The organism is Clostridium sp. AF23-6LB (assembly GCF_003461085.1).
GTDB lineage: Bacteria > Bacillota > Clostridia > Lachnospirales > Lachnospiraceae > Coprococcus > Coprococcus ammoniilyticus.
The window spans coordinates 115,343-173,013 of the sequence record NZ_QTWK01000003.1; the positions used below are offsets into that span (position 1 = coordinate 115,343).

A 57,671-nucleotide genomic window follows, 5' to 3' on the forward strand; every position below is an offset into this window, starting at 1 on the left:
AGCAAGAATCCGGATATTGATGCACTTGCAGCGAACAAATACCGCCTGATCCTGTTGAATAAGACAGATCTGGCAGATGTATCAGCAACAGCAGAATGGGAAAATTATTATAAAGAAAAAGGATTTTTTGTAGCAAAGATCAATGCAAGATCCGGTGATGGCATGAAGAATATCAGTAATGTGGTAAAGGAAGCTTGTAAAGAAAAGATCGAGCGGGACAGAAAGCGTGGGATCATTAACCGGCCGCTTCGTGCGATGATTGTTGGTATTCCAAATGTCGGTAAATCTACATTTATCAATTCTTATGCCAGAAAAGCATGTACAAAGGTTGGAAATAAGCCGGGTGTTACAAAGGGAAAGCAATGGATACGTCTTGGAAAAGATATTGAATTATTGGATACCCCAGGAATATTGTGGCCCAAATTTGATGATAAAGAGGTTGGATTACGACTTGCTTTTATCGGTTCGATCAATGATGAGATTTTAAGTATTACCGACCTTGCGTATGAATTGATCAAATTTTTACAATTAAACTATTGTCAGAGCCTTGTTGATAGGTATAATATTAATGAGGATGCCGATTTTGTTCATATTCTGGAACAGATCGCAGAAAAAAGGGCATGTATAAAAAAAGGCGGCGAACTGGATATCGATAAAGCTGCAGCGCAGCTACTGGATGATTTCCGGGCAGGAAAGCTTGGCAGGATATCACTGGAACGACCGGCTGTTGTAAAGGATAAGTAGTTGATATGAAAGATGATAACGAACGTGTGGAAGCACTGAATGCTATATTTGACGATGATCCCGCAAAAAAAGCACGGGAAAAAGAGATTGAAAAGCTTGAAAAGAAGCGTGAAAAGCAGCTTGCAAAGTTAAAGAAAAAGGGAATAGATCCGGAGCAGAAGAAGGAAGAAACAGAAACAATTCCTTCGGAGCAGGCAGAGACGGAAGAAAAGAATGAAGCAGCGTCTGATGTTGTAAATGAAGCCGGAGAAACAGTAACGAATTATTTTGCTGATTCAGATGCATCCTCCAATACTCATGTACTGGAGGAAGAAGAACAGTCGAAAAAAAAGAAGAAAAAAGACAAGAAAAAGAAGAAACAGGAGAAAGAAGAGATCAATATCGTAAAAGATTTAATCAGTCTCGCTTTATATATTCTGGCGATCGTTGCAGTATGCTGGTTGATCCTTACATATGTTGGACAGCGTACAGAGGTGAGCGGAGACTCCATGAATGATACCCTTCATAATGGTGACAGCCTTTGGATCGATAAACTGTCCTATCATTTTAAAGATCCGGAACGTTTTGATATTGTTGTATTTCCATATGAGGAAGAAGATGATACCTATTATATCAAACGTATCATTGGACTTCCGGGTGAAACCGTATATATTGATGAAGATGGTGTGATCTATATCAATGATGAACCATTGGAGGAAGATTATGGAAAAGAAGTCATAGAAGAAAATCACAGAGGGCTTGCGGCAGAACCGGTCACACTTGGTGATGATGAGTATTTCGTTATGGGTGATAACCGGAATAACAGCCGGGACAGCCGGTTGTCGGATGTCGGTAATATCCATAAGAATAAATTTGTGGGGAAAGCAGTATTCCGGTTTACCGGAGGCTTCGGTTTTCTGAATAAAGAAGAATAATAAGTGCAGATAAATGGCTGTGTGTAAGAAACAACAGCCATTTATGCTTATATGAGGATGAGATGGAGAACAAAAGAAAAAGCATAACAGAGATTAAAGCAGAATTTTCAAATGCAGATGTGAATGCAGTAAAACAAGTAATAGAAAAATATGCAGAGGATGACCGTGAGGGTGTAAAAAAACTGATCCTTTCAGTGAAAAAGAGGATTGCAGCATATCAAAAAGAGCTCGACCGGATGGAGCATATGTTTGAATATGAGAGACAGCATGCTGACTGTCAGTATATCTGTGGAATTGATGAGGTAGGTCGTGGCCCATTGGCAGGTCCGGTAGTAGCGGCGGCTGTGATCCTGCCAAAGGATTGTGATATTCTGTATCTGAATGATTCCAAGCAGCTCTCTGAAAAGAAGCGTGAAGAATTATATGATGAGATTATAGAAAAAGCGGTTGCTTACGGAATCGGTATGGCGGATGAGAAGCTGATCGATCAGATCAATATTTTAAATGCAGATTATGAAGCCATGCGGATTGCAATCCGTAAGCTTACGGTTCAGCCAGATCTGTTATTAAACGATGCGGTTAAGATACCGGAGGTAGAGATCCCACAGGTTTCGATCATAAAAGGAGATGCAAAATCTGCTTCGATCGCTGCCGCTAGTATTATAGCGAAGGTAACAAGAGACCGTCTGATGGTTTCTTATGATGAGATATATCCGGGATACGGATTTGCAAAGAATAAGGGGTATGGATCTAAGGAGCATATAGAAGCATTAAAATTACTTGGACCATGTGAGATCCACAGAAGATCTTTTATCACACATTTCTGGAAAGAATAGAAGATAGACAGAAAAAGGAGAACAACTGTATCGACCATTATAATACAAGAAAAAAAGGAACAGAATATGAAGAGATGGCTGCATCATATCTGAAAGATGCAGGTTACCGGATACTTGCGAGAAATTACCGGGTCGCATCCGGAGAGATTGACCTGATCGTATCAAAAGATGGGTATCTGATATTTGTAGAAGTAAAATATCGGAGCAACAGCAGATACGGATCGCCGGAGGCGGCGGTAACACCTGTCAAACAGCGTCAGATCAGCAGGGTAGCCCTGTATTATATGAAACGATATGGATATGATCCTTACAATACACCGGTACGATTCGATGTGGTTGCGGTGGCGGAGAATGAGATCCATCATATGAAAGATGCTTTCCCTTATCAGGGATATTATTAAGGTTATGAGGTATGAAAATGTATAACATAACATATATCAATCAGGATAAGACAACAGAGATAAAAGAGGAAAACGGAGTTCCGTATATTGTATTTAAGAATCTGGAACTGCCGGGGATCGTTCATGGATTTTCAACGAGACTTGGTGGGGTCAGTGAAGGAATGTATTCTACGATGAACCTGAGCTTTCATCGTGGAGATGATATGGATGCAGTTATGGAGAATCACAGGAGGCTGGCACAGGCAGTCGGATATGATTACAGACGACTGGTATTTTCTGATCAGGTACATGAAACTGTGATTCGTAAAATAACAGAGGAAGATGCCGGAAAAGGTATCACAAGAGAATCGGATATAACGGAAACAGATGGTCTGATGACGAATGTAAAGGATTTGCCATTGATCACGTTTTATGCGGACTGTGTACCGGTCTTCTTCTATGATCCTGTAAAAGAGGTTGTAGCCATGAATCATTCCGGCTGGCGCGGAACTGTTAAGAACATCAGCCTCCATATGGTCGAAGCTTTGAATAAAGAGTATGGATGTGAGGCTTCGGATCTGATCTGTGCGGTCGGACCGTCTATTTGTCAGAACTGTTATGAGGTAAGCGAGGATGTAGCTGAGGCATTTCAGGATGCTTATTTACCGGAACAGTATGATAAAATGACAAAAAAAATTGGAAATGGTAAGTATTTGCTTGATTTACACCGGGCAAATTATTATAATCTGACTGGTGCAGGTATATTGCCTGACCATATAAATGTAACCGACATATGTACATGCTGCAATCCGGATTTCCTGTTTTCACACAGGGCGAGCCATGGGAAACGTGGCAATCTGGGAGCTGTTATCATGCTGAAATCGACAGCAGACGGAGGAAACGTAAATGAGTAAACCGATAGTAGCCATCGTTGGACGTCCAAATGTAGGTAAATCTACCCTGTTCAATGCACTGGCAGGAGAGAAAATTTCAATTGTAAAAGATACGCCTGGCGTAACCAGAGACAGAATCTATGCAGATGTGAGCTGGCTCGATTATAATTTTACGATCATAGATACCGGTGGAATTGAGCCGGAAAGCGACAATATTATTTTAAAAAGTATGCGGGAGCAGGCAGAGATCGCCATTGAGACTGCTGATGTTATCATATTTATGACAGATGTCAGACAGGGACTTGTGGACGATGATCATAAGGTAGTCCAGATGCTCCGTAAATCGAAGAAGCCGGTGATCCTTGTTGTAAACAAGGTGGACAGCTTTGAGAAATATATGAATGATGTATATGAGTTCTATAATCTCGGACTGGGCGATCCTGTTCCAATATCCGGTGCATCCAGACTTGGAATCGGAGATATGTTAGATGAAGTTGTGTCTCATTTTGATGAAGAATCAAAAAATGAAGAGGAAGATGACAGACCTAGAATTGCCATTATCGGTAAGCCGAATGTAGGTAAGTCATCGATCATCAATAAGCTTTTGGGTGAAAACCGTGTGATCGTATCTGATATTGCCGGAACGACAAGAGATGCGATCGATACCGAAATCGTCAGAAATGGAACGGAGTATGTGTTTATTGATACTGCAGGACTTCGAAGAAAGAGCAAGATCAAAGAAGATATTGAGCGTTACAGTATCATCCGTACTGTATCGGCTGTTGAACGATGTAATGTAGCGGTTCTGGTCATTGATGCAACAGAGGGTATCACAGATCAGGATGCGAAGATCGCAGGTATTGCACATGAACGTGGAAAAGGTATGATCATCGTTGTAAACAAATGGGATGCTGTGGAAAAAGACGACAAGACCATTTATAAGTTTACAAAGGAGATCCGGGAAAAGCTGTCTTATATGCCTTATGCAGAGCTGTTATTCGTATCGGCAGCGACCGGACAGAGACTTCCGAAATTATTTGAAACAATCGATGCTGTCATCGAGAATCACTCGCTTCGTGTTGCGACTGGTGTATTGAACGAGATCATGACAGAAGCAGTTGCGATGCAGCAGCCGCCTACAGATAAAGGTAAACGTCTGAAGCTGTTTTATATTACGCAGGTAGCTGTTAAGCCGCCTACATTTGTTATATTCGTAAATGATAAAGAACTGATGCATTTCTCTTATACACGTTATATTGAAAACAAGATCAGAGAAGCATTTGGTTTCCGGGGAACACCTTTAAAATTTATTATCAGGGAGAGAAAAGAAAAATAATGTTAGTACTGGCGAGAATCATATGTCTGGTTGGAGGATATTTCTTTGGTATCATCCAGACAAGCTATATTTACGGTAAATTACATGGTATTGATATAAGGGAATATGGAAGTGGTAATGCAGGAACGACGAATGCACTCCGTGTACTTGGAAAGAAGGCTGGAGCAGTTGTATTCCTTGGTGATCTGTTTAAATCAGTGATCGCATGCAGCATCACACATATTATCATGAATGCTCTTGGCATTGAAAACGTATATTTGTTTGTAATCTATACAGCGGCAGGCGTTGTACTTGGACATAATTTTCCGTTTTACATGCAGTTTAAAGGTGGTAAAGGAATTGCAGCGACATCCGGAATCGCAATCGGTTTACTGGATTGGAGAGTTGCGCTTATTGAACTAGGATTATTCGTATTCTGTGTGGTTGTAACCAAATATGTATCCGTAGGTTCTATCTGCCTTGTCCTGGGACTTTTAGTTTCCTATACAATATTTGCATATACAGGTTCTTATGGTTTTACATCCGATTCGATGAAACTTGAAAGCTGCATTGTTTTAGGACTTATTACCTTGCTTGCAATCTATCGTCATAAACAGAATATTGTCAGACTGATCAAAGGAACAGAGAATAAATTCTCTTTAAAGGGAAGAAATAAGACAACAGAAGAACAGGCATAGTATGTTAAATTATATCGACCACAAAGTTATAAAGATGGAGAGGTATTTAGTATGATAATAGGTATTTTAGGAGCAGGAAGCTGGGGATCTGCACTTGCAAACCTGCTGGCGGGGAATGGGCATGATGTTACCGTCTGGTCCATTGATGAAAAAGAGATTGAAATGCTGAACACATACAGGGAGCAGAGGGACCGTCTTCCAGGTGTTCATCTGAATGAAACAATCACATTTACAACAGATTTGGAACAGACGATAAAAGGGAAAAAAATGATCGTCTGTGCAGTTCCGTCCCCATTTATCCGGAGCACAGCAAAGAAGATCGCGCCTTACATTACAAACGATCAGTTGATCGTCAATGTCAGCAAGGGCATTGAGGAGGCAACCCTGACTCCGATCGTAGAGATCATCGAGAGTGAGATCCCTGGAGCAAAGGTTGCAGTTCTTTCCGGACCAAGCCATGCAGAGGAGGTTGGTATTGGTATTCCGACAACAGTAGTAGCCGGAGCACGCGATATGGATACAGCTAAATTGATCCAGAATACGTTTATGAATGATGTATTCCGTGTGTATACCAGTACAGATGTAACCGGAATCGAACTTGGCGGATCTGTTAAGAATGTTATTGCGCTGGCTGCAGGAATTACGGATGGTCTTGGTTTTGGAGATAATACGAAGGCAGCGTTAATGACCAGAGGAATGGCAGAGATCTTACGACTCGGAACTGCGATGGGAGCACATGTAGAGACACTTGCCGGTTTATCCGGTATGGGTGATCTGATCGTTACCTGTACGTCCAAGCACAGCCGTAACCGGAATGCCGGTTATCTGATCGGACAGGGCAAGAGCTACAAAGAAGCAATGGCTGAGGTCAAGATGGTAGTAGAAGGGGTATATTCTGCAAAGGCGACACTGAAGCTTGCAAAGAAGTACGGAGTCGATATGCCGATCGTTGAAGAGGTAAATAAGGTATTATTCGAGGGCAAGCCTGCCCGTGAAGCAGTTGTGGATCTGCTTACCAGAGACAGAAAGGCAGAGATATCTGTAGAGGAGTAAGTTTTTGACATACTTGTAAAAGCTCTTTCATATATTACTTATATGATAATCTTTACATAGGAAACAGATTTTGTATTTCCATTTTTTATGATACAAATACAGGAGCAGAAACGGAAAATGTGTAAGAAATGCAGGAGGTATATATGGGAGGCTTTAATGTGTACAACGACATCAATGCCAGAACAAATGGTGAAATTTACATAGGTGTTGTAGGTCCGGTACGAACCGGAAAATCAACATTTATCAAACGGTTTATGGAAATGATGGTCATTCCAAATATAAAAGATGAGAATGACCGTGAGATTGCGCTGGATGAAATGCCACAGTCTGCGTCCGGTAAGACGATTATGACGACAGAACCCAAATTCATACCCAAAGAAGGCGTTGAGATCCGGGTAGATGATGAGATCGATATGCGTGTCCGGCTGATCGACTGCGTTGGCTATGTTGTAGATGGAGCGGAAGGTCAGATGGAGGATGGAAAAGAACGGATGGTCAAGACTCCATGGTTTGATTATGATATTCCATTTGCAAAAGCGGCAGAGATCGGAACCAGGAAGGTGATCAACAGTCATTCAACAATCGGGATCGTGGTGACCTGTGATGGCAGCTTTGGCGATCTGGCAAGAGAAAACTATCTTGCAGCAGAAGAGAAAACGATAGCGGAATTAAAAGCTATTGGAAAGCCGTTTGTGATCCTGTTGAATTCAAATCGGCCGGGAGCAAATGAAACAAAAGAGCTTGCAGCAACGATGGTAGATAAATATGGTGTTGCTGTTCTTCCCGTAAACTGTGATCAGTTGAGCAGAAATGATATCAATGCGATCTTTACTTCGATGCTGTACAGTTTTCCGATCACCTGTATTAATTTTGTGATACCAAAGTGGCTGGAGGTATCCGAGAATGACAATAAGATCAAAAAGAGTGTGATCGAGAATGCCATGGACATCATGAACAGCAATCAGCACATATATGATATGGTTCATTTTGCTTTTCCGGAAAATGAATATGTGGAAAAGTATACATATAACAATGTAAATCTTGCAGATGGTTCGTTAAGTGTTCAGGTTACGATCTATGGAAGATATTATTATGAGATGCTTTCCGATATGCTTGGGACAGAGATCCATAATGAGTATGATTTTATTACAGAGATCAAAGATATGGCAGAAAAGAAAAAGTTCTGCAATGGGGTTATAAATGCACTTGACAGTGTGAAAAATGGCGGTTATGGTCTGGTAATGCCGGAAAAGAAGGATATTACACTGGAAACACCGGAGCTGATCAAGGCAGGTAACAAATATGGAGTAAAGATCAAGGCAGAGGCACCATCGGTTCATATGATCAAAGCGAATATTACAACAGAGATCGCACCGATCGTTGGTACGAAGGAGCAGGCGGAGGATCTGGTCGAATATATCAAAACAAGCACCGGAGAGAATGGAGAAGATATCTGGGATGTGAATATCTTTGGCAAGTCGATCGAGCAGCTTGTAGAGGATGGATTAAATACAAAGACAAATAAGATGAATGTAGAAAGCAAGCAGAAGCTTCAGGATACCATGGAGAAGATCGTAAATGATGGAAATGGCGGACTGGTCTGCATTATTATATAGGCACACAGAGAACAGATGCGAAAAAACCTTGATGGCGTCTGTATGGGATAAAGGGAGACGATATGTCGGCAATCGATGTAAAACTGAATGTATTTGAAGGACCACTTGATCTGCTCCTTCATCTGATCGAAAAGAATAAAGTAAATATTTATGATATACCGATTGTAACGATCACAGAGCAATATCTGGATTATGTGAATCATATGGAAGAGGAAGACCTGGATGTTATGAGTGAATTTCTGGTCATGGCGGCGACTCTGATCCGTATCAAATCCAAGATGCTTCTTCCAAAGGTGACAGAAGAGGATGAAGAGGAAGAGGATCCGAGAGAGGAACTTGTCCGCAGATTGCTGGAGTACAAGATGTACAAATATGCGGCAAGTGAGCTGAAAGATCTGGAGTTTGACGGTGCAAAGGCATTTTATAAAAAAGAAAGCATTCCTGCAGAGGTGAAAAATTTCAAGCCGGTCGTGGATCCTGTTGCTTTGATCTCGGAATATGATATGAATCTGGAAAAACTAAACGAGATCTTCAAATCTGTGATGCGGAAACAGGTTGAAAAGGTAGATCCGATCCGTAGTAAGTTCAAAAATATTGAGAGAGAGGAGATCTCACTGGAAGCAAAGATGGCGGAGGTTCGGGAACAGGTTCGCGGACTTGCAGGCATCAATTTCCGGACACTGCTTGAAATGCAGGCATCGAGATCAAATATTATCGTAACATTTCTTGCAATATTAGAGCTTATGAAGATTGGAGCCATTCAGATCCGGCAGGAAGAGATATTTGGAGAGATTATCATTGATTCCAGAGATGACATTGCTGCATATGAGTTGAACAGCCAGAATACTGATACAGATAAAACAGATGCAGATGTGCCGGATTCAATAGAGACAAAAGCAGAAACCATTCATCAGGCAGATGGTGAAGCCAATGAGACAGAACGAGGATAAGATGGGTATGGGTGAGATAAAAGAGAACGAAGCAACAGTAAATGAGATAACACAGGAAAATGTAGAAGAACAGCTGGTAGTTTATAAAGAATACAGTACAGAATATCTGGTTTCTGCAGTTGAAGCAATCCTGTTTTCCATTGGGGAGTCTGTGTCAGTAGATCGACTGGCTAAGGCACTGGAGATGGAGACAAAGAAGCTGTCCAAGCAGATGGAAGAGGTGCTGGAAATTTATAACCAGTCTGACCGGGGCATTAAGATGGTCGAGCTTGAAAATTCATATCAGTTGTGTACCAGAAATGAGTACTACGATGTGCTGACAAAGGTTGTCTGTACACCAAAGAAACCAAATCTGACGGATGTACTGCTTGAAACCCTGTCGATCGTTGCCTATAAGCAGCCGATCACCAGACCGGAGATTGAAGCCATCCGTGGAGTTTCCTGTGCACATGCGATCAATAAGCTGATGGAATACGGACTGGTAGATGAGGTTGGACGATTGGATGCTCCGGGACGACCGATCCTGTTTGGAACGACAGAGGAATTCCTGCGAAGCTTCGGCGTTGCATCGACAGAGGAGCTTCCGATGATCAGTCCGGATAAGATCGAGGACTTTAAGAAGGAAGCACAGGAAGAGGCAAATGAGATCACACTCGGGCTGGATAACGAGTCATAAAACCGACAGATCCGGAATATATTTTTATGAAGAAAGAATATATCCGGTGATCGTATGTTAGGGTTATATTTCAAATATCATAAAAGAAAACAGAAACCTGCAGGAAGAAGGCGACAGAAGATTCCCGCAGGTTTTCTGTTTGCATGGATCCTTGTTGCTTCAGTATTGCTCTGTTCTGTGATTCCTGCGAAAGCATTTGTGATGCAGCCGCAGCTGCAAAGGATAGTTCATTGGAATAACCGCAGCAAACAGAACAGTAATACCCTTCAGGTAGATACAGAGCAAAAGATCACAGACAATGATCTTCATGCACTGTCGGCTGTTTTGATGGATGGAGAAAACGGCAGGATCCTGTATGATAAAGCAGGTGAAGAAGTTCGTGCAAATGCCAGTACGACGAAGATCCTTACCTGTATCCTGGCACTTGAATATGGTGATCTGGACGATACGGTGGTCGTATCTTCCTATGCAGCAAAGATGCCGGATGTACAGCTTAATATCAGAGAGGGAGAGGAATATAAATTAAAAGATCTTCTGTATTCGCTGATGCTGGAAAGCCATAATGACAGTGCGGTTGCGATCGCAGAGCATATTGGCGGAAGTGTGGAACAATTTGCGGAGCTGATGAATCAGAAGGCAAAGGATATTGGCTGCATGAAGACACATTTTATTACACCAAATGGCTTAGATGCAAAGGATGAACATGGGATACACGGAACAACGGCTGCTGACCTGGCTCGGATCCTGCGGTATTGCATTAAAGAATCACCTGAAAAGGATACATTTCTTACAATCACAAGAACATCTGTTTATTCTTTTACCAATCTTGCAGGAACCAGAAGCTTTACCTGCAATAATCATAATGCATTTCTGAATATGATGGATGGAGCACTGACAGGTAAGACCGGATTTACAGGAACAGCCGGTTACTGTTATGTTGGAGCGTTAGAAAGGGATGGAAAGCTGTTCATCGTAGCTTTGCTTGGATGCGGCTGGCCGGGGAATAAAACCTATAAATGGGCAGATACGAAAAAGCTTATGAACTATGGACTGGATCATTATCAGGAACATACCATAAAAGATGATATCCTGCAAAAAACGAACATTCCTATTCAGTATGATCCCAATTACAGAAAACAGCAGGATGCAGAAAAGGACACGATCGCATGGGACTGCAATTTTTCAGAAACATTGTTGCTGCGGGAAGATGAGCAGATCACTGTCCGGTATATTATGCCGGAGAAACTTGGACTTCCGTTGCAAACCGGGATGCAGATTGGTTCCGTTGTTCTGTCAATTAACGGTAAGGTCTATGCTATTTATCCGGTATTTATTACAGAAACAATATCCGGAATGACATGGAAGGATTTTATAAGTGGGTACATAAAGTATTATATTGACAGAAATTATTCCTGATCGTTGAATTATAGTTGTAGTATACGGGCAACAGATGACAGGTTACTATATAATATGGAGCATAAGATTGATGAAAAGAACAGGGAGGTTATTATTTGAAACAGTTTGTTGTAGTGGGTGGTGACCTGCGTTGCCACTATCTGGTCTTATATTTAAAAGAACAGGGCTATCCGGTTTTTACATGGAAGGTGCCGGAACTTGCAGATACCGGAGAAAAATTACAGGATATAATTGGAAATCTCAAGACCGATGATACATTAAAAGAAACCGGGCTGTTGCTTCCGGTTCCGGTTACAAAGGACGGTATCCATATCAATGGCTGCTCAGAGCTTACGGCAGAAGCACTTGCTTTCATGGTGGGGGACTTTGGTCTGGTATGTGGGGGCGTGATCTCACAGGAACTGACAAAAGCCTGTGCAGAATCAGGTATACCATGTCATGATTATATGAAGGATGACTGTGTTGCACTAAAAAATGCGGTTGCAACGGCAGAAGGTGCGATCACGGAAAGCTTTATGATGAGTGATATCAATATAGAAAACAGCAAATGTTTGGTTACCGGTTATGGAAGATGCGGGCGTGTCCTTGCACAGAAGCTGCTTCGTATGGGAGCGGAGGTGACGGTTACAGCCAGAAGTGTGGAGGCCTGTATTAAGGCAGCCATGGGGGATTGTCATACGATATTGTTGAATCAGTTGGCTTCCTGTGAAAAGCTGGATACATTTGATTTCTGTTACAATACGATACCGGCGCCTGTGCTTGATCGGGCAGTCTTGTCAAAGCTTCGTCCGGATGTTGTTATTCTGGATATAGCATCCAAACCGGGCGGAACGGATTTTGCATATCTGGATGAGCAGGGAATCTGTTATAAACATAGTCTGGGGATTCCGGGACGGTATTCGCCAAAAACTTCCGGTGAGATCCTGGGCGAGGCAGTTTTGTCGTATCTTTGATAAAACAGTCACATAATTTATGATCCTGCATACACTATAATAAACATAAAATCATTGTCAGGCAGTAGTATTTGTCTGGTTCTGTTAAATAGTTGGAACCAGACACAACAGCTTGGAATTGATAAAACAGTATGGATCAGAATGATTTTATGGATTGTATTGAATGGAAAGGATTATAGATATGAGTTTATCAGGGTGCAATTGCGGCGTTGCAATAACCGGTTCGTTTTGTACTTTTGATAAAGTAAAGATAGAGATAGAGGAAATGACAAAGCTTGGAATATCGGTATATCCGATCTTTTCCGAACGGTCTGCAACGTACGATACCAGATTTGGCAGAGGGGATGATTTTGTAAAAGACATTCAGAGGATAACAGGGAAGAAAGGGATCTTTACCATTCAGGAGGCAGAACCGATCGGACCAAAAGCATATCTGGATGTACTGGTAATCGCTCCATGTACAGGCAACACACTTGCAAAGTTATGTAACGGTATCACGGATTCTCCGGTGCTGATGGCAGCGAAGGCGCATATCAGGAATAATAAACCGCTGATCATCAGCATTTCAACAAATGATGCGATGGGGATGAATTTTAAGAATATCGGAATGCTGATGAATATGAAGAATATTTATTTTGTTCCATTTTATCAGGATGATCCGGTAAAGAAGCCGAATTCCCTGATCGGAAAACTGTCCATGATACCGGAGACGATAGAGGAGGCTTTAAAGGGGAAGCAGCTTCAGCCGGTGTTATGTGACAAGTGATAACGCAGGCAGGAACTTGTGCCCGGAAAAAACCACGATGGTGTCCATATAAATACACGACTCGCTTCATTTCTGCTCGACACGTGCACTTATTTTGTCAGCAGTCGCCCAAACTCACCCTGACGGGTTCAGACATGGGCTTGATGCTGACAGTTAGCGCGGGTCTCGCAACGAAATAACGCGAATGTCGATGTTATTTATATGGACACCATTGTGGATTTCACCAGACACAAGTTTCTGCCTGCATTTTATTTATGGTATAAAACAGAAATCAGAGTTCAACAGCAATCTGGTATTCCTTTAACCAGTAGTTGACCTGCAGCAGGTATGCCATCATCTGCGGGCCTGCCATTAACTGACCATACCATGGTTTTCCATAATCCTTCGGAGATTCCAGAAACTGTAGAACTGCTTTTTTATCCAGAAACCGGTTGACAGGGCTTGCAGGATCGTGGATCACTTCTCTTAACCGGTCGGCAAGGATCGTTTCATAAAGCGGGTTATAGGTCTTAGGATACGGGCTTTTTTTCCGGAACAGGATTTCATTTGGAACCAGATTTACAGCGGCATGACGGAGCAGGCTTTTCTCTGTCTGGTTTCGGTATTTGTATTTCCATGGCACATTAAAGACATACTGCATAAGATGGATGTCAGCAAATGGTACTCTTGCCTCCAGACCATGATACATACTGGTACGATCCATACGGTCAAGCAGGGTCTGCATGAACATCCGGATATTCATGTAACCGATTCGGCGACGGGATTTTTCGATATTGGATTCTTCCGGCAGCACCGGAATCTCGGAGATGATCTGATGGTAAAGATTTTTCACATAGTCATCCATCTGCAGGGCATCTGCAAATTCCGGATCCAACAGTTGCTTTCTCGGTGTAAGATCGGTCATCCATGGAAAAGTATCGGATGCAAGCAGATCTTCCCGGTAGAACCATGGATATCCGCCAAATATTTCATCGGCACATTCCCCGGTCAGCACAACCTTATTGTTTTCAGATACCAGCTTACAGAAATACAGCAGGGATGAATCAACGTCTGCCATGGTCGGCTGATCTCTGGAAAGAACGGAATCATAAAGCAGGTCGGCAAGCTCTTCCATATTGCAGGTCAGGTAGTGATGTTTCGTTCCGAGGAAAGAGACCATCTGATCTACATATGGCCGATCCTGTTCCGGTTGAAAGGCATTTGATTTAAAATAGCGTGAATTATCGGTAAAATCAAAGGAATAGGTATCGAGTACCTGCCCCTGTTTCTTTAGTTCTTCCGCACAGATGGCACTGACGATCGAGGAATCGATACCGCCGGACAGAAAGGTACAGATCGGAACATCGGATACGATCTGTCGTTTTACTGCAGCGTTTAACAGATCAGAGGTCTTTTCCACGGTTGTCTGATAGTCATCGGTATGAGGTATGCTTTGAATCCGAAAATAGCAAGTGATGGAACAGCCGAATCGGTCATATCGGATATAATGACCGGGTTTTAGTTCGTCGATTCCTTTGAAGACACCGCAGCCCGGTGTTTTTGACGGGCCAAGAGCAAAAATCTCACATAAGCCTTTTTTATCCAGTCTTGGAAATGTGCCGGGATAACAGAACAGTGCCTTTCGCTCTGATGCAAAGACAAGTGTCCGGTCAGATAAAAAGGTATAATATAAAGGCTTTACACCGAATGGATCCCGGTAAAGTAAAATGGCTTCTTCGGCATGATCGTAGATCGCAAAAGAAAATATACCATTGATATGTTTTACAAAGTCAGGCCCATAGTATATGTATGAAAACAGCAGTACCTCGGTATCGGATGTTGTGGAAAAGGAATAACCGCGTAAGATCAGTTCCCTTTTCAGTTCATCTGTATTATAGATTTCTCCATTGAATACGATAGTGAACGTTCTTCCCTGTACAGTGCGGGACATGGGTTGAAGTCCGGCTTTGATATCCCGGATGGATAATCTTGTATGAGACAGTCCGCATGTATCCATCAGAAGAATACCATCATCATCCGGCCCGCGATGCTTTTGCTTTGCATTCATGGCAGACAGAATATCATGAAAATGTCCGGGCGTTTCCAGGTATCTGCCATGTACATTATAAAATCCAGAAATAGAACACATAGATAACTCGTTTCGGTTTCGTCGTATAATTGTATGAAACAGGGCAGTAAAATATGCAGAAAAAGAAATCCGAAAAATACAAAACAAAAGTGCCGAAAAATACAAAATAAAAAAGAAATATTTATGCAGATGTAAAATCAACACAAAGTGTTACAGATGTTACGCTTGCTTCATATGTCGAGAAATTAGAAGAAATGGGTTTGGATTTATTCCGGTTGAAGTTACACCGGGCTTCTATTCTGAGGATGATAACAGTACCATTGGTAACGGTGCGGTCAGTGGTTCCGATAATCAGGATTCAGAATCAGAAGATTCCAGCAGTGATCAGGACAATAATGATAATGATGATTCAACGGAGATCAATCTGTTATAGTATGTTTTATCAATATCCGAAAGAGTGTTCCATGGATCTGTATGATGTAGAAGGCAGTCTTGTGAGCGAGAATGATGTGAATTACAAGCATGTAAAAGGAAATGATATTTCAGAGATCCTTCAGATCAAGGAATATATGAAAGGTGACAGTATCAAAAATATTCATTGGAAAATGTCAGCTAAGATGGGAAAGACCATGGTAAAAGAACTGGATACACCAAATGATAATTCCGTCATGATATTCATCGGTTTGCAAAGGTGATCTTTATTACATATGATGCCAACCGGGATGCAGCCTTTGAGATCGAACGTTTAGAAAAGGGGATTGTCCTGTATGTTTGATGCAGGTGTTTTGGTGATTTTTCCCAGAAAACGCATTGACTTTTTTTCTCATTTATGCTAAAGTAACAACAGTTTATATGTCAAATGCAATGACAAGGAGGAGTACATACAGGACCGGCTCCCAGAGAGAAGATGGTGGTGAGAATCTTCAGCTAGGATGTATGGAAGTAGCCTTCGAGCAGTGGACTGAAAAGCATGACTTCATAAGAAGTGCTGAGTAGGATTCAACGGATTTCCCCGTTATAGGAATACAATATAACGCAGATAAGATTTGTAAGTATTGGATGAGAGCAGGAAGAACCTGAATTTAGGTGGTACCACGGATATGATTATTCGCCCTAAGCTGATATACGGCTTAGGGCTTTTTTAGTGGATGGGAAACGCTCTTTTTGGAAATTTATATGGATGACAATTAAAGGAGGATATAGGTTATGGAGATTAATGGAGCACAGATGTTTGTAAAAGCATTACAGGAAGAACATGTTGATACACTGTTTGCCTATCCGGGTGGAACAGCGATCGACTTATTTGACGCATTATACGATGCAGAGGGAATCGATATGATTCTTCCAAGACATGAGCAGGCACTTGTTCATGCAGCAGATGGATATGCAAGATCAACCGGAAAGGTTGGTGTATGTCTGGTTACAAGCGGGCCTGGTGCAACGAATCTGGTTACAGGAATTGCAACAGCAAATTATGACAGTGTTCCTCTGGTATGTTTTACCGGACAGGTACCGATGAATCTGATCGGTAACGACGCCTTTCAGGAGGTCGATATCGTAGGTATCACCAGAAACATCTGCAAATATGCAGTAACAGTCAGAAAGAGAGAAGATCTGGCAAGAATTATCAAGAATGCATTCTATATCGCAAGAACCGGTAAGCCGGGTCCTGTACTGGTTGATATACCAAAAGATATCCAGCTTGCAATGGGTTCGGATGAATATCCGGATGAAGTAAATATCAGAGGATATAAGCCATCAGAGGGTGTACATTCTGGTCAGCTTAAGAAGGCTCTGGCAGAATTAAACCATGCAAAGAAACCGGTATTTCTGATCGGTGGCGGTGTGAATATCGCACATGCAAGAAAAGAAATGCAGGAATTATGTGAATTAACAGGAATCCCTGTTGTTACTACGATCATGGGTAAGGGAGCAATTCCGACGGACCATCCTTTATATGTTGGTAATATCGGAATGCATGGAAATCTCGCATCCAATAAAGCAATCATGGAATGTGATGTCTTATTCTCAATCGGAACCAGATTTAACGACCGTATCACCGGTACGATTGACACATTTGCAAAGAATGCAAAGATCATACATATCGATATCGATGCAGCATCAATCTCCAGAAATATCGAGGTAGACATCCCAATCGTAGCAGATGCAAAGCTTGCGATCACGAAGATGTTAAAATATGCAAAGAAATTAGATATATCCGATTGGGTTGCTGAGATCATGGAAGTGAAGAAACAGTATCCGATCAACATGAATTCTTATAAAGGTGTTACACCTGAGAAGATCATTAAGACGATCAACGAGATGTATGACGATCTCATTATTACTACAGATGTAGGACAGAACCAGTTATGGACAACACAGTATATTGCACTTGGCGGTGAGAACCAGCTCTTAACCTCCGGCGGTCTTGGTACGATGGGATATGGACTTCCTGCTGCCATCGGGGCAAAGATCGGTAACCCGGATAAGAATGTTATCTGCATTTCCGGTGATGGTGGTGTACAGATGAATATTCAGGAGATGGCGACTGCGGTTGCACAGGAGCTTCCGATCACGATCTGTATTTTAAACAATGGTTATCTTGGAAATGTACGTCAGTGGCAGGAGCTGTTCTTCAACAAGCGTTACAGCAGTACCTGTCTGAGATACAGAAAGAGCTGTAATCATGACTGCCAGAATCCTGACAAATGCTGTCCGAAATATACACCGGATTTTGTAAAACTGGCGGAAAGCTATGAGGCGCTTGGAATCCGTGTTACAAAGGAAGAAGAGATCAAAGCAGCATTTGAGCAGGCAAAGGCAAATACAAAGGGACCTACAGTTATAGAGTTCTATATTGATCCGACTGCAAATGTATTCCCTATGGTTCCGGGTGGCAAGTCATTAAATGATATGATCATGGATTGTTAAGGAGGATAGACAGATGAGTGAAAAGAAAAGATGGATATGTTTATATGTTGAAAATGAAATAGGTGTACTTGCAAGAATCTCCGGTCTGTTTTCCGGTAAATCCTATAACCTGAACAGTCTGACTGTAGGAGAAACAGAGGATACGACGGTATCCAGAATGACGATCAGTTTTACCAGTGATGATCGTACTTTTGAACAGGTAAAGAAGCAGTTGAACCGCAGCGTGGAAGTAATCAAGGTGGTTGATTATACGGATATTCCGATCCATAATAAAGAGATCTTATTCATCAAGGTAAAAGAATGTAATACCGATGATAAGGATGAAGTATTCCGTATTGCAAATGCATTTAACTTCAAGATCACGGACTATGACAGAAAGAATATTCTGGTGGAATGTTTACAGACAGAAAATCAGAACAATGATGCGATCAAGTTATTCAAGCAGAGTTTTCCAAATCGGATCGAGGTTGTCCGTGGAGGAAGCGTTGCAGTAGAAGCAATCAGCATGTCGGAGCGCTAAAGGGGATAAAAATTATGAGATTTCTGATTCAGAGAGTGAATCATGCAAGTGTAACAGTAGATGATAAAGAGGTAGGAAAGATCGGAAAAGGTCTGTTGGTATTTGTAGGTGTATTCGAAGAAGATACAGAAGAAGCTGCAGACAAATTAATCCGTAAACTGCTGGGACTTCGTATATTTGCGGATGAAAATGGCAAGACAAATCTTTCTCTTACAGATGTAAACGGTGAGCTTCTGATCGTATCACAGTTTACCTTATGTGCAGACTGTAAGAAAGGAAACCGCCCATCTTTTACAAAGGCAGGCAACCCTGAAAAAGCAAATGCGTTATATGAATATGTCCTGTCTGCTTGCAGGGAAAAAATCGCAGTTACAGAAAGCGGTATTTTTGGTGCGGACATGAGAGTGGATCTGTCCAATGATGGACCGTTTACGATCCTGTTTGATAGCCGTGAAATGTAAAAAAATACATGGGAATGGATCCAAATTGAATATCTTGCATGAAAAATTGTAAATTTTTTTCAAAAACATACGATTATTTCTTGAAAAACATACAAAGAATTAATATAATTGAGTTTAGGTTATGTTAAATAAACACGTAAAGGAGAAGCGCTATAATGTTAACAAAGGAAAGCATTGAAGAAAAGACCTTTAAAAAGGGACTTTTTGGTTATAATAAAGATGAAGTAAATTCATTTATGAGAGAAGTATCGGATGAGTTTGCTTCATTACAGGCAAAATATGATGCCGCTGTAGCAGAAAATGAACTGGCTCAGAATTCTCTCAGAGAGAATAGTGTAAAGATCTATGAATTAGAGAAACAGTTAGAGCAGGCTGCTCCGGGTTCCAAAAAGGAACAGAATGCGGCAAACAGTGAAGCAAACAAAATCATTAACGATGCAAAGAAACGTGCAAATGAAGTTCTTTCCAATGCAAAGGCAGAACTTGCAAAGTTAAAAGCGGAGATGGAAGAGCTTAAGGCAAATGGCGGTACTGTAACAGCAACAGCCAGCACGACAGCTTCATCAATCAATGAAGATGCGTTAGAAGCTGATCCGATTACAAAGCTGAAGATGAAGTCTCAGACAACAGCAGAACCTCAGAAGCTGAAGATGAAGCCAAAGGAAGAGCCAAAAGAGGAAAGCAAGCCACAGGCATTTGCAGGGAAGAGTGCTGTAACAGAGGATGAAGAAGACGAAGTAATCGTAGGAGAAATCGAAGAAGGCGTTAAACGCAATCAGGTTCTGATCGGTGATGGCGATGAGGATGACGATTTCGAATTCTTATAAAGCAGGCTGATTTGTATGACATATAGGGAATGTCTCGATTATTTTCATAAATTATCAGTACATAGGAACATAGATGGATTACAGGATGATACCTATTTCCAGTTTGATGTTATTGGACGTGACAGTGGACATTTTTATATTCATTTGAAAGATGGTACACTTGAGGTCATTTCGGGGGAATATAAACAACGAAATGTTCAGTTTATCGTTACAATATCCAGTCTGGAACGGGTGATAAATGGAGTAATGGATCCGATTTATGCATATGCTACAGGAAAATTAAATATTGCTGGTGATGTGTCATTGGGAAGAAATTTCCTGTCACGCATCATCAAAGAGTAAAAAAGAAGAAACCTGTCAGATATTAACTGGCAGGTTTCTTTTTGCCTTTATAGCTATAAACGATGTGTTACATCTTTATTTATAAAAGAAGCTTGGATATCGTTGCATTACATCTCAACTTAAAAGATGTTTGATATCATTGCATTACATGGTATCAGATTTTTATAACAGATCAGCAACTTCCTTTAAGAGACGTTCTGTCTTATCCCATCCGAGACAAGGGTCTGTGATGGATTTGCCATAGCATCCTCCACCAACCGGCTGATTACCGTCTTCGATATAACTTTCAACCATAACACCTTTTACAAGTTCTTTGATATCAGGATCGTAATTGCGGCTGTGGATAACTTCTTTTACGATTCGTGGCTGCTCATCAAATTTTTTGCCTGAATTGTTATGATTTGCATCAACGATACATGAATGATTTACCAGATTGAACTTCTGGTATGATTCATATAAAAGACGAAGATCTTCGTAGTGGTAGTTTGAGATGGAACGACCATGTTTATTTAATGCACCTCTTAATATACAATGGGTCAGTGGGTTTCCGTCTGTGTGGGCTTCCCATCCGGAATATAAGAAAGTATGCGGATGCTGTCCAGCAAGACAAGAATTCATCATAACAGTATAATCCCCACTGGTTGGGTTCTTCATGCCAACCGGAATGTCCATTCCACTTGCCGTTAATCTGTGCTGCTGATCCTCAACGGAACGTGCACCGATCGCTACATAGGATAAGATGTCGTCAACATATTGCCAGTTCTCGGAATAGAGCATTTCGTCTGCTGCTGTGAGTCCGGTTTCTTTGATCGCGCGGATATGCATTTTACGGATTGCATATAAACCTTCTAACATATCAGAAGCCTTATTCGGATCCGGCTGATGCAACATCCCCTTGTATCCATCACCCGTTGTTCTTGGTTTGTTCGTATATATACGTGGAATTACAAGAATTTTATCTTTGACCTGTTCTGCAACCTTTGCCAGTCTGTTCTGATAGTCGCATACAGCATCTTCGTTATCAGCGGAACATGGACCAATTATAAATATAAATCGCTTGTCTTCTCCGGTAAAAATTTTTCTGATCTCTTCATCTCGTTTTGCTTTAATGTCTTTGAGTTCCTGTGAGAGAGGATATAACTCTTTGATCTCTTCACCGGTTGGTACTCGTTTGACCAATTTCATACTCATTGATTTTTCCTCCTGTTATAATTTGTCCAGTTAATAAATGACGAAAGTGTCATTATTTCTTAAATTACCGCATATTGCGCATAATTCTGTAGTATTATAGCAGAATATAATTAATTATGAAAGAAAAATATCAACACAAACATTCTTTATTCATTTTTTTAAGCATAAATTGTATAAATGAACAGATTAGAGGGATGTTATTGAAACGGGTAAAAATGGGAAAGAGGATAGGCAGAGCATTTGCAGGTACGGTTCTTGGAATAGCACTTGTAGTCGGACATATCGGCCAATCGGTAATATATAGTGTTGCTGTAACAGATGGAACAGCAACAGATGAAATAGCGACAGATCAGTCCGGACTTCAATTGGAATCACAATCATGTATCCTTATGGAATCAACGACAGGAACGGTATTATATGAGAAAAATGCAGATGAAGCAAGGAAACCTGCATCCGTCACAAAGGTAATGACGCTGCTTCTGATTTTTGAGGCAATGAAGGCAGGTGATTATCAGATGTCTGATATTGTAACTGTGAGTGAACATGCAGCTTCTATGGGTGGTTCACAATGCTTCTTTGAGACCGGGGAACAGCAGACGGTTGAAGATATGATAAAATGTATCATTATTGCATCAGGAAACGATGCGGCAGTTGCTATGGCAGAATTCACGGCAGGAAGCGAGGAAGCCTTTGTTCAGAGAATGAATGACCGGGCAAAGGAACTTGGAATGGAGCATACACATTTCGTCAATGCATGTGGACTGGATGCAGATGGACATGAGACATCGGCAAAAGACATTGCGATCATGTCCAGACAGTTAATTGACGAACATCCTGAGATCCTGAATTATTCCGGTATCTGGATGGATTCAATCGTACATAAAACCGCAAGGGGAGAGTCAAGATTTGACCTTGCTAATACAAATAAATTCCTAAATATGTATACCGGGGCAACCGGGCTTAAAACCGGATATACGGCGACAGCTAAATACTGTATGTCGGCGACGGCGAACAGAAACGGCATTACATTGATCGCAGTCATCATGGGAGCTGAAACAAAGGATATCAGAAATAAAGAGGCCTGCAAGCTATTAGATTATGGATATGCAAATTGCAATCTGTATAAAGATGAAAATGTACTTGACACCCGTAGCGTTTCTATAGAAAATGGTATCAGTGACGAGCTGGCGATTGACAGTGTATCGGACTTCTCATCCGTTCTGCTTCGCGGGGAAAAGGCAGATGATGTAAAGAAGATACTGGTTCAGGATGAACCGCTTACAGCACCGATAAAAAAAGGATATGTTGTCGGTCATATAGAATATTCAATCAATGGTCGTATCCTTGGTTCAGTCGAGGTCGTTGCAGCAGAAAATATAAAGAAAATGACGTTTGGCTACAGCTTTAAAAAAGTATTATATCTTGCCTTTCGTTCCTAGAGGAAGAGAAAATGTTATTCGATATTATCAGTATCATCTGTATATTTGCGATTATCTGTCTGTGCGCAGTTCTGATCGAAAGCAGACGGGAGAATCATATGCTTTCGGTATCTCATTATACAATCACGGATAAAAGGATAAAAAAGTCTGCTACATTTGCGATGATCGCAGATCTTCATAATGCAGAATTCGGAGATAAAAATGAGGATCTCATAAAAGAGATAAAAAAGATTGCTCCTGATGCAGTTTTGATTGCAGGAGATGTTATAGTCGGAAAGAAAGATGTCAGACCGGGTGTTGCGATAGACCTTCTGCAAAAGCTTGGAAGTGAATTCCCTGTTTATATTTCAAAGGGAAATCATGAGATGCGAACCGTTTTATATACAGAGCAGTATGGAGATATATGGGAATGCCTGTATGAACAGACAAAGAATTACGTTCATTGGCTTATAAATGAGGAAGCTACTCTGGCATCTGACAACATTCAGATCGTGGGGCTTGACATGGATGCAGCTTATTACAGAAGATTCCGGCTTCAGAAGATGGAGACGGACTATCTGGTGAAGCTTCTTCCAACAAGGCATCAGGATGCATATACGATTCTACTGGCGCATAACCCGGATTATTTTTCGGTTTATGCGGAATGGGGAGCAGATTTGGTGTTATCCGGTCATGTACACGGGGGCATGATCATACTTCCGTTTTTGGGGGGAGTGATATCACCGATGGTACGGCTGTTTCCGAAATATTACCGGGGTATGTATGAATATCGTAATAAAAAAATGATTTTAACAGGTGGACTTGGTGGTCATACTTTAAAGTTCCGGGTCAATAATAAACCGGAGATATGCGTGATCCATCTGGAAGGAGAATAACAGGGGAAGATTATGAGTGAGGAATACAAAGAAGTAGAGCAGACAGAGAGTGAAGCAGAGCCAACAGAAAGCGGCGCAGACAAAGAAACCGAAAACGTGGCGGACAAAGAGGCTGAGCAGACTGGGGCTGAGATGGAAGCAGTCAAAGAGACAGACCAGACAGAGACTCAAGAAATAGAAACAAAAGACCAGCCGGAGGTTGCTGCCACGGCTGCTGCCATACCATCGGATGTCTTTGTCGATAAGAGTGTCTATGAACAGATCGATAGACGGAAAAAAGGAAAAAAGATCGCTGCTATTATATCAATTTCTGTGGGCGGAGTTATTTTACTTTGTTATCTTACATTGTCGATCTGGTTTAGTTTTCATTTTAACAAGAATACATATATTGACGGACAGAATGTATCCTATCATACAGTAAAATCTGTAAAAAACACGATCGATACATATATGAGTGAATATTCTTTAAGCGTAAACGGCAGAGAACATGCATCATTTGTGATCCGTCCGGAAGATATCGATATGACGATACAGGCAGTTTCCAATGAGAAAAGCATCAAGAAGAAACAAAATGGCTTTCTGTGGTTTTTGTATCTGAATGATAATCGGAAAGATTATAAAACCAGTTACGAAGTAACATATGATAAAGAAAAGTTGTATCAGTTCTTAAAAAATCAGGACTGTATGCAGGAAAAGAATATGAATAAGCCAAAGGATGCCTATGTAGTAGTTGAAAAGAGCGAGGCGGTTATCATACCAGAGACAGAAGGCAGTTATCTGGATACAGATAAGGTGCAGGAAGTGATAGAAACGGCACTTGAACAGGTGAAAGCTACTACAGACCTTGATAAAGAAGCGTGTTATGAGAATGCAGAGATCACGGCAGACAGTACGGAGATCGCAGACCGGAAAAAAGCACTGGAAACATATCTTGCGGTTCAGATCAACTACAGCATTGATCGTGTAACATGGACGCTTGATGCATCAACATTTGGCAGCTGGCTCTATTATGATAACGGAAAATGGAAGTTCAAAAAGAAATCGGTTCAGGCATATGTGAGACAACTTGCAGAGACATATGATACTGTCGGAACAACGAGAACCTTTCAGACCTATACCGGAAGATATGTAGAAGAAACAGGCAATCGTTATGGATGGGCAATTGATGTGGAAGCGGAGACAAAGGGCTTGCGGGAAGCACTTGCAAGTGGGAAATCACAGGAGCGTACACCGGAGTTTTCCCAGGTAGGAGCGGCATATAACAAATACGGGGATATCGGTTATTCTTATGTAGAGGTCGATCTGTCGAACCAGCATGTTTATCTGATTGTAAGTGGAAAACTGGTCACAGATTCCCCTTGTGTTACCGGATGCGTGAAGAACGGTCATGGTACACCGGATGGATTATATTCGGTTACATATAAGGAATCACCATCGGTTCTCAGAGGTGAAGATTACGAGACAAAGGTGAATTTCTGGATGCCTTTTAATCGTGGAATCGGGCTTCATGATGCGACATGGCGTGATGAGTTCGGCGGAGACATTTATTATTCCGGCGGTTCGCATGGCTGCGTTAATCTGCCATATCAGAAAGCAGCGGTTATTTATGAAAATATATACGCAGGTATGCCTGTGATCTGTTATTATTAAGATGTTTATTTTATCAGAAAAAAGCAGGTTGATATTGTGAGCACAACTCATTTAATACAGGCGAAATCGTATTTTACAAATAAAAAATAGTTGTATATTTTGTGTATTAATGGTATTATAGCAAAGTCATAGGAAAAGGAGATATACCCAAGTGGCTGAAGGGTCCGCTCTCGAAAAGCGGTAGGTCGGGCAACCGGCGCGAGAGTTCAAATCTCTCTATCTCCGTTTTATGAAAATAAGCTGACATTCAGATGGGTGTCAGCTTTTTTACCATATGGATATATGTGGAAAATCAGAATTATGTATTTCAGAGACTGGGTACAGGTGAGCTGCGGCACTGGGATAAGGAGATGTTATTTATGTATGATGAGGCTGTTCGTTATATCACTGGTAAAATAAAGATGAAGCCGGAGATAGGGATCGTACTTGGAAGTGGACTGGGTGATGCATTTACCATGGATGATCCGGTGTATATTAATTATAAAGAGGTTCCGGGCTTCCCTGTTTCGACAGTTGCCGGCCATAAGGGACGATTTATATTTGGTTATTCCTGTGGAAAACCGATTGTTGTCATGCAGGGCAGAGTTCATTACTATGAGGGATATTCCATGCAGGATGTCGTGAAACCGATCCGGCTGATGGGGCTTCTTGGAATACGGTGGCTGATTCTTACCAATGCGGCAGGAGGAATCAGTGAAGAGCTGGTACCGGGAGATATCATGATCATTTCGGATCAGATATCAAGCTTTGTTCCATCTCCCTTGATTGGAAGGAATATAGACAAGTTTGGTGTCAGATTTCCGGATATGAGCCATATATATGACGAAGAAAAAATTCAGATAAGCAGGAAAATATTTGAGAGAATGGGATTTCATACTGTGGAAGGTACTTATCTTCAGACATCAGGACCTCAATATGAGACGCCGGCCGAGATACGGATGTTTCATATGCTTGGTGCAGATGCGGTTGGTATGAGTACAGCATGTGAGGCAATCGCGGCCTGCCATATGGGAATCCGGGTATCCGGTTTTTCGGCAATTTCAAATAAAGCGGCAGGACTTGGTGCTGAATTAAAGCATGAGGATATTCTGGATCGCAGTAAGGAGATGTCTGATAAAATGAGCAGACTCCTTACAGAATTGATCGAAAGTTATAGTGATGGCACAGAATAAAATATTCCGATCATTTGATGAAAAGTGATAATCAGTCATTTATAAGCGGATATGGATTAATTAGAATAGATATGAGGTGCGAAAAGAATGGATGTAAAGATATATACAGATGGTGCAGCGAGAGGAAATCCGGACGGACCGGGCGGATATGGTACGGTTATCCAGTTTATAGATGGAAAAGGAACGCTCCATGAACGGGAATTTTCACAGGGCTATAATAAGACGACCAATAACCGCATGGAGCTTATGGCAGCTATTGTTGGGTTAGAAGCATTGATAAAACCCTGTAATGTGGAATTATATTCAGATTCCCAGTATCTTGTAAAGGCATTTAATGAAGGCTGGATATGGGGCTGGATCAAGAAGGGCTGGAAACGTGGCAAGAATGAACCGGTAAAGAACCGGGATCTGTGGGAACGACTGTTAAAAGCAAAAGAGCCGCATACAGTAACCTTTCACTGGGTGAAGGGACATGCAGGACATCCGATGAATGAACGATGTGATATGCTTGCAACGACAGCGGCAGACGGAGATAACAAAATAGACGACGAAGGTGTGATAACGAATGAATAAACACGAATTTAGACAACTGTTCAATGAGAAAATACTGATCTTAGATGGAGCAACCGGAACAAATCTGATGAATGCAGGCATGCCACTTGGTGTATGTCCGGAAAAATACATACTGGAGCACAAAGAAGTTATGCTGGAACTTCAGACGTCGTATCTGAATGCAGGCACAGATATCTTATATGCTCCGACATTTACCTGTAATCGTTTAAAACTTCGTGAATATGGATTGGAAACTGATCTCTATCAGATGAATATGGATCTGGTAGCTCTGTCAAAGCAGGCCGTTGCCGAGTGCGGGCATGGTTATGTCGCAGGTGATCTTACCATGACAGGTGAGATGCTGTATCCGATGGGAAAACTTCAGTTTGAAGAGCTGGTTGATATCTATAAAGAACAGATCAAAGTTCTTGTTGAGGCGGGCTGTGATCTTCTTGTTGTAGAAACAATGATGAGCCTTGCCGAAACCAGAGCTGCTGTGATCGCTGCAAATGAGATCTGTGATCTCCCTATCATGGCGAGCCTTACATTTAACGAGGACGGAAGAACCTTGTATGGAACGGATCCGGTAACCGCGGTCAATGTATTACAGAATCTTGGCGTGGATGCAATAGGTGTAAACTGTTCCACAGGACCGGACAAGATGACAGAGCTTGTGGCTGCCATGAAAGAGGTAGCATTTGTCCCCGTATTTGCGAAGCCGAATGCCGGTATGCCTGAACTTGTGGATGGTAAAAGTGTATATGCCATGACACCGGAAACCTTTGCAGAAGATATGAAGATGATCATAGAAGCAGGAGCTGGTATGGTCGGCGGCTGCTGCGGAACAACTCCTGCCCATATCAAAGCACTTTCCGATATGGCAAAGACAATGGATATTCCTGAGATATCAGACAAGAAAGAACGTTTGCTATCATCAGAACGCATGACAAGACAGATCAATTTAGATGGTTCTTTTATGGTAGTTGGAGAACGAATCAATCCAACCGGTAAGAAGAAACTGCAGGCGGAGCTTCGGGAAGGAGTTCTCGATACTGTTATGACGATGGCAGAAGAACAGATGGAAAAGGGTGCATCAATTCTTGATATTAATGTCGGCATGAATGGTATTGATGAGAAAGAAATGATGGTAAGGGTTGTATATGAGGTGTCACAGGCAGTGAATCTTCCGTTATGTATTGATTCCAGTAACCCTGCTGTTATCGAAGCGGCACTTCGTATCTATCCGGGACGTGCACTTGTGAATTCTGTATCTCTGGAAAAGGTAAAAATGCAGGAGATCCTTCCGTTGGTCAGAAAATATGGTGCGATGTTCATTCTGCTTCCGCTTTCTGATGAGGGACTTCCAAAGGACAGTGATGAAAAAGAAAGTATTATACATACAGTTCTGGATGCTGCTTATAAGATGGGCTTTCAGAAAGAGGATGTTGTGGTCGATGGTCTGGTTGCAACAGTCGGAGCAGAGAAAGCTGCTGCTGTCAACTGCCTGAAAACAATCCGTTATTGTCATGATATGGGGCTTGCTACGATATGCGGACTTTCGAATATCTCATTTGGATTGCCGGAGCGTATGTTTGTAAATGCAGCTTTTCTTACGATGGCGATCCAGAATGGTCTTACGATGGCAATTGCAAATCCGTCACAGACCATGCTTATGAATATGGCATATGCATCGGATATGCTTCTTAACAAAGACGAAGGAGATATCCGGTATATCCAGAATGTAAAACCTCTCGGGATCACAACGGCTGCACCTGTACAGAATGGAGGCAGTCAGGAGGATGAAAAAGAAAAAAGTGTTATCTACACAGATGTTGTAAAAGGAAATAAAAGAAATATTACAGAAGATGTCAAAAAAGAACTGGAACAGGGGATAGATCCGCAGAAGATTATTGATGATGAGCTGATTCCGGCAATTAACCGTGTTGGAAAATTATTTGAACAGAAAAAATACTTTCTGCCACAGTTAATCGCCAGCGCAGAGACGATGGAGCTTGCGATCAATCATATCACACCACTTATCGTACGGGAGGATGATGGAAAGTCAATGCCTGCGATCGTGGTTGCTACCGTAGAGGGAGATATCCATGATATCGGAAAGAATCTGGTTGTCTTGATGCTTCGAAACTACGGATTCCCGGTTATCGATCTTGGAAAGGATGTACCTGCGGATGTGATCGTTGATGCAGCCATAGAAAATGATGCCAAGGTCATCGGACTTTCGGCACTGATGACAACAACTATGATGAAAATGGTGGATGTTGTGGAACTGGTAAAAGCAAAAAATCTGGATATTAAGGTCGTTATCGGCGGAGCTGTTATCACAGAGAGCTTTGCTGAGGAGATTCATGCAGATGGTTATTCAGAGGATGCGGCAGAATGTGTTCAGGTTGTAAAAAGATTGCTTGATATTGAGTAATTCTTCGTTGACAATAATTGACAAGATAACTATAATAAAACAAGGATTTGTGCTGTATTGATTATACAGCCGTTTCATAGGTTTGAAAGGTGGTACTTATTGATGGATAATATAGTTTTGTCACTTCTTGTAGATAATACATCAGGTGTACTGAGCAGAGTTTCAGGTTTATTCAGCCGCAGAGGTTATAATATCGACAGCGTTACGGTAGGTGTTACGGAGAATCCTGCATATTCCAGAATGACTGTAGCAGTAAGCGGAGATAATGCAAGTCTGAGCCAGATCAAGAAACAGTTGAATAAGCTCGAGGATGTCGTAGAGATCGTTGAACTGGAGCCTGGCAAATCAGTATGCAGAGAACTTGTACTCGTAAAGGTGAGAAGTGATAAGGATACCCGTCAGGATATCATGTCCATTGCAAATATATTCCGAGCAAACATCGTTGATGTTTCAAAAGGTTCCATGATCATTGAGCTAACAGGTGCAACCTCGAAGTGTGAAGCATTTCTTGGACTGTTAGATGGATTTGAGATCATTGAACTGGTTCGTACCGGTCTGACAGGACTGGTGAGAGGTCAGCGTCAGGATTAATCATGTGCACCTTAGTTAACTATAGATTGATTGATTGCAATTATGCAGTTAATTATTATAAAGAAGTCATTTATATCAGGAGGACAAAATAATGGCAGAAGCAAAAATTTATTATCAGGAAGACTGTAATTTATCATTACTGGACGGACAGACAATCGCTATTATCGGTTATGGTTCACAGGGACATGCACATGCCCTTAACTTAAAGGAATCAGGCTGTAACGTAATTATCGGTCTTTATGAAGGAAGCAAGTCTTGGGCAAAGGCTGAAGCACAGGGATTTGAAGTATATACAGCTGCAGAAGCTGCTAAGAAAGCAGACATTATCATGATTCTTATTAATGATGAGTTACAGGCTGATATGTACAAGAACGATATCGAGCCAAACCTTGAAGAAGGCAATATGTTAATGTTTGCTCATGGTTTCAATATCCACTTCGGAACAATTGTTCCACCTAAGAATGTTGATGTAACCATGATCGCTCCTAAGGCACCTGGTCACACAGTACGTTCTGAGTATCAGGCAGGAAAGGGTACACCTTGTCTTGTAGCTGTAGAGCAGGATTACACAGGAAAGGCTCTTGACAGAGCATTAGCTTATGCACTTGGTATCGGCGGAGCTCGTGCCGGCGTTCTTGAGACAACATTCAGAACAGAGACAGAGACAGACCTCTTTGGTGAGCAGGCAGTTCTTTGCGGTGGTGTATGTGCACTTATGCAGGCTGGTTTCGAGACACTTTGCGAAGCCGGTTACGATCCAAGAAATGCATACTTTGAGTGTATTCATGAGATGAAGCTGATCGTAGATCTGATCTACCAGTCAGGCTTCAAGGGAATGAGATATTCTATCTCAAATACTGCTGAGTATGGTGATTATGTAACAGGTCCTAAGATCATTACAGAAGATACAAAGAAGGCTATGAAGAAAGTTCTTTCTGATATTCAGGATGGTACATTTGCTAAGGAATTCTTACTTGATATGTCACCTGCAGGACGTCAGGTTCACTTCAAGGCTATGAGAAAGAAAGCTGCTGAGCATCCATCAGAGATCGTTGGCGAGAGCATCAGAAAGCTGTACAGCTGGAATGGTGAAGACAAGCTCATCAACAACTAATCTGAAGTAAATATATTTTATTTTATATAATAACAGGAGCAGATTTTATGTTTTCGGACGTAAGATCTGCTTTTGTTGTATCCAAAAATGTTTTGTGCTATACTGTTAGCAAAAATGTGAACAGGGTGGTTGGTTTTATGTTTAATCAGTTAACAGAATCTGACATCAAGAAGATGGAAGAAGAAATCGAATATAGAAAAGTAGTAGTTCGAAAAGAAAAGCTGGAAGCTGTAAAGGAAGCAAGAGCACAGGGCGACCTGAGTGAGAATTTCGAGTATTATGCAGCGAAGAAGGATAAGAATGCGAATGAAAAAAGAATCCGTTATCTGGATCGTATGGTAAGAACTGCTGAGATCATAAAAGATGAGTCAGCAGATGATGAAGTAGGTTTGAATAATACTGTTCGTGTTTATTTTGAAGAAGATGATGAAGAAGATACTTATCGTATCGTAACGACAGTCCGCGAAGATGTATTAAATGGTATTATCAGCAATATATCTCCGATGGGGAAAGCATTGCTTGGTCATAAAGTCGGTGACCGTGTAGAGGTTGTTCCGGGAAAGGGCGACCCTTTCCATATTGTGATACGGGAGATTGTTAAGACAACCGATGAATCCCAGGATCATATTCGATAGAAGATAAAAATATACGGACAGGATGAAGAAGGTGACAGTCAGATGACATGTTTGGAAGCACAATCAAAGATCATGGCATTCATAGAGAACAAACTCCCGGACGATGAATTGAAGGAGTTTATTAAGCATGTCAAAAATTGTGAAAACTGTTCGGAAGAATTGGAAATCTACTATACCTTGATCGTTGGTATGAAAGAATTGGACAATGAAGAAAATCTTTCCACGAACTTCAAAAAGGAACTGGATGATAAGCTGGATGAAGAAATGACACGTATGACAGCCGTTAAACGAATTGCAACCTCTACAATCGTTCTGGTTCTGGCTGCAATTGTGATCGGACTTGTATGGGTATATAGTGGAGTTCTGGAAGAAGTATATCATTATGAGCAGAATGCCAAACAGAAATCGCAGACAGAATATTATTATAGTGATACTTTTGGAGAAAAGCTGTTTTTTGACAATAAATATATGATCGAATATCTGGAGAAAATTTTATATAAAAAGGATGATCTTCCCGGAACCAGTGATAAAAACGTACAGTTTATGGATAAAATAAAGAGATATAACCAGACACACAAAAACTATCTGGAAGTCGCCGAAGAAACGGCAGAGAAGGACGATTTGGAAAATGAAGAAAATATTATTAATTGATGGACACAGTATATTAAACCGTGCATTCTATGGTCTGCCGGATCTCACAAACTATGAAGGACTGCATACAAATGCAGTTCTTGGTTTTCTTAATATTATATTTAAGATCATGGATGAGGAAAAACCGGATCATATGTGTGTAGCATTTGATGTGCATGAACCGACATTCCGTCATCTGAAATACAGCGCATATAAAGGAACCAGAAAGCCGATGCCGGAGGAACTTCGTGAACAAGTTCCACTTATGAAAGAAGTGCTTACAGCTATGCATGTCACGATTGTGGAAAAAGGCGGTTATGAGGCAGATGATATCATTGGTACGATATCAAGGATGGCAGAACGAAATGGCTATGCAACTGTGATTGTATCGGGTGACAGAGATCTTCTGCAGCTTGCAACAGATACGATCCTTGTGCGGATCCCAAAAACAAAAGCAAGCGGCACAACGATAGAAAATTATTATGCAAAGGATGTTGTTGAGGCATATGGTGTTACACCGGTTCAGTTTATAGATATGAAGGGGCTTATGGGCGATACCTCTGATAATATTCCCGGAGTTCCGGGAATCGGAGAAAAGACAGCGGCAAAGCTGATGATTGAATACGGAAGCATGGAGAATATTCTGGATCATCTGGATACGGTAAAGCCTCCGCGTGTTCAGAAGAATCTGACCGAGAACATGGATCTTGCAGTTATGTCAAAGGATCTTGCAACGATCAAACTGGACTGCGAGCTGGATGTTTCTCTGGATGAAATGACGATCGAATCATTATTCAATGATGATTCATATAAGATTTTTAAAAGATTAGGCTTTAACAGTCTGTTAAAAAAGTTTGGCACAGTGACAGAGACGGCGGAGATTGATCCGGTTATCACCTTGCTTGAAACAACGGAGCAGATAGATGGTTTTCTTGCCGATAAGATGAAAAATATAGATAAGATCGGTTTATATCCAATCTGGAAGGATGGAACCTTATTCGGGCTGTCTGCTGCCACATCTGATAATGAGGTCTATATTTTGTCGAATCTGAATGGAATGGAGCATGACAGACTGACAGAGAATATAGTATCAGCCACCAGGAACGGTATGCAGATCGATATTCTGGATTTAAAGGAAGCATTGTCAGTCTTTCCGTTTGATGAGAGTGATACAAAGGTGCATGATATCGGTGTAGCGGCATATCTCTTAAATCCGATGGAGGATGTATATTCCTATGATGCGGTCGCAAGGGATTATCTTGGTGCAACACTGCCGTCTGAAAAAGAACTGGTTGGAAAAGATGAATTGAATCTGTTCTCTTTTGCAAATGAAACTTTTCAGAAATTATTTGCATATAAGGCGTTGATCCCATATCTTATAGGTGATCTTCTGATGGAACATCTGGAAAAACAGGAGATGTTTACCCTCTATAATGAGATCGAGATGCCAACAGTATATACACTTTATGATATGGAGCACCGGGGAATCAGGGTTGACCGAAAAGCTTTGGATGATTACAGCGTAAAGCTGCAGAGCAGGATCGACGAACTGCATACTGATATCATCGGTTATGCAGGAAAAGAGTTTAATATCAATTCGCCAAAACAGTTAGGTGTTATTTTATTTGAAGATATGGGACTTTCCGGTGGCAAGAAGACCAAGACCGGATACAGCACCAGCGTTGATGTGCTGGAAAAGATAAAGAATGACCATCCAATCATACCTGCGATACTGGAATATCGTCAGCTTACAAAGCTGAATTCCACTTATGCGCAGGGATTGACGGCATATATATCAGAAGATGGCAGGATTCACGGAACTTTTAACCAGACGATCACAGCGACCGGCCGTATCAGTTCGACTGATCCGAACCTCCAGAATATTCCTATGAAACTGGAACTTGGCAGACTGATTCGAAAGGCATTTATTCCGGAGGATGGATATGTATTTTTGGATGCTGATTATTCTCAGATTGAACTTCGTGTACTTGCTCATTTATCCGGAGATCAGGTTATGCAGAATGCCTTTCTGAATCATGTAGATATCCATGCAACGACAGCTTCTGAGGTGTTCGATGTTCCGATCGATCAGGTAACATCCTTGCAGAGAAGAAATGCAAAGGCAGTTAACTTCGGTATTGTTTATGGGATCAGTGCATTTGGTTTGTCGGAGGATCTTGGAATATCCAGAAAAGAAGCGGCTGATTATATTGAGAAATATTTTGCAACCTATAAGAATATAAAGTCATTCCTTGACCGTCAGGTGGAAGAAGCAAAAGCAGATGGTGTTGTGCGGACGATGTTCGGTCGTATCCGTCCTGTACCGGAGCTTCGGTCTTCAAACTTCATGACCAGAAGCTTTGGTGAACGTGTTGCAATGAATTCGCCGATTCAGGGAACAGCGGCAGATATTATTAAGATTGCTATGTTCCGTGTGAATATGGAACTGAAAAAACGAGGACTGAAATCCCGCCTGATCTTACAGATCCATGATGAACTTCTGGTAGAGACTGCAAAGGATGAGATTGACATTGTAAAAGAGATCATGGAAAAGGAAATGATGGGTGCAGCCGACATGGCAGTACCGCTTGAGATCGGTATCAGTGAAGGAGATAACTGGTATGATGCGAAATAAAGATGAGATGCTGATCCTTGGACTAACAGGAGGCATTGGTTGCGGAAAGACAGCAGTTCTTACGATATTAAAGGAAGAATATGATGCATATATAATAGAAGCAGACCGTCTGGCACATGAGTTGATGGAACCCGGAAAAACGGTTTATCAGGGAATTGTGGATGCATTTGGTATGGAGGTTTTGATGGATACTGATATAGATATATCTGCACCTGCTGAAGGGGACGCAGTGACAGACAACGGTCAATCAACGGTTAACCGCTCGATTGACAGAAAGAAGCTTGGAGATATCGTATTCCACGATAAAGATAAGCTGGCTTTGCTGAACAGTATTTCACATCCGTTAGTGAAAGAAGAAATCCTGCGCCGGATTGAGGAACAGAAGGATGCCGGAAAAAAGCTGTTCGTGATTGAAGCTGCTTTGCTGATTCAGGATGGATATAAGAGTATCTGTGATAAGATGTGCTATGTCTATGCAGACTTGGATGTCCGGATATCCAGACTCTGCGAATATCGTGGCTTTACCCAAGAACGAGCGCAGGCGGTTATCGATTCACAGGAGTCGGAAGCTTTTTATCTGGAAGCCTGCGACTATAAGATTGATAATTCCGGGTCGCTTGAAAATACGAAAAAAGACTTGAAGCACATATTAGATGAATGTAGAATATAATGTGTTGTCTGACACATAAAGATTCAAGCAGATAACTGTATAAATAAATTATGTTATATACGACAGGCGTTGTGCCGGTCAGAACAAAATATATAAAGTGAGGATATTTAATATGAAGGTTTTAGTTATTAACTGTGGCAGTTCATCGTTGAAGTATCAGTTGATCGATTCTGATACAGAAGAACTTCTTGCAAAGGGCTTATGTGAACGTATCGCTGTAGATGGAAGACTTACCCATACAACGACAGGAAAAGAGAAATATACAAAGGATCTTCCTATGCCGGATCATAATGCAGCAGTCAGTTATGTATTAGAAGCATTAACAGATAAAGAGACAGGTGCGATCACTGATCTGTCCGAGATCGATGCGGTAGGTCACAGAATCGTACATGGTGGTGAGAAATTTGCCAAGTCTGTTGTGATTACAGATGAAGTAATTGCTGCGATTGAAGAATGTAACGATCTTGCGCCATTACATAATCCGGCAAACCTGATCGGTATTCGTGCATGCCAGAAGCTGATGCCGGGTGTCCCGAATGTCGGTGTATTTGATACAGCGTTTCATCAGACAATGCCGGATAAAGCGTATATCTATGGTATTCCTTATGAATATTATACAGACTATAAGATCAGAAGATATGGTTTCCACGGCACAAGCCACAGCTTTGTATCAAAGAGAACAGCAGAGCTTCTTGGAAAAAATATCGAAGATACAAAGATCATCGTATGTCATCTTGGCAATGGTTCCAGTATTACAGCGGTTAAGGGTGGAAAATCAGTAGATACAACCATGGGTCTGACACCGCTTGCAGGTGTGATCATGGGAACAAGATCCGGTGATATCGATCCTGCCATTATCGAATTCCTTGCAAACAAGACAGGAAAGAATATCGAAGAGATCAATACGATCTTAAATAAAAAGTCCGGTGTTTATGGTCTCTCCGGTGGATTCAGTGATTTCAGAGATCTCGGCAAGGGTATGGAAGAAGGAAATGACAGATGTCGTCTTGCACTTGATGTATTTGCATATGGTGTCAAGAAGTATATCGGTGCATATGCCGCAGCAATGGGTGGTGTAGATGCGATTGCATTTACAGCCGGTATCGGTGAGAATAATCCATATGTCAGAAATCTTGCAATGTCAGATATGGAATACATGGGTATCACGATCGATCAGGAAGCAAACAAGGTTATGGGAGATGAAAAGCTGATCTCCACACCGGATTCCAAGGTAAAGGTATTCGTAGTCCCTACAAATGAAGAGCTTGCGATTGCAAGAGAGACTGTTGCTTTAGTGTAACGAAAAAGAAAAATATGGCAAAAAATATGTGATTTTATCGTTGACAAAGAGTATTCAAATATGTATAATAACCAATGTGCGATTTTTAGGAGATATTATGTTAATTGATTTATCAGAGATTTTATCGACAGAAGGACAGGTAAAAGACTACGATGTTATATCTGAATTGAAGGAGTTTTCTTTCAACGGAAATGTATATGTAGTCGATAATGTAAAGAATTTTCATCTTACCGCCAGAAATGAAGGTAAGAGAAAAGCAAGTCTTAAGGGCGGCTGTGTTGTCACACTTAAGATGCTATGTGACCGTTGTCTGGATGAAATTACAGAGGATTTTGAAGTGGACATAGACGAGATGATCGATATGGCTATCTTTGAAACAGATAAAGTTGATGAGATCGAGGAATTAGATTATCTGGAAGATCACATTATTAATATGGACATGCTTTTACAGAAGGAACTAATGACTTTAGTCCCGATGCAGATATTATGCAAAGATGATTGCAAAGGTCTGTGCAAAGTGTGTGGAGCAAATCTGAATCATGAAACATGTGATTGTGATGATTTTGTTCCGGATCCAAGATTATCAGTTTTTGCAAACATCTTGAAAGGTTGAGGAGGTGTGATTAATGTCAATTTGTCCAAAGAATAAGAGTTCAAAGGCCAGAAGAGATAAGCGTAGAGCTAACTGGAAGATGACTGCTCCTGCATTAGTAAAGTGCAGTAAGTGTGGCGAATTAATGGTTCCACATAGAGTATGTAAGAATTGTGGTTCATACAACAAGAAAGAGATTATCTCAGTAGGTGAGTAATTATAAATAGAGCTTTCCGAGCGATCGGAAGGCTTTATTTTTTTGCACCGATATCCCCTGTTGACTTTAAGAAAGGCAAAATATATAATAGCTTTGTGCATTTATACGGTCAGAGCAGAGTCCTATTCTGACAAACCCTGGGGTTGGTCTGCGTAGGAGTCTGGACTCCGATTCGTATAATAAGAAATATGGAAATGCCGGAATAGTTCCGGTATAGAAAGGAAGCAGGAATAAGATGAGCGAAGTAACAAGAGTAGTCGTAGATGCCATGGGTGGAGATTATGCACCGGAGTGGATCATAAGAGGTGCAGTAGAAGCGATCAATGAAGGCGCAAAGGCACAGATAATACTGACCGGTAAAGAAGATGTAATAAAGAAGGAACTTGCAAAATATACTTACGATCAGTCAAAGATCGAGGTTGTAAATGCAACAGAGGAGATCACCTGTCATGAAGCCCCGGTACAGGCTGTCAGAAGCAAGAAGGATTCTTCACTGGTGGTTGGCCTGAATATGGTAAAGAACGGAGAAGCTGATGCGATTATTTCAGCCGGAAGCTCAGGTGCGATCCTTGCAGGTGGACAGTTGGTAGTCGGACGTTCCAAAGGTGTAAAGCGTTCACCACTTGCGCCATTACTTCCTACATCAAAGGGTTATTCCCTTCTGATCGATTGTGGAGCGAATGTCGATGCGAGACCGGAGCATCTGCTACAGTTTGCCAAGATGGGTTCTATCTATATGGAGAATATCGAGCATGTAAAGAATCCAAGAGTTGCAATCGTAAATATCGGCGATGAAGAAGAAAAGGGAAATGCTCTTGTAAAAGAGACATATCCATTATTAAAAGAATGTAAGGACATTAATTTTGTTGGAAGTATCGAGGCAAGAGAGATTCCAAATGGTGCAGCAGATGTCATTGTCTGTGAAGCATTTGTCGGAAATGTTATCTTAAAGTTGTATGAAGGTCTTGCAAAGATGCTTTTAGGTGAGATCAAGAATACGATTATGTCTTCATTTAAAACCAAGATCGGAGGACTTCTGATCAAGAGTTCATTGAATGGCTTGAAGGAACGTTTTAATGCGAAGAACAAAGGTGGTGCACCGTTGCTTGGCTTAAAGGGCCTTGTTGTAAAGATCCACGGTAATTCTCATAACGAAGAGGTTAAGAGCGCTATTTTCCAGTGTATTAATTTCAAGGAAAATGGTGTAAATGAAAAAATTGCCGAGAATATTGGAAAAGAAGTGGCGAAGTAATTATGAACACAGAACGATTTCATAATATAGAAGATATCATTGGGTATACCTTTCATGATCTGGAACTGCTTGTAACAGCGTTAACACATAAGTCCTATGCAAATGAGCGGAAGATCAATAAAGTAGAATCCTATGAACGATCGGAATTCCTTGGGGATGCAATCCTGGAATTCGTTGTAAGTGAATATCTTTATAAAAATTATCCGGATTACCCGGAAGGAAAATTAACAAAGCTCCGAGCAAGTCTGGTATGTGAATTTACCTTGTCTCAGATATCCAAGGAACTAAAGTTTGGACATTATGTTCTGTTAAGCAGGGGAGAAGATCTGACCGGAGGGAGAAATCGGAACTCGATCATGTGTGATCTGTTTGAGGCAGTTCTCGGTGCAATCTATCTGGATGGCGGCTTAGATGAGGCAAAGAAATTTGTCCACCGTTTTTTACTTGATGATGTTGAGACACATTCACTGTTTTATGATGCCAAGTCAACCTTGCAGGAGCTTGCGCAGAAAGAAGAAAAAACCCTTACTTATGCCTTGTTAGAGGAGAAGGGGCCGGATCATAATAAATCTTATGTATCCGAGGTGTGCATTAACGGGGAGCATGTTGCAACAGGTGAAGGAGCATCCAGAAAGGCTTCGGAGCAGACGGCAGCATATAATGCACTGTTACAAATAAAGAAAAAGCAGGGTTAATATATGTATTTAAAAAGTATTGAAGTAAACGGCTTCAAATCATTTGCAAATAAAATCGTATTCAAATTCAATCATGGAATAACCTGTATCGTTGGACCGAATGGTTCGGGAAAGAGTAACGTAGCGGATGCTGTCCGCTGGGTACTTGGTGAACAGAGTGCAAAGAGTCTCCGAGGCTCTAAGATGGAGGATGTAATCTTCTCCGGTACACAGCTTCGTAAGCCACAGGGTTCTGCTTATGTAGCGATCACGTTAGATAACAGTGATCATCATCTGCCGATTGATTATAATGAAGTAACGGTTGCCAGACGTGTGTATCGTTCGGGAGAAAGTGAATATCTTATTAATGGCACAGTCAGTCGTTTAAAGGATGTAAATTCGCTGTTCTTTGATACCGGTATCGGTAAAGAGGGATATTCCATTATCGGACAGGGTCAGATTGAGAAGATCTTAAATGGTAAACCGGAGGAACGACGGGAACTGTTCGATGAAGCGGCAGGAATCGTAAAATTTAAAAAGAACAAAGCGGCAGCCGAGAAATCATTAGAAGCAGAGCGTGACAATCTAAGTCGTGTCAATGATATTTTATATGAGTTGGAAAAGCAGGTCGGTCCATTACAGAAGCAGTCAGAAACAGCGAGAAAATATCTGTTGTTTAAGGACGAACTGAAGAAACTGGATATCAATGCTTTTTTCCTTGAAATGGAGCATTTAAAAGAGATTCTTGATAAAGATACAGAGAATCGGGAAATCTTAAATAATGATCTCACGCAGAATAAAGAAGAACTGGAGCATACAAAGGAAGAATATGAGCGTATCGAGCAGGCGTTAGAGGAGATCAATCAGGCAATCGATGCATCCAAGAATCAGGTGCATGAGCTCCGGTTAAAAAATGAACGTTTGGAAGGTGAGATCAACGTTATCAACCAGCAGATCTTGAACTCCCGACAGAATGATAAGAATATACAGGAACAGATCGACAGGATCAGCCGTCAGCGGGAAACTGATCGGAAAGAGATGGAGAATTATCAAGGACAAAAGGATGCCCTTGGAGATCAGGTTTCAACCATTTCCGGTTCTCTGGATACTGCAAAAGGAGAAAGCAGCCGCTTGGATGCCTATATCCATGAATGTCAGGATAAGATCGAAGAATGTAAATCCGACATCATCGAATATATCCATGAGAGTGGAAATCTTCAGGCGAAGGTCGGAAGATATGATGCGATGCTTGAGAACATCAACTTCCGTAAGACCCAGTTAAATCAGAGATATCTGCAATTTAAAAGTGATGATAATAACGACCGGAAGGAACATGATGAGTTACAGGCAAAGCTATCTGTATTGGATCAGAATGTATCCGGCATTATCAAGGAACTCGAAACTGCAGAAAAGGATCTGGAAGAAAATCAGAGCAGAAATAAAGTCAATCGTGAGCGGATACATAATACAAACGAAGAATTATCAGCGACCAGATCCAAGATGGAAGCACTCCGGAATATTACAGAACGCTATGATGGCTATGGCAACAGCATCCGTCGTGTTATGGAGCAGAAAAAGAACAATCCGGGCATTATTGGAGTTGTTGCTGATATAATCGATGTAGATAAGAAGTATGAGGTTGCTGTCGAGACGGCACTTGGCGGAAGCATTCAGAATATTGTTACGGAGGATGACAGCACGGCAAAGAAGATCATTCAGTTCTTAAAACAGAACAAATATGGTCGTGCAACTTTTCTTCCGTTAAATACGATCACAGACCGTGGACAGGTTCGAAATGAAGTTCTGTCAGAACAGGGGGTGATCGGTATCGCTTCTTCTCTGGTAAAGGCAGATGCAAAATTTGATCGACTCGTTAAGAATCTGCTTGGCAGGATCGTGGTTGTAGATAACATCGACCATGCACTTGCAGTTGCGAGAAAATACAATCAGTCTCTGAGACTGGTTACGATCGAAGGTGAACTGATCAATCCGGGCGGATCAATGACAGGTGGTGCTTTCCGTAATTCCAGTAATCTTCTTGGACGAAAGAGAGAATTGGATGAGATCAGGGAAAAGATCGATGAGTTAAATCTGATCGCAAAGGATGCAGCCGGACTGGATGAAGAATTAAAAACGTCAAGAGATGCACTCCGCGCGCAGATTGAGAGCTTAAACACAAGGCTTCAGCAGGCATATCTTGAGAAGAATACGTTGTCTTTAAATATGGAGCAGGTAGCATCCAAGCTTGCAGAGTCTGAGAAAGCATTTGCATCGATCCAGAAAGAAATCAATGAGTTGAACAGTCAGATAGCGGAGATTAATACAAATAAAGATCAGCTTGCTGATAATAATAAGAAGCATGAAGCTGCCAAGGTTCAGTGTGAAGAAATGATCAAGGAACTGGAAGCCAAGGCTATCGAAGCACAGAGCAAGCTTGCAGCGGCAAATACGAAGGTATCTGAATTACTGATCGAATATAACTCAGTAAAACAGAAGGATGACTTTATTCAGGAGAATATAAGACGTATCCGTCTGGATGATGAGAAATTACAGGAAGAACTGGCATCCTATATAACACAGGTACAGGCGACAGGCACAGATATCACGAAGTTAGAAGAACAGGCAGAGGCGATCCGTAAGACGATCGAGAAAGATTCCGATGAAGTATCTGATCAGGAAGAACAACTGGCAGCATATCATAAAGAACGGGATGATATGACAGCCAGTCATAAAGAATTTTTTGCGATCCGGGAAGAATTATCCGAGAAGATTGCAGGTCTGGAAAAGGCAGTATTCAAGCTTGATTCAGCGATTGAGAAGAATACGGAGAAGTCGGATGAGCTGTCAAATTATATGTGGGCAGAATATGAATTGACATTAAATATGGCGGCAGAGTTCCGGGATGAGGAATTAAACGATCTTTCATCCTTAAAGAAAGAGATCACCGCAGTAAAAGCAAAGATCAAATCACTTGGTGATGTCAATGTCAATGCGATCGAGGACTATAAAGAAGTATCAGAACGATATGAGTTCTTAAAGGGACAGCATGATGATATCGTTCTTGCAGAGAAGAATCTGTTAGATGTGATCGAGAAATTGAATGTATCCATGCAGGAACAATTTAATACGAAGTTCAAAGAGATCCAGGTTATGTTCGACAAGGTCTTTAAAGAGCTGTTCGGTGGTGGACGAGGTGCACTGGAACTGGTCGATGATACCAATCTGTTAGAGACCGGTATCCGTATCATTGCACAGCCGCCGGGAAAGAAATTACAGAACATGATGCAGCTTTCCGGTGGTGAAAAGTCACTGACTGCGATTGCACTGTTATTTGCGATCCAGAGTCTGAAACCATCACCATTCTGTTTGCTGGACGAGATTGAAGCAGCACTGGATGATTCAAATGTAAGACGATTTGCACAGTATCTGAACCGATTGACAAAGGACACACAGTTTATTGTCATTTCACATAGGAAGGGAACCATGGAAGCAGCCGATATCCTGTATGGTATTACGATGCAGGAAAAGGGTGTATCCACTCTGGTATCCGTAAATCTGATCGAGAACGATCTGGACAAATAAGGAGGTACAAGCTATGGCTGAGGAAAAAAAGGGATTTTTCAAACGATTAAAAGAAGGGCTTAGTAAGACAAGAAATAGTATCGTAGACAGTTTTTCTTCCGTGTTCGGAGCATCCCATATTGATGATGATTTTTATGAAGAACTGGAAGAGACATTCATCATGGCTGATATGGGATATGAGACAACGGAAAAGGTGATCGAAAACCTGAAAGAACGTGTCAAGGAGGCCAGGATCAAAGAACCTGCGGCATGCAAGGAACTGATCATCAATATCATAAGAGATCAGATGATGGTGGATGAAAGTGCATATGATTTTGAAAAGAAAAAATCAGTTATACTTGTGATCGGTGTAAATGGTGTTGGTAAGACAACTACGATCGGTAAGCTGGCAGCCCAGTATAAGAAGAGCGGTAAAAAGGTTCTGATCGCAGCAGCTGATACATTCCGTGCAGCCGCAATCGATCAGTTAAAGACCTGGGCGGATCGTGCAGGTGTAGAGATGATCTCTCATAATGAGGGCGCAGATCCTGCGGCAGTTGTATACGATGCGGTATCTGCTGCAAAGGCAAGAAATACCGATATTTTATTGATCGATACAGCCGGAAGACTTCATAATAAAAAGAACCTGATGGATGAGCTGGCTAAGATGCGCCGCATCATTTCCAGAGATTATCCGGATGCAAATGTAGAATCCTTGATCGTGTTAGATGGAACGACCGGACAGAATGCATTAGAGCAGGCAAGACAGTTCAGCAATGTAACGGAGATTGATGGTATCGTGATCACAAAGCTAGACGGTACAGCCAAGGGTGGTATCGCGATTGCAATTCAGGCAGAATTGAATGTTCCGGTTAAATTTATCGGAATCGGTGAGAAGATTGACGACTTACAGCGTTTTGATCCGTCCGCATATGTGGAAGCACTGTTCTCAGGCTTTGACGAAGACCGAAGCGAGCTTGACATTCTTATGGATGAAGCTGATCTATAATTATGAAAATCGTGCAGTTTATTCAAGTAACTGTTAGAAAATAAAAAAGTAATGACAATGGTGGATAATAACTGTCTGAATATGAAATACAGAAAAAGGAGACTGACAATGGCAGAAGAACTTACATTAGAAAAATTTGAAGAGGCATATAATATAATTAAAAAAGTTGTTTTACCAACAAAGCTGGTAGAGAGCGAATATTACAGCAACCTGACAGGGAATAAAGTATTTTTTAAACCGGAAAATATGCAGCTTACCGGAGCGTATAAGATCCGTGGAGCATATTATAAGATCAGTACACTGACAGACGAAGAAAGACAGAAAGGTCTGATCACTGCATCAGCCGGAAATCATGCACAGGGTGTTGCATATGCAGCAAAAGCATATGGGGTAAAAGCAACGATCGTTATGCCATCGTCAACTCCTCTGATCAAAGTAAACCGCACCAAATCATATGGTGCAGAGGTTATCTTATATGGAGATGTATACGACGAATCCTGCGCATATGCATTAGAGCTTGCAGAAGATAAGGGTTATACCTTTATTCATCCATTCGATGATCTGGATGTTGCAACCGGACAGGGCTCTGTCGCAATGGAAATCATCAAGGAGCTTCCGTTTGTAGATTATATTCTTGTTCCGATCGGTGGTGGCGGACTGGCTACCGGTGTATCTACACTGGCCAAGATGATGAATCCGAATATCAAAGTGATCGGTGTAGAACCCGCAGGCGCAAATTGTATGCAGGTTTCTTTGAAGAATAAGAAAGTAACGACACTTCCAATGGTAGACACGATCGCAGATGGTACAGCAGTTAAGACTCCGGGATCAAAGATCTTCCCATACATTCAGAAGAATCTGGACGGTATCATCACAGTAGAAGACAATGAACTGATCGTCTGCTTCCTTGATATGTTGGAAAATCATAAGATGCTGGTTGAAAATTCCGGTCTGCTTACTGTTGCAGCCTTAAAGCATCTGAATGTGAAGGGACAGAAGGTTGTCAGCATCTTAAGTGGCGGTAATATGGATATGATCACATTTGCATCCTTAGTACAGCACGGATTGATTGCCAGAAGCCGTATCTTCACAGTTTCAACCTTGCTTCCGGATAAGCCGGGCGCATTGATGAATATTTCCAAGATTATTGCAGATTTACAGGGAAATATCATCAAACTGGAGCATAACCAGTTTGTATCGATCAATCGTAATTCGGCAGTTGAACTTGTGATCACACTGGAAGCATTTGGTCCGGAACATAAGCAGCTGATCATTAATACGCTCGCAGAACATGGTTACAGACCAAAGGAAAAAATGACAACAGGAATTTATAATTAATGATAAATGTAACTGTAAACGGAACAGAACAGATCAAATGTAATAAAGGAGATAATCTGTATCAGGTACTGACTGCGGCAGGATATGTCTTCGCAGGAAACTGCGGCATGAAAGGACGCTGTAACCGGTGTCTGGTATGGAATCAGGATACTGGCAGTTTTGTAAAAAGCTGCCAGTACATTGTAGATAGGGATATCTCGATACGGCTGGAGGAAGAACAGCTTACCGGTATTACAGGGCATAAGATGAATCTGCCAACCGAACAGAGAAAGAAGCCTGTTACTTCCGCATATGGCATTGCCATTGACATCGGTACGACTACGATCGGTATGGAGCTTGTGGATCTGAATGAGAAAGCAGTTAAATGCTCATTCAGTACGCTTAACTCACAGATCGCGACAGGTGCTGATGTCGTAGCGAGGATTCAAGCGGCAGATACAAAGGAAGGTCTGGAGCATCTGCGGTCACTTTTGTTTTCGGATATTCAAAAGGGTGTTGACCATATGCTTATAAATACGCCGGAAGCTGTAGATCATATCCGCAGATATGTTCTGGCAGGAAATGCAACGATGCTTTCGATCGCAGAAGGGCTTACGACAGAGAATCTGTTTGGATATCCGTTTACACTTAAGAATTCGGATATCCGGGTGATAGAACAGAATGACTTTATCGTTTCTCCATCTTTTGAGAATGCGGCTTCGGATGTTATCTGTCTGCCGAATATTGCGGCATTTTCCGGCGCAGATATTGCAGCAGGCGCAGTTGCCGCAGAGATTGATCGTGATTTCTCATATCGTATGCTGATTGATCTTGGAACAAACGGGGAGATCATTCTCTGTAATAAGGAATACGGAGTGGCGACCTCTGCTGCCTGTGGTTCAGCGTTTGAAGGATGTTTTCGTACAGCAAATGTATTCGGTTCGAATATATTTGACATGCTGGCATTATTGTTAAAACGGGGACAGATGGATGCGGAAGGAGTGCTTGCGGAACCGTATTTTGAATCCGGTATCTCGATGGGAAGCAACATGAAGATTGACATGGAGACGATTCGGGCATTTCAGCTTGGAAAATCAGCAATTCTTTCAGGAATCATGATGCTTGTAAGAGAGATCGGTATTGAGCTTTCCGATATTGCTGAAGTCTGTATTGCAGGAGGCTTTGGATTCCATCTAAATCTGACAAATGCAGTAACACTGGGACTATTCCCGCAGAGCTTTCAGGGGAAAATGAAGGTTCTTGGCAATACTTCACTTGAGGGCGCATATTTGTCCTTGATTGAACCGGGTTTTATTGATACAATAAACAGGTTTAAAGAGAAGATCCGGTATGTGGATCTGAGTAATCGTTCGGATTTTAATACAATATATATCGAGCATCTGCCGTTTCGGACATATTAGACCGGAATAAGTATGAAAGATAGAGTAAGCTGATATTCTGGAAGCTTTTTCATACATTTTGGAGATGCAGAGTTGAGGCGTAGAATATGGAATTACTGAGTATTGCCAGTGGTAGCAGTGGAAATTGCTATTATGTAGGCAACGAAGAGACACATCTGCTTGTTGATGCAGGCGTAAGTGGTAAGAAAATTGAAACAGCATTAAATGAGATCGACCGGAAACCGTCAGATTTGGATGGAATTCTTGTAACACATGAGCATATTGATCATGTAAAAGGACTTGGTGTTATGGCGAGAAAGCATGGCATACCGATCTATACAACAGGGGGAACGATCTCTGAGATTAAGAAAATGTCGTCCGTTGGAACGATTGATGATAGCTTGTTTCATGAGATCGAACCGGATGAACCATTCATTATTAACAATCTGTCGATCGATGCATCAGCGATCTGGCACGATGCCGCTGATCCGGTATGTTACAGTATCAGTGACGGAAAAAGTAAATTTTCCATTGCAACGGATATGGGGAATTTTGATGACTATGTTGTAAATAAATTAAAGAATTCCGATATCATGGTGATCGAAGCAAATCATGATATACGGATGCTTCAGGCGGGACCATATCCATATTATCTGAAGCAGCGTATTCTGGGAAACCGCGGACATCTGTCCAACGAGCGTTCCGGACAGTTAATAAAAGCATTGTTAAACAGTCATATCAAAGCAATCCTGCTTGGTCACCTGAGTAAGGAAAACAATTTTGAGGAATTGGCATATGAGACGGTAAAGCTTGAGCTTTCAGATAATGAATATGCATCGGATGTCAGGGAATTCGGTCTTGAGGTAGCGAGACGCGATCGGCCCGGTGCTTTGCTCACAGTCGGAAATTAATGATAATGAATTGTTCATCAGTTATAAAAATACTATTTGAAGAAGATTCTTTTGCATATCAAAAGAATTTATTATAAAACCAAATAAATGGTGATATATAGGAGGATACATACATCATGAAAAAAAGAATTATTACAGTAGTTGGTAAAGACAGCATCGGAATCACAGCAAAGGTCTGTGTATACCTTGCAGAGAACAGTGTCAATATCCTTGATATTGCACAGACAATTGTAGGCGGGTACTTCAATATGATGATGGTCGTTGATATACAGGAATCTTCAAAGTCAACAGAAATTATCGCAAATGAACTGAAAGAGATCGGCGATGAGATTGGTGTACAGATTAAGGTACAGCATGAGAAAATCTTTGAAACCATGCACAGAATCTAAGATTTAGAAAAGAAATAGGCGAAAAGAGGTCACACTATGATTAGTATAAATGAAGTAATTGAAACCAATGCCATGATCAGCAAGATGAATCTGGATGTCAGAACGATCACAATGGGTATCAGCCTGTTAGACTGCGTTGGTGCGGATGTAGGAGAAACCTGTGAGAAGATCTACACCAAGATCACAACAAAGGCAAAGGATCTTGTATTTATCGGAAATGATATCGGAAGAAAATATGGTATTCCGATCGTAAATAAAAGAATCTCAATCACACCGATCGCATTGATCGGAAGTTCTGTTTGTAAGTCAACAGATGATTATGTAACGATCGCAAAGACATTGGATAAGGCTGCAGATGCCGTAGGCGTAAACTTTATCGGTGGTTATTCCGCTCTTGTATGTAAGGGCATGACTCCATCCGATGAACTTCTGATCCGTTCCATTCCGGAAGCACTTGCATGTACCGGTAAGGTATGCAGCTCTGTAAATGTCGGTTCTACAAAGACAGGTATCGATATGGATGCTGTAAAACTGATCGGTGAAATGGTAAAAGAGACAGCAGAGCTTACAAAAGAGGAAGATTCCCTTGGATGCTGCAAGTTCGTAGTATTCTGTAATGCACCGGATGATAACCCGTTTATGGCTGGTGCATTCCATGGCGTTACAGAGGGCGATTGCGTTATCAATGTCGGCGTCAGCGGTCCCGGAGTTGTTAAGAGTGCATTGGAAGAAGTTCGTGGTGAGAACTTTGAGGTTCTCTGTGAAACGATCAAGAAGACAGCATTTAAGGTTACAAGAGTTGGACAGCTTGTTGCAAAGGAAGCATCCGAACGTCTCGGTGTTCCGTTTGGTATCGTAGATTTGTCACTTGCACCTACACCCGCAATCGGAGACAGTGTTGGTGAGATTCTTGAGGAGATTGGTCTGGAATATGCCGGTGCTCCGGGAACTACAGCAGCACTTGCTTTATTAAATGATCAGGTAAAGAAGGGCGGTGTTATGGCTTCTTCTTATGTTGGTGGTTTAAGTGGTGCATTTATCCCTGTCAGTGAAGATCAGCGTATGATCGATGCGGTATCAGCAGGTGCACTTTCTCTTGAAAAATTAGAGGCAATGACCTGTGTATGTTCAGTTGGACTTGATATGATCGCAATACCCGGTGATACATCAGCAGCTACCATTTCCGGTATCATTGCAGATGAGATGGCACTCGGTATGATCAACCAGAAGACAACGGCTGTACGTCTGATCCCTGTTATCGGCAAGGGCGTTGGCGATCAGGCTGAATTTGGCGGACTGCTTGGCTATGCGCCAATTATGCCTGTCAACCAGTTTTCATGTGAAAAATTTATTAACCGTGGAGGCAGAATCCCTGCACCTATCCACAGTTTCAAGAACTAATTATATATAACGGAGAACAAAATGAGAAAGCTTGCATTATCAGATGAGATTTTAATGAGTATCGAAAAACCTGCCAGATATATCGGAGGGGAATATAACAGTGTCATGAAGGACAAGGAGCAGGTCGATGTCAGATTTTGCATGTGTTTCCCGGATGTGTATGAGATCGGAATGTCCCATCTCGGCATCCAGATTTTATATGACATGTTCAACCGGAGAGAAGATACCTGGTGTGAACGTGTCTATTCTCCGTGGCCGGATCTGCATAAAGTTATGAAAGAACAGCACATTCCGTTATTTGCACTGGAGTCTCAGGATCCTTTAAAAGAGTTTGATTTTCTTGGAATCACTCTTCAGTATGAGATGTGTTATACGAATATCTTACAGGTGCTTGATCTGGCAGAGATTCCGATCTGGTCGAAGGATCGGGAAAAGGGTGATCCGATCGTGATCGGAGGAGGTCCCTGTTCTTATAATCCGGAACCGATCGCTGATTTCTTTGATATTTTCTATATCGGAGAGGGCGAAACAGTGTATGGTGATCTGATCGAATTATATAAGATCTATAAACATTCCGATATGACAAGAGAAGAATTCCTGATCAAGGTGTCACAGATTCCGGGGCTTTATGTGCCGGCTCTTTATGATGTCACTTATCATGAGGATGGAACGATCGCATCCTTTGGACCGAAATATGAAGGCGTTCCAAAGACGATTCTGAAGCAGGTGGTTACGGATATGTCATCCGCTGTCTATCCTGAGAAGCCGGTTGTCTCTTATATGAAGGTCACACAGGACCGTGTTGTATTAGAGATCATGCGGGGATGTATCCGTGGATGCCGGTTCTGTCAGGCAGGGATGATCTATCGTCCGACCAGACCAAAGGATGTAAACGTACTGAAACATTATGCAGAGGCTATGTTAGATAATACCGGTCAGGAGGAGATTACCTTCAGTTCGTTAAGCTCCAGTGATTATCAGTCACTTCCGGAGCTTACGGACTGCTTGATCGAGAAGATGGACAACAATCATGTCAATATCTCCCTTCCATCCCTCAGAATCGATGCATTTTCCCTTGATGTTATGCAGAAGATTCAGGATATCAAGAAGAATTCCCTGACATTTGCACCGGAAGCCGGAACACAGCGATTAAGAAATGTTATAAATAAAGGTCTGACAAAAGAGAATATATTAAACGGTTCGTTACAGGCGTTCCTTGGCGGCTGGAATAAGGTCAAGCTGTACTTTATGATGGGACTTCCGACAGAGACTTATGATGATATTACAGGTATTGCAGACCTCTCAGAGGAGATCAGTGAACTGTATTTTGCAAATATACCAAAAGAGAAACGGGATGGTCGTGTCATGGTATCGGCTTCCGCATCTTATTTCGTACCAAAGCCATTTACACCATTCCAGTGGGCGCCGATGATAACACCGGAGGAATTCCAGAAGCGTGCGTATTTTGTTAAAGATAAATTCCGTGAAGCAAAGAACCACAAGAGTCTGAAATTCGCATACCATGAAGCGGATATCACCATCTTAGAAGGTTTGCTTGCCAGAGGTGACCGTAAGCTCTGTCAGGTAATCTATGATGTCTATCAGTCCGGACAGATTTTTGATGCGTGGACGGAATATTTTGATAAATCAAACTGGGACAATGCGCTTGAAAAGAATCATATTGATATCGGCTTCTATACCTATCGTGACAGATGTGTAGATGAGATCCTCCCGTGGGATTTCATAGATATCGGAGTGACAAGAAAGTTTATGGAAAAGGAATGGGAGCGCGCACAGGCAGAGGTCGTTACACCAAACTGCCGGATGAAGTGTTCCGGCTGCGGCGCAGCGAAGTTTGGAGGAGGTGTTTGTTTTGAAAATAAGAATTAAATACTCCAAACTTGGAAATCTGAAATTTATCGGTCATCTGGATGTCATGCGTTATTTCCAGAAGGAGATCCGCCGGGCAAAGCTGGATATCAGTTATTCCAAAGGTTATTCTCCACACCAGATCATTTCATTTGCAGCACCGCTTGCACTTGGGATTACATCGGATGGTGAATATTTTGATGCAGAATTTAATTCTGTGACAACTTCGGCTGAGATGATCGAAGCTTTAAATGCGGTATCCGTTGATGAGATACATGTTACGAAATGTGTGCAGATCCCGGAGAATGCAAAGAATGCTATGTCGATCGTTGCTGCATCGGATTATGAGATCACATTCCGGGAGCAGAATGATCTCAGTGAAAAACTGCTTGCTTCCGTTGAAGAGTTGAATAAACAGGACGAGATCATTGTATTAAAGAAAACAAAAAAGAGTGAAAAAGAAGAAAATATCCGTCCGGGTATTTTAAAGCTGGAACGGAGAGGTGACAGTATCTACATGCTGTTACAGACCGGAAGTGTCTATAATCTGAAACCGGAATTAGTGGTAAAGGCATTATATGACCTTTGCGGTGAGACCTATGATTTCTTCCAGATCTATATTCACCGACTGGAAACGTATTATGACAAAGACGGCTCGTTACAGCCGCTTTATATGGCAGGTGAAGAATTCTGATGAATAAGCTTGTAATAACAAATTATGAAGATCATATACTGGAAGCTCTTTATTCGGATGGAAAGCTGTCAGATCTGATGTTATTTGATCGACAGTCCATCTTATCGAATATCTATGTCGGCAAGGTGGAAAATATCGTGTCCAATATAGACGCAGCCTTTGTCGATATCGGTACAGGGCTTCCGTGCTATTATAGTATCACTGATAATAAACATATATTTTTAAATGCAAAAAAAGATTCTGTGTTAAAAGCCGGAGACGAGATTCTCATACAGGTAAGCAAGGATGCGATCAAGACAAAGAATCCGGTCGCTACGTCGGAAATTGAATTGAAGACAGAAAATCTTCTTGTGAATACATCAGGCAGGATTGGTATATCCGGGAAGATCCGAAAGAAAGAGACAAGAGATCATCTGCACCAACTGGCGAAGAGAGTATTGCCGGATGGATTTGGCTGTATCTTACGAACTGTCTGTCAGGAGCTGCCGGATAAAGTTATATTGTCGGATTTAAACGAACTATCTGAAAAATTAGAACAGATCATACAGACAGCAAAGACCAGAACCTGTTATTCCTGTCTGTATAAAAATGATGCGGAATATCTCGATTATTTTATATTAAAGCATAATGCAGGGCTTCAAGAGATCGTAACGGATCAGAAGGCGGTATTTGATGAATTCGAGACCTATCTGTCAGAGAAACAGATTACGGATGTGAAGCTTACCATGTATAATGATAAGAACTGTAATCTGCTGACTTTATATAATCTGCCAAGAGATCTGGAAAATCTGAAAAAGGAACGGGTCTGGATGAAGTCGGGCGCATATCTGGTGATTGAACAGACAGAAGCGATGGTCGTGATCGATGTAAATACCGGTAAATCGGTCGATAAACATTCTTTTGAGGAACATTTGCTCCGTATCAATTCTGAAGCGGCAGTCGAGGTATGCAGACAGTTAAGACTGCGGAATCTGTCGGGGATCATCGTAGTTGATTTTATAAATATGAAGCAATCGGGCTCAATGGATATTATAAAAGATATCCTTGAACAGGAGCTGGCAAAGGATTCTGTTCCGGCAGCATTTGTGGATGTTACTAAGCTTTCTCTGGTAGAATTGACCCGAAAAAAAATTCGCAAATCGTTGAAAGAACAGTTGACAAAATAAAACCAAAATGGTAGAGTGTACTAGTGTGCCGCACAGTGAGGTATAAGTTCGCATATTTTTATGCGACACCACAACTGGCGAGTTTGATTAAGGAGGTAAACCCTATGTACGCAATTATAGCAACAGGCGGTAAGCAGTACAAGGTAGCTGAAGGAGACGTAATCAGAGTTGAGAAGCTTGGAGCAGAAGCTGGCAGCGAAGTAACATTTGACGACGTTATTTTAGTAAGTACTGATTCAGACGTTAAATGTGGTGATGCAGTTGCAAACGCAACCGTTACAGCATCTGTAATTGGTGATGGCAAGGCTAAGAAGGTAGTTGTTTACAAGTACAAGAGAAAGACTGGCTATCATAAGAAGAATGGTCACAGACAGGCTTATACACAGGTTGAAATCAAGTCAATCAACGCATAATCTGTTATGATAAAGGTAACCATTTATAAAAACGCTAATTCAGACACAATGGGATTTTATGTATCCGGTCATGCAGGATATGCAGATTCAGGATCTGATATCGTATGTAGTGCTGTATCGGCACTTGCGATCACGGTTGTGAATTCTGTTGAACGCTTTTGTGAGGAAGCATTTCATGTAGACAGCGATCAGAAAAACGGAGATATGAAGTTTCTGTTTGATGAACAGCCGGGACATGATGCCTTACTGATCATGGGAGTGTTTGAGACAGGTATTACGGATATCAGTGAATCCTATAGTGATTTTGTTTGTATAACCTTTAAGGAGGTGTAATTGAAATGATGAAGATGGAACTTCAGTTTTTTGCTCATAAAAAAGGTGTGGGTTCTACTAAGAACGGCAGAGATTCCGAGTCTAAGAGATTAGGAGCTAAGCGCGCTGACGGTCAGTTCGTTAAGGCTGGAAACATCCTTTACAGACAGCGTGGAACAAAGATTCATCCAGGTCTTAACGTTGGTATCGGCGGAGATGATACATTATTCGCTACTGCTGATGGTATCGTTAGATTTGAGAGAAAGGGTAGAGATAAGAAGCAGGTTTCTATTTACCCTGTAGTAAATGAGTAATATTACTTAGTTTATGCATGTTATTAGCCGGAGTAAATATAGTTTATTCCGGCTTTTTCTTTACATACGGATGTATGTATAAAGGAGGAAAGCAATGTTTGCAGACAGAGCCAGAATATTTATCAGAGCAGGAAAAGGCGGAGACGGACATGTATCCTTCCGTCGTGAGAAATACGTGCCGGACGGAGGTCCGGATGGCGGAGATGGCGGCAAAGGTGGAGACGTGATCTTTGTAGTAGATGAAGGTTTGAACACCCTGACTGATTTCAGACATATAACAAAGTACAGAGCACAGGATGGCGAACCGGGCGGTAAGAGAAACTGTCATGGCGCAAATGGTGCAGATGTTGTATTAAAAGTTCCGCCAGGAACTGTCATTAAGGATTCTGAGACAGGAAAAGTGATCCTTGATATGGCAGATAAGAAAGAACCGGTCGTACTGTTAAAGGGTGGACGAGGTGGACGAGGTAACCGTAATTATGTTACGTCAACCATGCAGGCTCCAAAGTACGCACAGCCGGGACAGCCGGCAAAAGAATTGATCGTCGATCTGGAACTTAAGTGTATCGCAGATGTCGGTCTTGTTGGTTTCCCAAGCGTAGGTAAATCAACCTTCCTTGCAAGAGTTACAAATGCAAGACCAAAGATTGCAGAATATCATTTTACGACACTGACACCAAATCTTGGCGTAGTAGATCTTGGTGAACATAACGGATTTGTTATCGCGGATATTCCGGGAATTATCGAAGGTGCGGCAGAAGGTGTCGGACTAGGTCTGGAATTTCTGAGACATATTGAGCGTACAAAGGTCATCATCCACATTGTAGATGCAGCTTCCATCGATGGCAGAGATCCGGTCAATGATGTAAAGATCATTAATGAAGAATTGAAAAAATACAACAAGGATATCGAAAGCCGTCCAACGGTTATAGCGGCAAATAAGATCGATGCCTTAGATGAGATCGGTTACGAGACTGTGATCGAGATGTTAAAGGAAGAATTCGAAAAAGACGGTGTGAAGATATTCCCAATCTCAGCAGTATCCGGTAAGGGTATTTCCGAGCTTTTATGGTATGTCAACGACCTTGTAAAGAATGCACCGGATGATGTAGTCGAATTCGAACCGGAGGTTGATCTCGATTTCCATGATAATCCGGATCTTCCTTTTGAGGTCAGCTACAATGAAGAAGATGACGTATATGTGATCGAGGGACCTCGTATTGAACGTATGCTTGGATATACGAATCTGGAATCAGAAAAAGGATTTGAGTTCTTCCAGAAATTCTTAAAGACAAACGGTATCTTAGACCAGCTGGAAGCGCTTGGAATCGGCGAAGGCGATACCGTTCGTATGTATGGACTGGAATTTGATTATTATAAATAAAGATAAATGTGATAACAAACCGGCAGGTGATTCTGCCGGTTACAGGATATAAGTTAGGAGTATACTATGACAAGTAAGCAGAGAGCATATTTAAAAGGACTGGCAATGAATATCGATCCGATCTTAAACATCGGCAAGAGTTCCCTGACACCGGAATTTACACAGTCTGTAAATGAAGCGTTAGAGGCAAGAGAGCTGGTTAAGATCTCAGTATTAAAGAATTGTCTGGATGATCCGAGAGAAATGGCTTCCATGATCGCAGAACGTACCAAATCAGAAGTCGTTCAGGTCATCGGCCGTAAGATCGTATTCTATCGTCCATCCAAAGAGCATAAGAAGATCGAGCTTCCAAAATAATATGAAAGATCAGAACATGAAGATTGGTATTTTAGGAGGCAGCTTTAATCCGGTTCATAACGGCCATCTGGAGCTTGCAAAACAGGCTCTGGCGCAGTTTGCACTGGATCAGATCTGGCTGATGCCGAATCATATCCCGGCATACAAGAAGTGGGACAGATCGGTTACAAATGAAGACAGACTCCATATGGTAGAGCTTGCAGTAAAGGATCATGACAGACTTCGTTGTTCGGATCTGGAATTACAGCGTGGCGGAGTTACCTATACCGTTGATACACTGGCACAGCTACATGAACAGTATCCGGATACGGAATGGTATTTCATCATGGGTGGGGATTCGATCCTTGCATTTGACAGCTGGAGAGAACCGGACAGGATACTTTCTCTTTCTAAATTGATCGTTACAACGAGAGATCAGATCCAGGCGGAAGATATCGATGCCAAGATCCGGCATTTAAAGAAAATATATGCAGATGCGGATATCAGACAGATGCAGATCCATCCGGTTGATGTGTCATCGTCCGGCATCCGGGAAGCTGTTAAAAACGGACAGGATATATCAGGAGCCGTACCAATGGCAGTATGCCGCTATATTAAGAAATATGGGCTATATCAGACGGATGAAAACCTTGATCAAAACCTTGATCAACAGACAAATAATTGACGCAGATTGGTAAAACAGTATAATATAGTTCAGGAACAATTTACAGGAGAAGGGGCAGAACAATGAACAGACAGGAAATGAGAGAGAAACTTCAGAAGAAACTGACAGATCGAAGATTTGAGCATTCGTTAGGGGTAGAATATGTATCAGGCTGTCTGGCTATGGTACATGGTGTAAATGTAGAAAAAGCACTGACTGCAGGACTGTTACATGATTGTGCAAAGTGCCTTTCACCGGAAGAAAAGATCGAGCGTTGTACGAAGAATAATCTTCCGATCAGCGAATGTGAATATAATAATCCGGAACTCTTACATGCCAAGCTTGGGGCATTCTACGCAAGAGAAAAGTACGATGTAAAGGATCCGGATATCCTGTCTGCGATCGCATGTCATACCACCGGAAAACCGGCAATGAATATGCTTGAGAAGATCCTGTTTGTTGCAGACTATATCGAGCCGAACCGGAAACCATTAAAGGAGATCGAGGAGATCCGGAAGGAAGCATTTACCGATATTGACAAATGCA

The 57,671-nt window shown here is 41.6% G+C and carries 56 protein-coding genes, 1 tRNA gene and 1 other annotated feature (2 of these 58 running past the window's edge); of the genes, 55 read left to right on the forward strand and 2 right to left on the reverse strand.

The window, feature by feature from the left end; genetic code table 11:
* From ylqF to DWY07_RS07605, 14 genes are all read left to right on the forward strand, one after another.
* Positions 1–744 carry the 3' portion of a ribosome biogenesis GTPase YlqF gene (gene ylqF / locus DWY07_RS07540; protein WP_117822612.1) on the forward strand. 114 nt of this gene lie to the left of the window's left edge, so only the last 744 of its 858 coding nucleotides appear in the window; its start codon lies off the left edge, out of view; it ends in the stop codon at positions 742–744.
* 5 nt (positions 745–749) lie between these two features.
* Positions 750–1,658, forward strand: coding sequence for a signal peptidase I (gene lepB / locus DWY07_RS13585; protein WP_309295072.1), 909 nt, complete (start codon positions 750–752; stop codon positions 1,656–1,658).
* 62 nt (positions 1,659–1,720) lie between these two features.
* Positions 1,721–2,494: a ribonuclease HII gene (locus DWY07_RS07550; RefSeq protein WP_117807524.1), complete on the forward strand. Its 774-nt coding sequence runs from the start codon at positions 1,721–1,723 to the stop codon at positions 2,492–2,494.
* Positions 2,495–2,523: 29 nt separating this feature from the next.
* Positions 2,524–2,895 (forward strand): YraN family protein, encoded by a 372-nt coding sequence (locus tag DWY07_RS07555; RefSeq protein WP_278286970.1) that lies wholly within the window; start codon positions 2,524–2,526, stop codon positions 2,893–2,895.
* A 17-nt stretch (positions 2,896–2,912) separates the two neighbouring features.
* Positions 2,913–3,788 carry a peptidoglycan editing factor PgeF gene (pgeF, locus tag DWY07_RS07560; protein WP_309295071.1) on the forward strand — a complete coding sequence of 292 codons (876 nt, stop codon included), beginning with the start codon at positions 2,913–2,915 and terminating at the stop codon, positions 3,786–3,788.
* Complete coding sequence (gene der / locus DWY07_RS07565; RefSeq protein WP_021943934.1) at positions 3,781–5,103, forward strand: ribosome biogenesis GTPase Der; 1,323 nt, start codon at positions 3,781–3,783, stop codon at positions 5,101–5,103. Before pgeF ends, der begins: the two co-directional genes overlap by 8 nt.
* Complete coding sequence (plsY, locus tag DWY07_RS07570) at positions 5,103–5,780, forward strand: glycerol-3-phosphate 1-O-acyltransferase PlsY (RefSeq protein WP_021943933.1); 678 nt, start codon at positions 5,103–5,105, stop codon at positions 5,778–5,780. Before der ends, plsY begins: the two co-directional genes overlap by 1 nt.
* 51 nt (positions 5,781–5,831) lie before the next feature.
* Complete coding sequence (locus tag DWY07_RS07575) at positions 5,832–6,833, forward strand: NAD(P)H-dependent glycerol-3-phosphate dehydrogenase (RefSeq protein ID WP_021943932.1); 1,002 nt, start codon at positions 5,832–5,834, stop codon at positions 6,831–6,833.
* 143 nt (positions 6,834–6,976) lie between these two features.
* Positions 6,977–8,449 (forward strand): stage IV sporulation protein A, encoded by a 1,473-nt coding sequence (spoIVA, locus tag DWY07_RS07580; protein ID WP_117822614.1) that lies wholly within the window; start codon positions 6,977–6,979, stop codon positions 8,447–8,449.
* A gap of 62 nt (positions 8,450–8,511) precedes the next feature.
* Complete coding sequence (locus DWY07_RS07585; protein ID WP_226801012.1) at positions 8,512–9,399, forward strand: segregation/condensation protein A; 888 nt, start codon at positions 8,512–8,514, stop codon at positions 9,397–9,399.
* Positions 9,380–10,075 (forward strand): SMC-Scp complex subunit ScpB, encoded by a 696-nt coding sequence (scpB, locus tag DWY07_RS07590; protein ID WP_243860340.1) that lies wholly within the window; start codon positions 9,380–9,382, stop codon positions 10,073–10,075. The genes DWY07_RS07585 and scpB overlap by 20 nt, the downstream gene beginning before the upstream one ends.
* 54 nt (positions 10,076–10,129) lie before the next feature.
* Entirely contained in the window at positions 10,130–11,491 is a 1,362-nt protein-coding gene (locus DWY07_RS07595; protein WP_117822615.1) for a D-alanyl-D-alanine carboxypeptidase family protein, read from the forward strand.
* A gap of 95 nt (positions 11,492–11,586) precedes the next feature.
* Positions 11,587–12,444: a dipicolinate synthase subunit DpsA gene (locus DWY07_RS07600; protein WP_117822616.1), complete on the forward strand. Its 858-nt coding sequence runs from the start codon at positions 11,587–11,589 to the stop codon at positions 12,442–12,444.
* Positions 12,445–12,625: 181 nt separating this feature from the next.
* Positions 12,626–13,210, forward strand: coding sequence for a dipicolinate synthase subunit B (locus DWY07_RS07605; protein ID WP_117822617.1), 585 nt, complete (start codon positions 12,626–12,628; stop codon positions 13,208–13,210).
* A gap of 271 nt (positions 13,211–13,481) precedes the next feature.
* Here the strand turns inward: DWY07_RS07605 and asnB are convergent, their stop codons facing one another.
* Positions 13,482–15,338, reverse strand: a complete 1,857-nt coding sequence (gene asnB / locus DWY07_RS07610) for an asparagine synthase (glutamine-hydrolyzing) (protein WP_117822618.1) — start codon at positions 15,336–15,338, stop codon at positions 13,482–13,484.
* A gap of 341 nt (positions 15,339–15,679) precedes the next feature.
* Between asnB and DWY07_RS07615 the strand changes: the two genes are divergently transcribed.
* From DWY07_RS07615 to DWY07_RS07640, 6 genes are all read left to right on the forward strand, one after another.
* Positions 15,680–15,973 carry a DUF58 domain-containing protein gene (locus DWY07_RS07615; RefSeq protein ID WP_226801011.1) on the forward strand — a complete coding sequence of 98 codons (294 nt, stop codon included), beginning with the start codon at positions 15,680–15,682 and terminating at the stop codon, positions 15,971–15,973.
* Positions 15,974–16,133: 160 nt separating this feature from the next.
* Positions 16,134–16,397 (forward strand) — a binding site (T-box leader).
* A gap of 87 nt (positions 16,398–16,484) precedes the next feature.
* Positions 16,485–18,209: a biosynthetic-type acetolactate synthase large subunit gene (gene ilvB, locus DWY07_RS07620; RefSeq protein WP_021943923.1), complete on the forward strand. Its 1,725-nt coding sequence runs from the start codon at positions 16,485–16,487 to the stop codon at positions 18,207–18,209.
* Positions 18,210–18,222: 13 nt separating this feature from the next.
* Positions 18,223–18,729 (forward strand): acetolactate synthase small subunit, encoded by a 507-nt coding sequence (ilvN, locus tag DWY07_RS07625; RefSeq protein ID WP_021943922.1) that lies wholly within the window; start codon positions 18,223–18,225, stop codon positions 18,727–18,729.
* A gap of 14 nt (positions 18,730–18,743) precedes the next feature.
* Entirely contained in the window at positions 18,744–19,190 is a 447-nt protein-coding gene (gene dtd, locus DWY07_RS07630; protein WP_117807531.1) for a D-aminoacyl-tRNA deacylase, read from the forward strand.
* Between the two features lie 155 nt (positions 19,191–19,345).
* Entirely contained in the window at positions 19,346–20,017 is a 672-nt protein-coding gene (locus tag DWY07_RS07635; RefSeq protein ID WP_117807532.1) for a DivIVA domain-containing protein, read from the forward strand.
* Positions 20,018–20,032: 15 nt separating this feature from the next.
* A complete protein-coding gene (locus DWY07_RS07640) occupies positions 20,033–20,359 on the forward strand; it encodes an SCP2 sterol-binding domain-containing protein (protein WP_117807533.1) in 327 nt (108 codons plus the stop codon).
* 162 nt (positions 20,360–20,521) lie between these two features.
* Here the strand turns inward: DWY07_RS07640 and DWY07_RS07645 are convergent, their stop codons facing one another.
* Entirely contained in the window at positions 20,522–21,550 is a 1,029-nt protein-coding gene (locus tag DWY07_RS07645) for a 3-deoxy-7-phosphoheptulonate synthase (protein ID WP_021943918.1), read from the reverse strand.
* 194 nt (positions 21,551–21,744) lie between these two features.
* On the opposite strand from DWY07_RS07645, the gene DWY07_RS07650 reads away from it, so the two are divergent.
* The 35 genes from DWY07_RS07650 to yqeK form a co-directional block, all read left to right on the forward strand.
* Positions 21,745–22,989 (forward strand): D-alanyl-D-alanine carboxypeptidase family protein, encoded by a 1,245-nt coding sequence (locus DWY07_RS07650; RefSeq protein WP_242997328.1) that lies wholly within the window; start codon positions 21,745–21,747, stop codon positions 22,987–22,989.
* Between the two features lie 11 nt (positions 22,990–23,000).
* Positions 23,001–23,864 (forward strand): metallophosphoesterase, encoded by an 864-nt coding sequence (locus DWY07_RS07655; protein WP_117807535.1) that lies wholly within the window; start codon positions 23,001–23,003, stop codon positions 23,862–23,864.
* A gap of 12 nt (positions 23,865–23,876) precedes the next feature.
* The gene (locus tag DWY07_RS07660) at positions 23,877–25,514 is read left to right on the forward strand and encodes a peptidoglycan binding domain-containing protein (protein WP_117807536.1); all 1,638 of its coding nucleotides are present in this window, start codon (positions 23,877–23,879) and stop codon (positions 25,512–25,514) included.
* A 137-nt stretch (positions 25,515–25,651) separates the two neighbouring features.
* Positions 25,652–25,739 (forward strand) — tRNA-Ser (locus tag DWY07_RS07665).
* Positions 25,740–25,765: 26 nt separating this feature from the next.
* Positions 25,766–26,686, forward strand: coding sequence for a purine-nucleoside phosphorylase (locus tag DWY07_RS07670; RefSeq protein WP_226801009.1), 921 nt, complete (start codon positions 25,766–25,768; stop codon positions 26,684–26,686).
* Positions 26,687–26,773: 87 nt separating this feature from the next.
* On the forward strand, positions 26,774–27,259 hold the full coding sequence (gene rnhA / locus DWY07_RS07675) for a ribonuclease HI (protein WP_008400901.1): 486 nt from the start codon (positions 26,774–26,776) through the stop codon (positions 27,257–27,259).
* Positions 27,252–29,675, forward strand: a complete 2,424-nt coding sequence (locus DWY07_RS07680) for a homocysteine S-methyltransferase family protein (RefSeq protein ID WP_117807537.1) — start codon at positions 27,252–27,254, stop codon at positions 29,673–29,675. The genes rnhA and DWY07_RS07680 overlap by 8 nt, the downstream gene beginning before the upstream one ends.
* A gap of 102 nt (positions 29,676–29,777) precedes the next feature.
* Positions 29,778–30,266, forward strand: a complete 489-nt coding sequence (gene ilvN / locus DWY07_RS07685) for an acetolactate synthase small subunit (RefSeq protein ID WP_008400899.1) — start codon at positions 29,778–29,780, stop codon at positions 30,264–30,266.
* Positions 30,267–30,357: 91 nt separating this feature from the next.
* Entirely contained in the window at positions 30,358–31,380 is a 1,023-nt protein-coding gene (ilvC, locus tag DWY07_RS07690) for a ketol-acid reductoisomerase (RefSeq protein ID WP_008400897.1), read from the forward strand.
* 137 nt (positions 31,381–31,517) lie between these two features.
* Complete coding sequence (gene greA, locus DWY07_RS07695) at positions 31,518–32,015, forward strand: transcription elongation factor GreA (protein WP_117807758.1); 498 nt, start codon at positions 31,518–31,520, stop codon at positions 32,013–32,015.
* A gap of 42 nt (positions 32,016–32,057) precedes the next feature.
* Positions 32,058–32,666: a zf-HC2 domain-containing protein gene (locus DWY07_RS07700; protein WP_117807538.1), complete on the forward strand. Its 609-nt coding sequence runs from the start codon at positions 32,058–32,060 to the stop codon at positions 32,664–32,666.
* Positions 32,644–35,280, forward strand: a complete 2,637-nt coding sequence (polA, locus tag DWY07_RS07705; protein WP_117822619.1) for a DNA polymerase I — start codon at positions 32,644–32,646, stop codon at positions 35,278–35,280. The genes DWY07_RS07700 and polA overlap by 23 nt, the downstream gene beginning before the upstream one ends.
* Positions 35,267–35,950: a dephospho-CoA kinase gene (gene coaE, locus DWY07_RS07710; protein ID WP_117822620.1), complete on the forward strand. Its 684-nt coding sequence runs from the start codon at positions 35,267–35,269 to the stop codon at positions 35,948–35,950. The genes polA and coaE overlap by 14 nt, the downstream gene beginning before the upstream one ends.
* A gap of 112 nt (positions 35,951–36,062) precedes the next feature.
* Positions 36,063–37,250, forward strand: coding sequence for an acetate kinase (locus tag DWY07_RS07715; protein WP_117807541.1), 1,188 nt, complete (start codon positions 36,063–36,065; stop codon positions 37,248–37,250).
* Between the two features lie 97 nt (positions 37,251–37,347).
* Positions 37,348–37,863 carry a DUF177 domain-containing protein gene (locus DWY07_RS07720; RefSeq protein ID WP_117822621.1) on the forward strand — a complete coding sequence of 172 codons (516 nt, stop codon included), beginning with the start codon at positions 37,348–37,350 and terminating at the stop codon, positions 37,861–37,863.
* Between the two features lie 13 nt (positions 37,864–37,876).
* Positions 37,877–38,059, forward strand: a complete 183-nt coding sequence (rpmF, locus tag DWY07_RS07725; RefSeq protein ID WP_008400890.1) for a 50S ribosomal protein L32 — start codon at positions 37,877–37,879, stop codon at positions 38,057–38,059.
* 235 nt (positions 38,060–38,294) lie between these two features.
* Positions 38,295–39,311 (forward strand): phosphate acyltransferase PlsX, encoded by a 1,017-nt coding sequence (gene plsX, locus DWY07_RS07730; RefSeq protein ID WP_021943905.1) that lies wholly within the window; start codon positions 38,295–38,297, stop codon positions 39,309–39,311.
* Positions 39,312–39,313: 2 nt separating this feature from the next.
* Positions 39,314–40,006, forward strand: coding sequence for a ribonuclease III (gene rnc / locus DWY07_RS07735; protein ID WP_021943904.1), 693 nt, complete (start codon positions 39,314–39,316; stop codon positions 40,004–40,006).
* 3 nt (positions 40,007–40,009) lie between these two features.
* A complete protein-coding gene (smc, locus tag DWY07_RS07740; protein WP_117822622.1) occupies positions 40,010–43,567 on the forward strand; it encodes a chromosome segregation protein SMC in 3,558 nt (1,185 codons plus the stop codon).
* A 13-nt stretch (positions 43,568–43,580) separates the two neighbouring features.
* A complete protein-coding gene (gene ftsY / locus DWY07_RS07745; RefSeq protein WP_021943902.1) occupies positions 43,581–44,555 on the forward strand; it encodes a signal recognition particle-docking protein FtsY in 975 nt (324 codons plus the stop codon).
* 108 nt (positions 44,556–44,663) lie between these two features.
* Positions 44,664–45,893, forward strand: coding sequence for a threonine ammonia-lyase (ilvA, locus tag DWY07_RS07750; protein ID WP_021943901.1), 1,230 nt, complete (start codon positions 44,664–44,666; stop codon positions 45,891–45,893).
* Positions 45,893–47,293, forward strand: a complete 1,401-nt coding sequence (locus DWY07_RS07755; RefSeq protein WP_117807545.1) for an ASKHA domain-containing protein — start codon at positions 45,893–45,895, stop codon at positions 47,291–47,293. The genes ilvA and DWY07_RS07755 overlap by 1 nt, the downstream gene beginning before the upstream one ends.
* An 86-nt stretch (positions 47,294–47,379) precedes the next feature.
* Positions 47,380–48,183, forward strand: coding sequence for an MBL fold metallo-hydrolase (locus DWY07_RS07760; RefSeq protein WP_117822623.1), 804 nt, complete (start codon positions 47,380–47,382; stop codon positions 48,181–48,183).
* Between the two features lie 116 nt (positions 48,184–48,299).
* A complete protein-coding gene (locus DWY07_RS07765) occupies positions 48,300–48,572 on the forward strand; it encodes an ACT domain-containing protein (RefSeq protein ID WP_008400881.1) in 273 nt (90 codons plus the stop codon).
* A 36-nt stretch (positions 48,573–48,608) separates the two neighbouring features.
* Positions 48,609–49,973 (forward strand): PFL family protein, encoded by a 1,365-nt coding sequence (locus tag DWY07_RS07770; protein WP_021943898.1) that lies wholly within the window; start codon positions 48,609–48,611, stop codon positions 49,971–49,973.
* A gap of 21 nt (positions 49,974–49,994) precedes the next feature.
* Positions 49,995–51,863 (forward strand): TIGR03960 family B12-binding radical SAM protein, encoded by a 1,869-nt coding sequence (locus DWY07_RS07775; protein WP_117822624.1) that lies wholly within the window; start codon positions 49,995–49,997, stop codon positions 51,861–51,863.
* Entirely contained in the window at positions 51,838–52,536 is a 699-nt protein-coding gene (locus DWY07_RS07780) for a TIGR03936 family radical SAM-associated protein (RefSeq protein ID WP_117822854.1), read from the forward strand. Before DWY07_RS07775 ends, DWY07_RS07780 begins: the two co-directional genes overlap by 26 nt.
* Positions 52,536–53,702, forward strand: coding sequence for a ribonuclease E/G (locus DWY07_RS07785; RefSeq protein ID WP_117822625.1), 1,167 nt, complete (start codon positions 52,536–52,538; stop codon positions 53,700–53,702). The genes DWY07_RS07780 and DWY07_RS07785 overlap by 1 nt, the downstream gene beginning before the upstream one ends.
* Before the next feature lie 104 nt (positions 53,703–53,806).
* Positions 53,807–54,115 (forward strand): 50S ribosomal protein L21, encoded by a 309-nt coding sequence (rplU, locus tag DWY07_RS07790; RefSeq protein ID WP_008400876.1) that lies wholly within the window; start codon positions 53,807–53,809, stop codon positions 54,113–54,115.
* 6 nt (positions 54,116–54,121) lie between these two features.
* A complete protein-coding gene (locus DWY07_RS07795; protein ID WP_117807548.1) occupies positions 54,122–54,448 on the forward strand; it encodes a ribosomal-processing cysteine protease Prp in 327 nt (108 codons plus the stop codon).
* Positions 54,449–54,453: 5 nt separating this feature from the next.
* Positions 54,454–54,741: a 50S ribosomal protein L27 gene (gene rpmA, locus DWY07_RS07800; protein WP_004850948.1), complete on the forward strand. Its 288-nt coding sequence runs from the start codon at positions 54,454–54,456 to the stop codon at positions 54,739–54,741.
* Positions 54,742–54,835: 94 nt separating this feature from the next.
* Entirely contained in the window at positions 54,836–56,125 is a 1,290-nt protein-coding gene (gene obgE, locus DWY07_RS07805) for a GTPase ObgE (RefSeq protein ID WP_117784837.1), read from the forward strand.
* Positions 56,126–56,191: 66 nt separating this feature from the next.
* Positions 56,192–56,482 carry a ribosome assembly RNA-binding protein YhbY gene (yhbY, locus tag DWY07_RS07810; protein WP_021943892.1) on the forward strand — a complete coding sequence of 97 codons (291 nt, stop codon included), beginning with the start codon at positions 56,192–56,194 and terminating at the stop codon, positions 56,480–56,482.
* Between the two features lies 1 nt (position 56,483).
* Complete coding sequence (nadD, locus tag DWY07_RS07815) at positions 56,484–57,146, forward strand: nicotinate-nucleotide adenylyltransferase (RefSeq protein WP_117822626.1); 663 nt, start codon at positions 56,484–56,486, stop codon at positions 57,144–57,146.
* A 62-nt stretch (positions 57,147–57,208) separates the two neighbouring features.
* Positions 57,209–57,671: the 5' portion of a bis(5'-nucleosyl)-tetraphosphatase (symmetrical) YqeK gene (gene yqeK, locus DWY07_RS07820; protein ID WP_021943890.1), read on the forward strand. Its footprint extends 137 nt past the window's final position; the window shows 463 of its 600 coding nt (coding positions 1–463); its start codon is at positions 57,209–57,211; its stop codon lies off the right edge, out of view.

Coding starts and splice junctions, on each gene's coding strand:
- DWY07_RS07700 (WP_117807538.1), top strand. CDS start 32,058: ATGACATGTTTGGAAGCACAATCAAAGATCATGGCATTCATAGAGAAC.
- lepB (WP_309295072.1), top strand. CDS start 750: ATGAAAGATGATAACGAACGTGTGGAAGCACTGAATGCTATATTTGAC.
- DWY07_RS07655 (WP_117807535.1), top strand. CDS start 23,001: ATGTTATTCGATATTATCAGTATCATCTGTATATTTGCGATTATCTGT.
- scpB (WP_243860340.1), top strand. CDS start 9,380: ATGAGACAGAACGAGGATAAGATGGGTATGGGTGAGATAAAAGAGAAC.
- DWY07_RS07770 (WP_021943898.1), top strand. CDS start 48,609: ATGATTAGTATAAATGAAGTAATTGAAACCAATGCCATGATCAGCAAG.
- DWY07_RS07615 (WP_226801011.1), top strand. CDS start 15,680: ATGATGATTCAACGGAGATCAATCTGTTATAGTATGTTTTATCAATAT.
- rplU (WP_008400876.1), top strand. CDS start 53,807: ATGTACGCAATTATAGCAACAGGCGGTAAGCAGTACAAGGTAGCTGAA.
- ftsY (WP_021943902.1), top strand. CDS start 43,581: ATGGCTGAGGAAAAAAAGGGATTTTTCAAACGATTAAAAGAAGGGCTT.
- ilvC (WP_008400897.1), top strand. CDS start 30,358: ATGGCAGAAGCAAAAATTTATTATCAGGAAGACTGTAATTTATCATTA.
- plsX (WP_021943905.1), top strand. CDS start 38,295: ATGAGCGAAGTAACAAGAGTAGTCGTAGATGCCATGGGTGGAGATTAT.
- DWY07_RS07650 (WP_242997328.1), top strand. CDS start 21,745: ATGTTATTGAAACGGGTAAAAATGGGAAAGAGGATAGGCAGAGCATTT.
- DWY07_RS07660 (WP_117807536.1), top strand. CDS start 23,877: ATGAGTGAGGAATACAAAGAAGTAGAGCAGACAGAGAGTGAAGCAGAG.
- DWY07_RS07595 (WP_117822615.1), top strand. CDS start 10,130: ATGTTAGGGTTATATTTCAAATATCATAAAAGAAAACAGAAACCTGCA.
- DWY07_RS07760 (WP_117822623.1), top strand. CDS start 47,380: ATGGAATTACTGAGTATTGCCAGTGGTAGCAGTGGAAATTGCTATTAT.
- DWY07_RS07635 (WP_117807532.1), top strand. CDS start 19,346: ATGTTAACAAAGGAAAGCATTGAAGAAAAGACCTTTAAAAAGGGACTT.
- greA (WP_117807758.1), top strand. CDS start 31,518: ATGTTTAATCAGTTAACAGAATCTGACATCAAGAAGATGGAAGAAGAA.
- pgeF (WP_309295071.1), top strand. CDS start 2,913: ATGTATAACATAACATATATCAATCAGGATAAGACAACAGAGATAAAA.
- nadD (WP_117822626.1), top strand. CDS start 56,484: ATGAAAGATCAGAACATGAAGATTGGTATTTTAGGAGGCAGCTTTAAT.
- DWY07_RS07720 (WP_117822621.1), top strand. CDS start 37,348: ATGTTAATTGATTTATCAGAGATTTTATCGACAGAAGGACAGGTAAAA.
- rnhA (WP_008400901.1), top strand. CDS start 26,774: ATGGATGTAAAGATATATACAGATGGTGCAGCGAGAGGAAATCCGGAC.
- rnc (WP_021943904.1), top strand. CDS start 39,314: ATGAACACAGAACGATTTCATAATATAGAAGATATCATTGGGTATACC.
- DWY07_RS07755 (WP_117807545.1), top strand. CDS start 45,893: ATGATAAATGTAACTGTAAACGGAACAGAACAGATCAAATGTAATAAA.
- smc (WP_117822622.1), top strand. CDS start 40,010: ATGTATTTAAAAAGTATTGAAGTAAACGGCTTCAAATCATTTGCAAAT.
- DWY07_RS07550 (WP_117807524.1), top strand. CDS start 1,721: ATGGAGAACAAAAGAAAAAGCATAACAGAGATTAAAGCAGAATTTTCA.
- spoIVA (WP_117822614.1), top strand. CDS start 6,977: ATGGGAGGCTTTAATGTGTACAACGACATCAATGCCAGAACAAATGGT.
- ilvN (WP_021943922.1), top strand. CDS start 18,223: ATGAGTGAAAAGAAAAGATGGATATGTTTATATGTTGAAAATGAAATA.
- rpmF (WP_008400890.1), top strand. CDS start 37,877: ATGTCAATTTGTCCAAAGAATAAGAGTTCAAAGGCCAGAAGAGATAAG.
- ilvA (WP_021943901.1), top strand. CDS start 44,664: ATGGCAGAAGAACTTACATTAGAAAAATTTGAAGAGGCATATAATATA.
- yhbY (WP_021943892.1), top strand. CDS start 56,192: ATGACAAGTAAGCAGAGAGCATATTTAAAAGGACTGGCAATGAATATC.
- DWY07_RS07670 (WP_226801009.1), top strand. CDS start 25,766: ATGGGTGTCAGCTTTTTTACCATATGGATATATGTGGAAAATCAGAAT.
- DWY07_RS07640 (WP_117807533.1), top strand. CDS start 20,033: ATGACATATAGGGAATGTCTCGATTATTTTCATAAATTATCAGTACAT.
- der (WP_021943934.1), top strand. CDS start 3,781: ATGAGTAAACCGATAGTAGCCATCGTTGGACGTCCAAATGTAGGTAAA.
- DWY07_RS07680 (WP_117807537.1), top strand. CDS start 27,252: ATGAATAAACACGAATTTAGACAACTGTTCAATGAGAAAATACTGATC.
- DWY07_RS07605 (WP_117822617.1), top strand. CDS start 12,626: ATGAGTTTATCAGGGTGCAATTGCGGCGTTGCAATAACCGGTTCGTTT.
- DWY07_RS07785 (WP_117822625.1), top strand. CDS start 52,536: ATGAATAAGCTTGTAATAACAAATTATGAAGATCATATACTGGAAGCT.
- DWY07_RS07775 (WP_117822624.1), top strand. CDS start 49,995: ATGAGAAAGCTTGCATTATCAGATGAGATTTTAATGAGTATCGAAAAA.
- obgE (WP_117784837.1), top strand. CDS start 54,836: ATGTTTGCAGACAGAGCCAGAATATTTATCAGAGCAGGAAAAGGCGGA.
- DWY07_RS07585 (WP_226801012.1), top strand. CDS start 8,512: ATGTCGGCAATCGATGTAAAACTGAATGTATTTGAAGGACCACTTGAT.
- DWY07_RS07765 (WP_008400881.1), top strand. CDS start 48,300: ATGAAAAAAAGAATTATTACAGTAGTTGGTAAAGACAGCATCGGAATC.
- rpmA (WP_004850948.1), top strand. CDS start 54,454: ATGATGAAGATGGAACTTCAGTTTTTTGCTCATAAAAAAGGTGTGGGT.
- coaE (WP_117822620.1), top strand. CDS start 35,267: ATGATGCGAAATAAAGATGAGATGCTGATCCTTGGACTAACAGGAGGC.
- ilvN (WP_008400899.1), top strand. CDS start 29,778: ATGGATAATATAGTTTTGTCACTTCTTGTAGATAATACATCAGGTGTA.
- polA (WP_117822619.1), top strand. CDS start 32,644: ATGAAGAAAATATTATTAATTGATGGACACAGTATATTAAACCGTGCA.
- ilvB (WP_021943923.1), top strand. CDS start 16,485: ATGGAGATTAATGGAGCACAGATGTTTGTAAAAGCATTACAGGAAGAA.
- asnB (WP_117822618.1), bottom strand. CDS start 15,338: ATGTGTTCTATTTCTGGATTTTATAATGTACATGGCAGATACCTGGAA.
- DWY07_RS07575 (WP_021943932.1), top strand. CDS start 5,832: ATGATAATAGGTATTTTAGGAGCAGGAAGCTGGGGATCTGCACTTGCA.
- DWY07_RS07645 (WP_021943918.1), bottom strand. CDS start 21,550: ATGAGTATGAAATTGGTCAAACGAGTACCAACCGGTGAAGAGATCAAA.
- DWY07_RS07715 (WP_117807541.1), top strand. CDS start 36,063: ATGAAGGTTTTAGTTATTAACTGTGGCAGTTCATCGTTGAAGTATCAG.
- DWY07_RS07795 (WP_117807548.1), top strand. CDS start 54,122: ATGATAAAGGTAACCATTTATAAAAACGCTAATTCAGACACAATGGGA.
- plsY (WP_021943933.1), top strand. CDS start 5,103: ATGTTAGTACTGGCGAGAATCATATGTCTGGTTGGAGGATATTTCTTT.
- dtd (WP_117807531.1), top strand. CDS start 18,744: ATGAGATTTCTGATTCAGAGAGTGAATCATGCAAGTGTAACAGTAGAT.